The 56878-nt window shown below is 56.0% G+C and carries 56 protein-coding genes, 1 pseudogene and 1 riboswitch (2 of these 58 cut by a window edge); of the genes and pseudogenes, 30 read left to right on the forward strand and 27 right to left on the reverse strand.

What is annotated here, in order from left to right:
• On the reverse strand, window positions 1-135 hold the 5' end (the start) of the coding sequence (locus tag FHC48_RS13200) for a VirK/YbjX family protein (protein ID WP_045335029.1). 807 nt of this gene lie to the left of the window's left edge; the window shows 135 of its 942 coding nt (coding positions 1-135); it begins with the start codon at window positions 133-135; its stop codon lies off the left edge, out of view.
• Between the two features lie 176 nt (window positions 136-311).
• Between FHC48_RS13200 and pphA the strand changes: the two genes are divergently transcribed.
• On the forward strand, window positions 312-956 hold the full coding sequence (gene pphA, locus FHC48_RS13205; protein WP_059364059.1) for a protein-serine/threonine phosphatase: 645 nt from the start codon (window positions 312-314) through the stop codon (window positions 954-956).
• Between the two features lie 34 nt (window positions 957-990).
• Here the strand turns inward: pphA and FHC48_RS13210 are convergent, their stop codons facing one another.
• From FHC48_RS13210 to yebS, 4 genes are all read right to left on the reverse strand, one after another.
• Entirely contained in the window at window positions 991-1230 is a 240-nt protein-coding gene (locus FHC48_RS13210; protein WP_008500472.1) for a YebV family protein, read from the reverse strand.
• 106 nt (window positions 1231-1336) lie between these two features.
• Window positions 1337-2779: a 16S rRNA (cytosine(1407)-C(5))-methyltransferase RsmF gene (gene rsmF, locus FHC48_RS13215; protein WP_055321132.1), complete on the reverse strand. Its 1443-nt coding sequence runs from the start codon at window positions 2777-2779 to the stop codon at window positions 1337-1339.
• A 77-nt stretch (window positions 2780-2856) separates the two neighbouring features.
• Window positions 2857-5490 carry a PqiB family protein gene (locus FHC48_RS13220; RefSeq protein WP_023325508.1) on the reverse strand — a complete coding sequence of 878 codons (2634 nt, stop codon included), beginning with the start codon at window positions 5488-5490 and terminating at the stop codon, window positions 2857-2859.
• The gene (gene yebS, locus FHC48_RS13225; protein WP_021240425.1) at window positions 5459-6742 is read right to left on the reverse strand and encodes a membrane integrity lipid transport subunit YebS; all 1284 of its coding nucleotides are present in this window, start codon (window positions 6740-6742) and stop codon (window positions 5459-5461) included. The genes FHC48_RS13220 and yebS overlap by 32 nt, the downstream gene beginning before the upstream one ends.
• Before the next feature lie 132 nt (window positions 6743-6874).
• Between yebS and FHC48_RS13230 the strand changes: the two genes are divergently transcribed.
• The 4 genes from FHC48_RS13230 (at window position 6875) to htpX (ending at window position 11298) form a co-directional block, all read left to right on the forward strand.
• Window positions 6875-7372: a GAF domain-containing protein gene (locus FHC48_RS13230; protein ID WP_059364058.1), complete on the forward strand. Its 498-nt coding sequence runs from the start codon at window positions 6875-6877 to the stop codon at window positions 7370-7372.
• Between the two features lie 96 nt (window positions 7373-7468).
• Complete coding sequence (proQ, locus tag FHC48_RS13235; protein ID WP_014884292.1) at window positions 7469-8155, forward strand: RNA chaperone ProQ; 687 nt, start codon at window positions 7469-7471, stop codon at window positions 8153-8155.
• Window positions 8156-8174: 19 nt separating this feature from the next.
• On the forward strand, window positions 8175-10223 hold the full coding sequence (gene prc, locus FHC48_RS13240; RefSeq protein ID WP_008500478.1) for a carboxy terminal-processing peptidase: 2049 nt from the start codon (window positions 8175-8177) through the stop codon (window positions 10221-10223).
• A gap of 193 nt (window positions 10224-10416) precedes the next feature.
• Complete coding sequence (gene htpX / locus FHC48_RS13245) at window positions 10417-11298, forward strand: protease HtpX (protein WP_014884290.1); 882 nt, start codon at window positions 10417-10419, stop codon at window positions 11296-11298.
• Window positions 11299-11348: 50 nt separating this feature from the next.
• Here htpX and FHC48_RS13250 read toward each other — a convergent pair whose 3' ends face one another.
• Window positions 11349-12722 carry an MFS transporter gene (locus FHC48_RS13250; protein ID WP_055321134.1) on the reverse strand — a complete coding sequence of 458 codons (1374 nt, stop codon included), beginning with the start codon at window positions 12720-12722 and terminating at the stop codon, window positions 11349-11351.
• A 178-nt stretch (window positions 12723-12900) separates the two neighbouring features.
• Here FHC48_RS13250 and kdgR point away from each other — a divergent pair, with 178 nt between their 5' ends.
• Window positions 12901-13692: a DNA-binding transcriptional regulator KdgR gene (gene kdgR / locus FHC48_RS13255; protein WP_008500482.1), complete on the forward strand. Its 792-nt coding sequence runs from the start codon at window positions 12901-12903 to the stop codon at window positions 13690-13692.
• 66 nt (window positions 13693-13758) lie between these two features.
• Here the strand turns inward: kdgR and FHC48_RS13260 are convergent, their stop codons facing one another.
• Window positions 13759-13998: a YobH family protein gene (locus FHC48_RS13260; protein WP_008500483.1), complete on the reverse strand. Its 240-nt coding sequence runs from the start codon at window positions 13996-13998 to the stop codon at window positions 13759-13761.
• A gap of 159 nt (window positions 13999-14157) precedes the next feature.
• Between FHC48_RS13260 and mgrB the strand changes: the two genes are divergently transcribed.
• The 7 genes and pseudogenes from mgrB (at window position 14158) to rlmA (ending at window position 19392) form a co-directional block, all read left to right on the forward strand.
• Window positions 14158-14301, forward strand: coding sequence for a PhoP/PhoQ regulator MgrB (mgrB, locus tag FHC48_RS13265; protein ID WP_006175995.1), 144 nt, complete (start codon window positions 14158-14160; stop codon window positions 14299-14301).
• A gap of 74 nt (window positions 14302-14375) precedes the next feature.
• Window positions 14376-14666: a YebO family protein gene (locus FHC48_RS13270; RefSeq protein WP_220420536.1), complete on the forward strand. Its 291-nt coding sequence runs from the start codon at window positions 14376-14378 to the stop codon at window positions 14664-14666.
• A 24-nt stretch (window positions 14667-14690) separates the two neighbouring features.
• Entirely contained in the window at window positions 14691-15680 is a 990-nt protein-coding gene (locus FHC48_RS13275) for an MBL fold metallo-hydrolase (protein WP_072253791.1), read from the forward strand.
• Between the two features lie 525 nt (window positions 15681-16205).
• Window positions 16206-16350, forward strand: a pseudogene (locus FHC48_RS13280) (DUF2627 domain-containing protein).
• A 13-nt stretch (window positions 16351-16363) separates the two neighbouring features.
• Window positions 16364-16573, forward strand: a complete 210-nt coding sequence (cspE, locus tag FHC48_RS13285) for a transcription antiterminator/RNA stability regulator CspE (protein ID WP_001062678.1) — start codon at window positions 16364-16366, stop codon at window positions 16571-16573.
• A gap of 219 nt (window positions 16574-16792) precedes the next feature.
• Window positions 16793-18511: a peptidoglycan glycosyltransferase FtsI gene (ftsI, locus tag FHC48_RS13290; RefSeq protein WP_023293943.1), complete on the forward strand. Its 1719-nt coding sequence runs from the start codon at window positions 16793-16795 to the stop codon at window positions 18509-18511.
• A gap of 65 nt (window positions 18512-18576) precedes the next feature.
• Entirely contained in the window at window positions 18577-19392 is an 816-nt protein-coding gene (rlmA, locus tag FHC48_RS13295; RefSeq protein WP_023344410.1) for a 23S rRNA (guanine(745)-N(1))-methyltransferase, read from the forward strand.
• Here the strand turns inward: rlmA and mntP are convergent.
• The 5 genes from mntP to manX all read right to left on the reverse strand — a co-directional run bounded on the left by mntP (window position 19389) and on the right by manX (window position 23544).
• Entirely contained in the window at window positions 19389-19955 is a 567-nt protein-coding gene (mntP, locus tag FHC48_RS13300) for a manganese efflux pump MntP (protein ID WP_023293941.1), read from the reverse strand. The two genes, rlmA and mntP, sit on opposite strands and share 4 nt — an antisense overlap.
• A gap of 10 nt (window positions 19956-19965) precedes the next feature.
• Window positions 19966-20155: riboswitch (yybP-ykoY riboswitch) on the reverse strand.
• A 198-nt stretch (window positions 20156-20353) separates the two neighbouring features.
• Window positions 20354-20812: a DUF986 family protein gene (locus tag FHC48_RS13305; protein WP_059362540.1), complete on the reverse strand. Its 459-nt coding sequence runs from the start codon at window positions 20810-20812 to the stop codon at window positions 20354-20356.
• Window positions 20813-20867: 55 nt separating this feature from the next.
• Window positions 20868-21719, reverse strand: coding sequence for a PTS mannose transporter subunit IID (locus tag FHC48_RS13310; protein ID WP_006810994.1), 852 nt, complete (start codon window positions 21717-21719; stop codon window positions 20868-20870).
• A 12-nt stretch (window positions 21720-21731) separates the two neighbouring features.
• Window positions 21732-22532 carry a PTS mannose transporter subunit IIC gene (gene manY, locus FHC48_RS13315; RefSeq protein ID WP_008500490.1) on the reverse strand — a complete coding sequence of 267 codons (801 nt, stop codon included), beginning with the start codon at window positions 22530-22532 and terminating at the stop codon, window positions 21732-21734.
• Between the two features lie 46 nt (window positions 22533-22578).
• Window positions 22579-23544 (reverse strand): PTS mannose transporter subunit IIAB, encoded by a 966-nt coding sequence (gene manX / locus FHC48_RS13320; protein ID WP_008500491.1) that lies wholly within the window; start codon window positions 23542-23544, stop codon window positions 22579-22581.
• Between the two features lie 316 nt (window positions 23545-23860).
• Between manX and FHC48_RS23815 the strand changes: the two genes are divergently transcribed.
• Window positions 23861-24019, forward strand: coding sequence for a protein YoaL (locus FHC48_RS23815; protein WP_371258203.1), 159 nt, complete (start codon window positions 23861-23863; stop codon window positions 24017-24019).
• Window positions 24007-25566 (forward strand): CNNM family cation transport protein YoaE, encoded by a 1560-nt coding sequence (gene yoaE, locus FHC48_RS13325; protein ID WP_008500492.1) that lies wholly within the window; start codon window positions 24007-24009, stop codon window positions 25564-25566. Before FHC48_RS23815 ends, yoaE begins: the two co-directional genes overlap by 13 nt.
• 6 nt (window positions 25567-25572) lie before the next feature.
• Here yoaE and FHC48_RS13330 read toward each other — a convergent pair whose 3' ends face one another.
• The 4 genes from FHC48_RS13330 to pabB form a co-directional block, all read right to left on the reverse strand.
• Window positions 25573-27171 carry a cyclic diguanylate phosphodiesterase gene (locus FHC48_RS13330; protein ID WP_059362537.1) on the reverse strand — a complete coding sequence of 533 codons (1599 nt, stop codon included), beginning with the start codon at window positions 27169-27171 and terminating at the stop codon, window positions 25573-25575.
• A 130-nt stretch (window positions 27172-27301) separates the two neighbouring features.
• Window positions 27302-28666 carry an L-serine ammonia-lyase gene (gene sdaA / locus FHC48_RS13335; protein ID WP_008500494.1) on the reverse strand — a complete coding sequence of 455 codons (1365 nt, stop codon included), beginning with the start codon at window positions 28664-28666 and terminating at the stop codon, window positions 27302-27304.
• 185 nt (window positions 28667-28851) lie between these two features.
• Entirely contained in the window at window positions 28852-29430 is a 579-nt protein-coding gene (locus tag FHC48_RS13340; RefSeq protein ID WP_059362534.1) for a CoA pyrophosphatase, read from the reverse strand.
• A gap of 6 nt (window positions 29431-29436) precedes the next feature.
• Entirely contained in the window at window positions 29437-30762 is a 1326-nt protein-coding gene (gene pabB / locus FHC48_RS13345; protein WP_059362531.1) for an aminodeoxychorismate synthase component 1, read from the reverse strand.
• 61 nt (window positions 30763-30823) lie between these two features.
• Here pabB and FHC48_RS13350 point away from each other — a divergent pair, with 61 nt between their 5' ends.
• On the forward strand, window positions 30824-31006 hold the full coding sequence (locus tag FHC48_RS13350) for a YoaH family protein (protein ID WP_008500497.1): 183 nt from the start codon (window positions 30824-30826) through the stop codon (window positions 31004-31006).
• A 6-nt stretch (window positions 31007-31012) separates the two neighbouring features.
• Here the strand turns inward: FHC48_RS13350 and FHC48_RS13355 are convergent, their stop codons facing one another.
• On the reverse strand, window positions 31013-31357 hold the full coding sequence (locus tag FHC48_RS13355; RefSeq protein ID WP_008500498.1) for a RidA family protein: 345 nt from the start codon (window positions 31355-31357) through the stop codon (window positions 31013-31015).
• Window positions 31358-31490: 133 nt separating this feature from the next.
• Here FHC48_RS13355 and FHC48_RS13360 point away from each other — a divergent pair, with 133 nt between their 5' ends.
• The 5 genes from FHC48_RS13360 (at window position 31491) to rnd (ending at window position 37870) form a co-directional block, all read left to right on the forward strand.
• Window positions 31491-33401 (forward strand): ATP-dependent DNA helicase, encoded by a 1911-nt coding sequence (locus FHC48_RS13360; RefSeq protein WP_059362528.1) that lies wholly within the window; start codon window positions 31491-31493, stop codon window positions 33399-33401.
• Between the two features lie 66 nt (window positions 33402-33467).
• Entirely contained in the window at window positions 33468-34163 is a 696-nt protein-coding gene (gene tsaB, locus FHC48_RS13365; protein WP_023344404.1) for a tRNA (adenosine(37)-N6)-threonylcarbamoyltransferase complex dimerization subunit type 1 TsaB, read from the forward strand.
• A gap of 37 nt (window positions 34164-34200) precedes the next feature.
• Window positions 34201-34782 (forward strand): Slp family lipoprotein, encoded by a 582-nt coding sequence (locus FHC48_RS13370; protein WP_023293933.1) that lies wholly within the window; start codon window positions 34201-34203, stop codon window positions 34780-34782.
• Window positions 34783-34985: 203 nt separating this feature from the next.
• A complete protein-coding gene (fadD, locus tag FHC48_RS13375; RefSeq protein WP_072253790.1) occupies window positions 34986-36671 on the forward strand; it encodes a long-chain-fatty-acid--CoA ligase FadD in 1686 nt (561 codons plus the stop codon).
• Between the two features lie 83 nt (window positions 36672-36754).
• Window positions 36755-37870 carry a ribonuclease D gene (gene rnd, locus FHC48_RS13380; protein ID WP_123277559.1) on the forward strand — a complete coding sequence of 372 codons (1116 nt, stop codon included), beginning with the start codon at window positions 36755-36757 and terminating at the stop codon, window positions 37868-37870.
• A gap of 74 nt (window positions 37871-37944) precedes the next feature.
• Here rnd and minE read toward each other — a convergent pair whose 3' ends face one another.
• The 3 genes from minE to minC are packed head-to-tail and all read right to left on the reverse strand — an operon-like array spanning window position 37945 to window position 39761.
• The gene (gene minE / locus FHC48_RS13385; RefSeq protein WP_008500504.1) at window positions 37945-38214 is read right to left on the reverse strand and encodes a cell division topological specificity factor MinE; all 270 of its coding nucleotides are present in this window, start codon (window positions 38212-38214) and stop codon (window positions 37945-37947) included.
• A gap of 3 nt (window positions 38215-38217) precedes the next feature.
• On the reverse strand, window positions 38218-39030 hold the full coding sequence (gene minD, locus FHC48_RS13390) for a septum site-determining protein MinD (protein ID WP_008500505.1): 813 nt from the start codon (window positions 39028-39030) through the stop codon (window positions 38218-38220).
• A gap of 23 nt (window positions 39031-39053) precedes the next feature.
• Window positions 39054-39761, reverse strand: coding sequence for a septum site-determining protein MinC (minC, locus tag FHC48_RS13395; protein WP_008500506.1), 708 nt, complete (start codon window positions 39759-39761; stop codon window positions 39054-39056).
• A gap of 123 nt (window positions 39762-39884) precedes the next feature.
• Between minC and FHC48_RS13400 the strand changes: the two genes are divergently transcribed.
• The 3 genes from FHC48_RS13400 (at window position 39885) to FHC48_RS13410 (ending at window position 41401) form a co-directional block, all read left to right on the forward strand.
• A complete protein-coding gene (locus FHC48_RS13400; RefSeq protein WP_008500507.1) occupies window positions 39885-40160 on the forward strand; it encodes a YcgL domain-containing protein in 276 nt (91 codons plus the stop codon).
• Between the two features lie 47 nt (window positions 40161-40207).
• Window positions 40208-40867, forward strand: a complete 660-nt coding sequence (locus FHC48_RS13405; RefSeq protein WP_021240407.1) for a fumarylacetoacetate hydrolase family protein — start codon at window positions 40208-40210, stop codon at window positions 40865-40867.
• Between the two features lie 93 nt (window positions 40868-40960).
• Window positions 40961-41401 (forward strand): YcgN family cysteine cluster protein, encoded by a 441-nt coding sequence (locus tag FHC48_RS13410; RefSeq protein ID WP_032663288.1) that lies wholly within the window; start codon window positions 40961-40963, stop codon window positions 41399-41401.
• Between the two features lie 104 nt (window positions 41402-41505).
• On the opposite strand, the gene dsbB is transcribed toward FHC48_RS13410, so the two are convergent.
• A complete protein-coding gene (gene dsbB / locus FHC48_RS13415) occupies window positions 41506-42036 on the reverse strand; it encodes a disulfide bond formation protein DsbB (protein ID WP_028015880.1) in 531 nt (176 codons plus the stop codon).
• A gap of 143 nt (window positions 42037-42179) precedes the next feature.
• Window positions 42180-43718 carry a Na(+)/H(+) antiporter NhaB gene (gene nhaB / locus FHC48_RS13420; protein WP_032663290.1) on the reverse strand — a complete coding sequence of 513 codons (1539 nt, stop codon included), beginning with the start codon at window positions 43716-43718 and terminating at the stop codon, window positions 42180-42182.
• Window positions 43719-43919: 201 nt separating this feature from the next.
• On the opposite strand from nhaB, the gene fadR reads away from it, so the two are divergent.
• A complete protein-coding gene (gene fadR, locus FHC48_RS13425; RefSeq protein ID WP_220420537.1) occupies window positions 43920-44639 on the forward strand; it encodes a fatty acid metabolism transcriptional regulator FadR in 720 nt (239 codons plus the stop codon).
• Window positions 44640-44755: 116 nt separating this feature from the next.
• Here the strand turns inward: fadR and FHC48_RS13430 are convergent, their stop codons facing one another.
• Window positions 44756-46288, reverse strand: a complete 1533-nt coding sequence (locus FHC48_RS13430) for a SpoVR family protein (RefSeq protein WP_023293929.1) — start codon at window positions 46286-46288, stop codon at window positions 44756-44758.
• A gap of 321 nt (window positions 46289-46609) precedes the next feature.
• On the opposite strand from FHC48_RS13430, the gene FHC48_RS13435 reads away from it, so the two are divergent.
• Both FHC48_RS13435 and dadX read left to right on the forward strand, forming a co-directional pair.
• Entirely contained in the window at window positions 46610-47908 is a 1299-nt protein-coding gene (locus FHC48_RS13435) for a D-amino acid dehydrogenase (protein ID WP_008500514.1), read from the forward strand.
• 9 nt (window positions 47909-47917) lie between these two features.
• Window positions 47918-48988: a catabolic alanine racemase DadX gene (gene dadX / locus FHC48_RS13440; protein WP_008500515.1), complete on the forward strand. Its 1071-nt coding sequence runs from the start codon at window positions 47918-47920 to the stop codon at window positions 48986-48988.
• Window positions 48989-49082: 94 nt separating this feature from the next.
• Here the strand turns inward: dadX and FHC48_RS13445 are convergent, their stop codons facing one another.
• A complete protein-coding gene (locus FHC48_RS13445; protein WP_023325491.1) occupies window positions 49083-50816 on the reverse strand; it encodes a potassium/proton antiporter in 1734 nt (577 codons plus the stop codon).
• A gap of 97 nt (window positions 50817-50913) precedes the next feature.
• A complete protein-coding gene (ldcA, locus tag FHC48_RS13450) occupies window positions 50914-51828 on the reverse strand; it encodes a muramoyltetrapeptide carboxypeptidase (RefSeq protein ID WP_059362522.1) in 915 nt (304 codons plus the stop codon).
• A gap of 107 nt (window positions 51829-51935) precedes the next feature.
• Between ldcA and emtA the strand changes: the two genes are divergently transcribed.
• On the forward strand, window positions 51936-52547 hold the full coding sequence (gene emtA, locus FHC48_RS13455) for a membrane-bound lytic murein transglycosylase EmtA (RefSeq protein WP_008502664.1): 612 nt from the start codon (window positions 51936-51938) through the stop codon (window positions 52545-52547).
• A gap of 39 nt (window positions 52548-52586) precedes the next feature.
• On the opposite strand, the gene FHC48_RS13460 is transcribed toward emtA, so the two are convergent.
• The gene (locus FHC48_RS13460; protein WP_008502663.1) at window positions 52587-53318 is read right to left on the reverse strand and encodes a flagellar brake protein; all 732 of its coding nucleotides are present in this window, start codon (window positions 53316-53318) and stop codon (window positions 52587-52589) included.
• 208 nt (window positions 53319-53526) lie between these two features.
• On the opposite strand from FHC48_RS13460, the gene FHC48_RS13465 reads away from it, so the two are divergent.
• On the forward strand, window positions 53527-53781 hold the full coding sequence (locus FHC48_RS13465; RefSeq protein ID WP_008502662.1) for a GlsB/YeaQ/YmgE family stress response membrane protein: 255 nt from the start codon (window positions 53527-53529) through the stop codon (window positions 53779-53781).
• 112 nt (window positions 53782-53893) lie between these two features.
• Entirely contained in the window at window positions 53894-55996 is a 2103-nt protein-coding gene (locus FHC48_RS13470) for a TonB-dependent siderophore receptor (RefSeq protein WP_220418807.1), read from the forward strand.
• A gap of 64 nt (window positions 55997-56060) precedes the next feature.
• Here the strand turns inward: FHC48_RS13470 and FHC48_RS13475 are convergent, their stop codons facing one another.
• Window positions 56061-56878: the end of an alpha,alpha-trehalase gene (locus tag FHC48_RS13475; protein WP_021240398.1), read on the reverse strand. 868 nt of this gene lie beyond the right edge of the window; 818 of the gene's 1686 nt are visible here — the last part of the coding sequence; its start codon lies off the right edge, out of view; the stop codon is at window positions 56061-56063.

Below are 56878 nucleotides of genomic sequence, written 5' to 3' on the forward strand. Positions count from 1 at the left end.
ACGTAACAGAAATTTGAGACGGTACTCGCGTTTTTGCCAGATAGGACCTGGAACGAGTTTACCTTTCACCAGTGCGGAAATGATATGGGTACGATGCGAATGTGGCGCATCTTCTTGCAGGCGCTTATTTGACACGGAAAGACCTCAAAGTTTATGCAATGCATATTTTAGGGGCATGCAAAAGTGTATTAATACTGGTGAAATATTTATTTATCCTTAGTTTACTGTTTGTTTAACTTTATGAAAAGCGCTCCAGCGGAGCTTCCCTGCGCATATGCTAGCTGCAGCTACACTCTCTTGTGGGAGGTTCTATGTATGGGCGAATAGATGGTCGAAAGTGGCGTCACGTCTGGGTGGTCAGCGATATACATGGCTGTTATCAGCGGCTTATGGATGAGCTTAAACGCCGTCATTTTAATCCGTATGAGGATTTGCTTATTTCCGTTGGGGATATGATCGATCGCGGTCCGGACAGCGTTAAATCATTACAGCTTATCAATGAAAAATGGTTTCGTGCCGTCCGGGGCAACCATGAGCAAATGGCGCTCGACAGTCTGGATAATAACGATTTTTCACTCTGGACAATGAATGGCGGAATATGGTTCAGGCAACTTGAACGGGACCAGCAACAGCTTGCGCTATCGTTGCTCGAGGCCTGTCACGATTTACCGCATATCATCGAGATAACCTGTGCGAACGGTCTGAACGTGATTGCCCATGCGGATTATCCGGCAGCGGAATACCGCTGGCAAAAACCGGTGAGCGCCCAGCGCGTTTTATGGGATCGCGATCGGTTGACGGGGTTTATGGTGGGTAAAGGGCAGGGCATCAGCGGTGCGGATCATTTCTGGTTCGGACATACGCCCGTCGACAGAAGGTATGATTTTGACAATCTCCACTACATTGATACGGGCGCCGTATTTGACGGTTACTTTACGCTGGCGCAGCTGCAGTAATAAATAACCCGCCTTCGGGCGGGTTCTCTTTAGGTCAGGCAAGACGCATGACCCAGGCATCGGTTTTACTATCGTAATGCTCACGGTAAAGAACAGAATGTTCGCCATCAAGTATTGCCGGGACGCTGGTGTCTGCATCCCATGCATCGAGCTGCATGCACAAATCCGGGTCGGATTTGCAGGGAATACTTAACGTTCGATCGCCTTGCGCTTCGCCGCGCAGTTCTGCGTCGTCGATCTCAAAAGCGCCAATACGCACGCTGGTTTTCGTCATAGTGCTCTCCGGGTCGGTTGTCAAAATCTGGTATGACCAGTACGGCCACCCATTTTTGATCGTAGACAAGGAGAGCAAAATCGCCAGTAAAAAAATGCGCTTTTTTTCAGGCCGTGCGATCGTTACCGGTAAACAGTCGTCCATCCCGGACCAGCTCGCGCGGATAGCTGTTTTTCAGTCGTGAACCGACTTTTTTTGCCAGCCCGAGCGGGTATCCCTGATACGTCACGATCACTTCATCGCCTGATGGCGTGCTGTCAGGATAGACATCGCGACCACGGTACCACTCTTCGGCTTCCTGATGCGTAAGGGCAAAGGCATTCTCGTGCCCGGCAAGGGCGATGACGGCCTCATGCTGCCAGCGATAGCCTTTATTATGCACTTCCGCGAGGCGGATCCCGATTCGGGAAAAACGGATCTTTCCGATGAGCGGTTCGATCTCAGCCGGGAACAGCCATACCTCTTTATCACGGATCCAGAGGTGCAGGCTCTCATCCCAGACCAGGCCAATTTTTTCGGCGGCGGCGACAAGCTGTGCTGCATCGCGACCTTTGAGGGGGGCAAACGGGAAGTTGCCGACCTTGAATTTGGGGGCGGGCAGGGGAGCAACCGCCTGCGTTTTACGCAGACGTGCCACAAAGAAGCCTTCGCAGTCGTAAATCTGCGGGAATACGTGGAGGAAACCCTCCGGCGTAATCGCCTCCTGTGCTGAGACAAACAGATCGTTAAGCGGCAGGAATTCGACCGCATCCGGGTATTGCGCTTTCAGCCACAGGCAAACGTCTTCGTTTTCATCGCGGTTTAAGGTGCACGTTGAATAGACCAGCGTGCCGCCTGGGCGAAGGGCATGGAATGCGCTCTCGATCAGCTCCCGCTGCGTGGCGGCGATCTCAAGGTTGCTTTCCACGGACCAGTTCTTTAACGCATCGGGATCTTTACGCACCACCCCTTCGCCGGAGCAGGGAGCGTCCAGCAGAATGGCGTCGAAGGCTTCCGGCAGGGCGGCGCCAAACACGCGGCCGTCGAAGTGCGTCAGGGCAACGTTATGAATACCGCAGCGGCTGATGTTGGCATGCAATACCTTCACGCGGCTGGCGGAAAACTCGTTGGCGAGGATCGCGCCGCGGTTACCCATACGGGCGGCAATCTGCGTTGTTTTTGAGCCGGGCGCCGCGGCCACATCCATCACGCGCTCGGGGGCATTGCCCTCTGCAAACAGGGCCGCCACCGGCAGCATCGAGCTGGCTTCCTGGATATAGAACAGGCCGCTCAGATGTTCCGCGGTGCTTCCCAGCGGCACGGCGTCTTCGTCATCGCGCTCGATCCAGAACCCCTCAGCGCACCACGGTACCGGCGTAAGCTGCCAGCTGTAGGGCGCGACCAGCGCCAGAAAATCCGCGACGCTGATTTTCAGCGTGTTGACGCGAATACTGCGGCGTAACGGACGCTGGCAGGCGGCGATAAAATCGTCTAACGACAGGTGAGAAGGAAGCGCCTCGCGCATCTGCGCCAGGAATTGTTCAGGAAGAAATACGGAGTTTTGAGCCACGGGCACACCACAGGGAAAAGTTCAGGTGCGCAGTGTAACATAAAGGCTCCGGTGCGTTGACACCGGAGCCTTGCAGATTAACGCGGCAGGGCGGTTCCCCATTCGCGCCACTCTTTCGGTTCGCTTTCGAGCAGCAGGAAATGTTTACCCGGTTGCGCTTTCGGCGCCAGCGGCGTCCCCGGCGGTGTGGCAAACGCAATACCACCGCGAATGAACTGGTTGAAGGTCCCGGTTTTCACCACGCCTCCCGTCAGGCCGAAGTCCAGCGAGTAGCCGGATGCCAGCCAGAACACCGAGTTATTACGCACCAGGTGCTGGTAGCGTTCGCTGATGCGTAGCGCCACCATCACGCGGTCGGAGAGCGTCCCGAGCGTCAGGCCCGTGACCGTACCGACCTCAATGCCGCGGAACAGCACAGGGGTGCCGATGCTCAGCGAGCCGGCTTCCGGCACTTCCACCACGATGCTCAGGCCACCAAGGTAGCGCGAGTCGGTGATCGTGGCTTCCTGCAGCTCGAAATCACGACGGGCATTGCCCTGGCCGGGCTCAACGTTGATGTACGGCTGCAAAATGGTGTCGAGATGCTCAACGCCTGCGGCCGAGATCTGCGGTGTCACCACCGAGAAGCGCGAACCCGCGCGCGCAAAGGTCTGCACATATTCCGGGTAGAGCACGGCGGTAGCCTGCACCTCGTTACGCGAGGTGATCAGCGTCAGCTTCTGGATCTGCCCGATATCAATGCCCAGGTAGCGGATGGGCATGCCTTCCGCCAGCTTACCGGCATCAAACGCGTGCAGGGTAATCTGCCCGCCCACGGCGCGTGCGGCGGTCTCGGACGGGAAGAGAATTCGCTTATCGCCTTTACGCAGGTTCGCGCCCGCTCCGCTGAGGTTATCGAAGCTAATCGCCCCGCGCAGCGCGCGTGACAGCGGAGAGGCCTGTACGGTCAGTCCATTACCGTTCAGCTGCACTTTCGCGCCGCCTTCAGCCCAGAAGACGCTGTTCGGCGTCAGCAGCTTGCGGTACTCCGGCTTAATGTGCAGTTCGATATCAAAGGCGTCGGCACGCGGGCGAACGGTGATCACTTCCCCGACTTCAAACTTGCGATACAGCACCACGGAGCCCGCCTGAACGTCCGGCAGGGTCTCGGCGCTTAACGTCAGCGTGGTGGTAGGAAGATCGCTCAGGCTGTTTTCAATCGCTTTCTCAAGGTTGGCATACAGCGGGTAGCTGTCGCGCACGGGGCCTTTATCCCCCGGCAAAATACGGATGCCGCCGTTCACCCATTCGCTGGCGCTGGCGCCGAGAAACTCCACGCCGTCCAGTCCTACCTTCACGTCGACGCGACTGTTCACCACGAATTTACTGTCGCCATGTACCAGGTCTCTGTATTGCGGGTCGATGGCAACGGAGAATTGCACCCCATCCGCGGAGAGCTTGCGCTCCAGCACCTGTCCCACCTGCACGCCGTGTAAAATCAACGGCTGACCGGCTTCAATCCCATAGCTTTCTGGCGCATTGAGCGTAACCGTCACGACGCCCGGCTTTTGCAGCAGGGCTTTATCCGCCGGGGCAATCACGAAGCTATTGCTGGGCTGACCTTCCCCGGGGATCAGCTCAAAGGTATTGCCGGTCAGCAGCGTGCTGAGGCTGGTATCGTTCAGGGAGATCTTTGGACTGCGCATTTCGATGCGTGTTTTCTCGCGCAGGAGATCGACCACGCTCGGATCGACCGTCATTTCGCCAGTGACCGATCCGCCCGGGTTGAGCGTCATTTTGGTGAGCTGGCCGACCTGCAGACCCTGATACATCAGCGGCGTTGAACCCGCTTTTAGTCCTTTAGCATCGGGAAGGGCGAGTTTGACAATCACGCCGCGCTGGCTGTGCGCCAGATCGGCGTACAATCCGAACGTGTCATCAGCCGTGGCAGGGCTTGAGTTTTCCGGGGAGTCAAAGGCGATGGCGCCGTTCACCAGTGCGGCCAGACTCTCCAGCTTCACTTTTGCACCGCTCAGGCTGAGGTCGGCATCCACGCCGGACACGTTCCAGAAGCGGCTGCCCTTTTTCACCAGATTGGTGAAGCGGCGCTCGATTAGCACATCAATGGTGACGCCCTGTTTATTCGGGTTAATCGCGTAGTCATACACGCGGCCAACCGGGATCTTACGGAAATAGACCAGGGAGCCGCTGTTCAGGGAACCGAGGTCCGGCGCCTGGAGATGAATCATCAAATCGCCGTTATTGAGGCGGTATTTGGGCTGCGTATCCAGAGCCACAAAGTGATCCTGCGGTTCGCCTTTGCCGGGCATCATGCCGATATAGTTACCGCCGACGAGCGCATCCAGACCGGAAACACCGGCCAGCGAGGCTTTTGGCGTCACCAGCCAGAACTGCGTTTCGCTGCGCAGGGCATCCTGCATGTCAGATTTAATGCTGACCCGCACCTGAATCTTATTCAGCCCTTTTCCAAGGGAGATATCCTGAACCGTACCCACTTCAACCCCCTGGAAGCGTACGGGGGTTCGCCCGGCGACGATGCCGTCGGCGGTCTGGAAGTCAATGGTGACGGTACTGCCGCGATCCTCATAGCTTGTCCAGATAAGCCAGCCTGCAATCATCAGGGCGATGACGGGCAGCAACCAGAATGGCGAAATGCGGCGTTTTGTTTTAATTCTCGCTTCAGTCGGCGAAGCGGGGGTTTCCTGACTCATGTGCATCCCAAAGTAAGCGGCTATCCAGCCATTCCACAGCAAGAATAGTCAATATCACCGCAGAGCCGAAATAAAAAGCCGCGGGTCCCATTGTAAAAGCAAGTAACTGATCGCGATTGATGAGCGACATCATCAGCGAAATCACGAACAGATCTAACATTGACCAGCGGCCAATCCAGGTGACGAATCGCAGAAGCAAAATGCGGGTCCGTAAACCTTGTTCACACTTTAAGTGAATGCTGATGAGCAGGGTAATCATCACCACCACTTTGGTAAAGGGAACCAGGATACTGGCAATAAAGACGATTGCCGCCACCCCGACATTGCTGTGCGCAAGGGAGATAATCCCGGAAAGGATAGTATCCTCCTGACGTCCACCATTCACGTAAATGATGGAAATCGGCAGCATATTGGCGGGGATCAGAAACACCAGGGAGGCGATCAGCGCCGCCCAGCATTTTTGCAGGCTGTTATTGCGCCGCAGTCTCAACGGAATGTGGCACCGCGGGCAGCGTCCGCGCGTGTCGGGTAACCCGGTATAGTGGCAACCCAGACAGACGCGCAGATTTTCATCGGGACGCGTGGCGGGGCGCTGAGGGTAGAATCGCTCCCAGAGCTGCTCAACGTTCAGGTGGATCAGCGTCAGGATGCTCAGCAATACCAGACAGATGAAGGCAAAGAGTCCGACGCCGGGCTGCAAAAAGGCGTAGTCCTGCACCTTTATTGACGCAACCCCCACGCCGACCAGATAAATATCCAGCATGACCCACTCTTTGAGCTTGTCCAGCATCAGCAGCACCGGGCGAAGGTTCATGCCAAGAATATTGCCAAACCAGAGATAGGCAATGGCGGCAACCAGCACCAGGGGTGCGCCGACGGTGCAGAACAGCACCATCGCGGCGGTGATGGGATCGCCCTGACGGGTCATCTGCCAGATGCCCTGCAGCACGTTGGCGTCAATGCGCACGCCGAGCAGGTAGAGTTTTAGCAGCGGCTCACTCCAGGCGAAGGGCATCAGCAGCAGCATGGTAACGGCCATGGCGGCGAGGCGGGTCAACGACCAGTCGCGGCCATCGCGAATTTTGGCGTCACAGCGGGGACAGAAGGCACTTTGGTGCGATTTCATCTTCGGCAACATAAAAAGCGTATCGCACTGGGGGCAACGCTGATAATGTGCACGAGGCAAAGCTTCGCTTACCGTATGGACAGTTATCTTTCTTGTCGGCGTAATTTTGGTTGTTTTTAAGGCCATCAGCTGCGCACAAATAAGTATTGTTGAAAGTTATAATAACTCATGAACGGATTCATCTTGAGCATGAGCGCATTTAATGCTTATTTTAATAGGCTATGCGGTAATTTTGTAAGACAACTAAGTGATTGAATAATGAACAAAGCAGAATTCTACGCGGATCTGAACCGCGATTTTAAGGCATTGATGGCGGGTGAGACCAGCTTCTTAGCCACTCTGGCAAATACTAGCGCATTGCTGTTTGAACGTCTCTCTGACGTGAACTGGGCTGGCTTTTACCTTCTGGAAGGTGAAACGCTGGTGCTCGGTCCGTTCCAGGGCAAACTGGCCTGCGTGCGTATTCCGGTAGGGCGTGGCGTATGCGGCACGGCGGTGGCCGAGAATCAGGTCCAGCGTGTGGAAGACGTTCATGCGTTTGACGGACACATCGCCTGTGATGCTGCCAGTAATTCTGAAATCGTTCTGCCGCTGGTGGTCAAAAATCAGATTATTGGCGTTCTGGACATCGACAGTACGGTCTTCAGTCGCTTTACAACCGAGGACGAACAGGGGCTGCGCGAGCTGGTGGCGAATCTGGAAAACGTACTCGCAGCAACCGATTATCAAAAATTCTTTGCGAGCGTCGCAGGATAATCAACGGATAACGTAGCATTTACTGATAGCGTCATTATAATGACGCCTGTTCATGCCTGCGCTTGTTGGCAACGTCCGTTGTAATCAGGAAATTTCATGGAAAATCAACCTAAGTTGAATAGCAGTAAAGAAGTTATCGCATTTCTGGCCGAGCGTTTCCCGCAGTGCTTCAGCGCGGAAGGCGAAGCTCGTCCCCTGAAAGTCGGTATTTTTCAGGATCTGGTGGCGCGTGTTGAAGGGGAAATGAACCTCAGCAAAACTCAGCTGCGTTCCGCCTTACGTCTTTATACTTCGAGCTGGCGTTACCTGTACGGTATCAAACCTGGCGCGACCCGCGTGGATCTCGACGGCAACCCTTGCGGTGAGCTGGACGAGCAGCACGTTGAGCACGCGCGCAAGCAGCTGGAAGAAGCCAAAGCACGCGTTCAGGCACAACGTGCGGAACAGCAAGCGAAAAAACGCGAAGCCGCCGCTGCAAACGGCCAGGAAGAAGCGCCTCGTCGTGAGCGTAAACCACGCCCTGCGCCGCGTCGTCACGATAATAACGATCGCAAACCGCGTGCAGACAAACCAGCAGCAAAAGCCCCGCGTGCGCCTCGTGAAGAGCCGCGCCATACGCCGGTTTCTGACATTAACGCCCTGAGCGTGGGTCAGGCACTGAAGGTAAAAGCGGGTAACAATGCTATGGACGCCACCGTACTGGAAATCACCAAAGATGGCGTTCGTGTACAGCTGACTTCTGGTATGTCAATGATTGTACGCGCAGAACACTTGTTGTTCTGAAACGGAGGCCAAGCCTGGCATGAACACTTTTTTTAAGCTCACCGCGCTGGCGGGCCTGTTTGCTATAACAGGTCACGCCTTTGCAGTGGACGATATCACGCGTGTTGATCAAATTCCGGTACTCAAGGAAGAGACGCAGCACGCGACGGTGAGCGAGCGCGTGACCTCACGTTTCACCCGTTCGCACTATCGTCAGTTCGATCTCGATCAGGCCTTTTCGGCCAAAATCTTTGACCGCTATCTGAACTTGCTGGATTACAGCCATAACGTTTTGCTCGCCAGCGATGTCGAGCAGTTCGCTAAGCGGAAATCCGAGGTGGGTGACGAGTTGCGTTCAGGCAAGCTGGATCTCTTCTACGATCTCTACAACCTGTCGCAAAAGCGCCGCTTCGAACGCTATCAGTACGCGCTGAAAGTGCTGGAACGTCCGATGGACTTCACCGGCAACGACACCTTCAATCTGGACCGCAGCAAAGCGCCCTGGCCAAAAGATGAAGCCGAGCTGAATGCGCTGTGGGACGGCAAAGTGAAATACGACGAGCTGAGCCTTAAGCTCACCGGCAAAGACGAAAAAGAGATCCGTGACACGCTGACGCGTCGTTACAAATTTGCCATTCGTCGCCTGGCACAGACCAACAGTGAGGATGTTTTCTCACTGGCCATGACGGCCTTTGCGCACGAAATCGATCCGCACACCAACTATCTCTCACCTCGCAACACCGAGCAGTTTAATACCGAAATGAGCCTGTCTCTGGAAGGTATCGGCGCGGTGCTGCAGATGGACGATGATTATACGGTGATCAATTCGATGGTCGCGGGTGGCCCGGCATCCAAAAGCAAAGCCATTAGCGTAGGCGATCGCATTGTGGGTGTGGGACAAACCGGCCAGAACATGGTCGATGTGATCGGCTGGCGTCTTGATGACGTGGTTGCGCTGATCAAAGGTCCGAAGGGCAGCAAGGTTCGTCTGGAAATTCTGCCAGCCGGAAAAGGCACCAAAACCCGTATCGTTACCCTGACCCGTGAGCGTATCCGTCTGGAAGATCGCGCGGTGAAAATGTCGGTGAAAACCGTGGGTAAAGAGAAGGTGGGTGTCCTGGATATTCCTGGCTTCTACGTCGGGTTGACTGACGATGTGAAAGTTCAGCTGCAGAAACTTGAAAAGCAGAACGTCAGCAGCATCATCATCGACCTGCGCAGTAACGGCGGCGGGGCGCTGACGGAAGCGGTTTCACTCTCTGGCCTGTTCATCCCATCTGGCCCGGTGGTTCAGGTGCGCGATAACAACGGTAAAGTGCGCGAAGATGCGGACAATGACGGTGTGGTCTACTACAAAGGCCCGCTGGTTGTTCTCGTTGACCGCTTCAGCGCTTCCGCGTCTGAGATCTTTGCCGCAGCCATGCAGGACTATGGCCGCGCGCTGATCGTCGGTGAGCCAACCTTCGGTAAAGGCACCGTTCAGCAGTACCGCTCTCTGAATCGGATTTACGATCAAATGCTGCGTCCGGAATGGCCTGCACTGGGCTCGGTTCAGTACACCATTCAGAAATTCTACCGCGTAAACGGCGGCAGTACGCAGCGTAAGGGTGTCACGCCGGATATCATCATGCCGACAGGCACCCAGGAGACGGAAACCGGCGAGAAGTTTGAAGATAACGCGTTGCCGTGGGACAGCATCAATGCCGCGACCTACGTGAAAGCGGGTGATATGACGCAATTTGGCCCTGAGCTGCTGAAGGCGCATAACGACCGCATCGCGAAAGATCCGGAGTTCCAGTACATCCTGAAGGATATTGCCCGATTCAATGCCCTGAAAGATAAGCGGAATATCGTTTCTCTGAACTACGCTCAGCGTGAAAAAGAGAACAACGAAGACGATGCAACCCGCCTGGCGCGTATCAACGATCGCTTCAAGCGTGAAGGTAAACCTCTGCTCAAGAAACTGGACGATCTGCCAAAAGATTATCAGGAGCCGGATCCGTATCTCGACGAGACGGTGCATATCGCTCTCGACCTGGCGAATCAGGAAAAAGAGAAACCTGCCGTACAGCCCGCTCCGGCAAAATAACCTCCCAACAGGCACAAGAGATTGTGCCTGTTTCTTTTTGTTCTTCATCCTTCCGTCAGCCAGATTTTCAATTGTGTAAAGTTGTGTCTTTCTGGTGACTTACGCCCGCCGGATGCTTGAAAATAGCCGCAATACCCATACGATGTGGGTAATCGCATAGTGCGTTTTGTTAAACTGAGGTAAAAAGAAAATTATGATGCGAATCGCGCTCTTCCTGCTCACCAACCTGGCGGTGATGGTGGTTTTCGGGCTCGTGCTAAGCCTGACAGGAATTCAGTCGAGCAGCGTTCAGGGTCTGTTGATTATGGCGCTGCTGTTTGGTTTTGGTGGCTCGTTCATCTCCCTGCTGATGTCGAAGTGGATGGCATTGAAATCGGTAGGGGGTGAGGTCATTGAGCAACCCCGTAACGATATGGAACAGTGGCTGATGAATACGGTGGCTCAGCAGTCCCGTCAGGCCGGGATCGCCATGCCGCAGGTGGCCATTTACCATGCTCCGGATATCAACGCGTTCGCCACGGGGGCCCGTCGCGATGCGTCACTGGTTGCTGTCAGCACCGGACTGCTGCAGAACATGAGCCGTGACGAAGCCGAAGCGGTTATCGCCCACGAAATCAGCCATATCGCTAACGGTGACATGGTGACCATGACCCTGATTCAGGGCGTGGTAAACACCTTCGTGATCTTTATCTCCCGTATTCTGGCGCAGATTGCCGCGGGCTTCATGGGCGGCAACCGTGACGAAGGCGAAGAGAGCAACGGCAACCCGCTGATCTATTTTGCTGTGTCGATGGTTCTGGAACTGGTATTCGGTATTCTGGCGAGCATCATCACCATGTGGTTCTCCCGTCACCGTGAATTCCACGCGGATGCCGGCTCTGCGAAGCTGGTTGGTCGCGAGAAGATGATTGCCGCGCTGCAGCGTCTGAAAACCTCCTACGAGCCGCAGGAAGCGAACAGCATGATGGCCTTCTGCATTAACGGTAAATCCAAATCGCTGAGCGAGCTGTTTATGTCTCACCCGCCGCTGGATAAACGTATTGAAGCGCTGCGCAGTGGGGAATACCTGAAGTAACGCAACAAAACACAATAAGCCGGGCAGGAGAACACTCCGCCCGGTTTTTTTTATGCCTGAACCCTGGGCTGGGTCACCCGCAGGCCGCTGACGATAGCCGCGAGGGTGGCAAGTACACCGGCGGTGAGGAGGGCAACATGGTTGCCGTTCTGGCCTGCGAGGTTAAACATCAGGGCGACCAGCGCTGCACCGGTGCTTTGCCCAAGCAGACGCGCGGTTCCCAACATGCCGCTGGCCCCTCCGCTACGATGGCGCGGCGCTGAGGTGATAATGGTGTGGTTATTGGGGGACTGGAACAGCCCAAACCCCGCGCCGCAGAGGATCATGCGCCAGATAATGTCCAGATCGGAAGGCGACGAGGGCAGCAATGCCAGTGCGAAAAGGCCTGTCGCCATCACCGCCAGCCCCAGCGCCCCGAGTAAACCTGCATGAACGCGTTCAATTAAGTAACCTGCCAGCGGGGCCATCACCATGGTCGCCAGCGGCCAGGGGGTGAGCAGCAGTCCGGTCTCCACTTCTGACCGGCCTACCACGCTCTGCAGAAAGAAGGGCAGAGAGACCAGAGCCAGCATCTGGGCGCAGAACGAGCAGACGGACGTGCAAATGGAGAGCGAAAAGAGGGGAATTCGCAGCAGATCAACGGGCAGCAAAGGCGCGGGGAGGGTGAGCTGGCGGCGAACAAAGAAGAAGCCGATCGCCAGCAGGGCGATGAGCTCCGCGCCGGTAAGCATCAGCGATTGTCCCTGCGCAAAGCCGCTCAGCGCCGTAATCAGCAGGCCGAAGGTCAGGGCATTCATCACCGCACTCGTCACGTCGAAGCGCGGCATGCTGATTTTGGGACCGTTAGCGGGAAGAAAGCGCAGGGCAAAGATGATGGCGAGGATACCCAGCGGCACGTTAATGGCGAACAGCCATTGCCATGACGCGACGGAAAGGATCGCCGCCGCAATGGTTGGCCCGGCGGCTGAAGAGACGGCCACAATAAACGAGTTTATCCCCATCCCGCGCCCCAGATGGCGCTGGGGATAAATCAAGCGGATCAGCGCCGTGTTTACGCTCATCAACGCCGCGCCGCCAAAACCCTGCGCGATACGCGCAAGCGTCAGGGTATGCAGTGAATCTGAAAGGGCGCAGAACAGGGAGGTAAACGTGAAAACCACCAGGCCACACTGATACACCCGGCGATAGCCGAACATATCGCCCAGGAAAGAGAACGAGAGCAGTGAAACCACAATCGCAATCTGGTAGGCGTTAACAATCCAAATCGAACTGGCGGGTGAGGCATGCAGGTCGCTGGCGATGGTTGGCAGGGCAACGTTCGCAATCGCGCCGTCAAGGACGGCCATAGAGATACCGATAATGATGGTCGCTATTGCGCCATACCGCTGGGGTAATGGCAGGCCATCGGAAAGATTCTTTTCCATCAGGAGTAAAAAGCTCAGCGTGAAATTATTCTCAGGGTAACTATTTTAGCATTGTTACAGCCGCGATATGTCGCAGATTTGTAACGAAGTAAACGCGGATTGATTGCAGCTGACATGACGGGAACTTATAATAAAAACCAGTTCTGATTTTTATAAAACACTCGCTATGAGGTGGTAAATGGCTATTGCGGATTTGGATAAACAACCAGATTCTGTTTCTTCCGTGCTGAAGGTGTTTGGCATCTTACAGGCGCTTGGAGAAGAGCGTGAAATAGGTATTACAGAGCTGTCACAGCGCGTGATGATGTCAAAAAGCACCGTTTATCGCTTTTTGCAAACCATGAAGTCATTGGGTTACGTTGCGCAGGAAGGCGAATCTGAAAAATATTCTCTGACGCTGAAGCTGTTTGAATTAGGTGCGCGTGCGCTACAAAATGTTGACCTGATCCGCAGCGCGGACATTCAGATGCGTGAAATCTCTCGCCTGACCAAAGAGACCATTCATCTCGGTGCGCTGGATGAAGACAGCATCGTTTACATCCATAAAATCGACTCCATGTACAATCTGCGCATGTATTCGCGCATTGGGCGCCGCAACCCGCTCTACAGTACCGCGATTGGTAAGGTTCTGCTGGCGTGGCGCGATCGCGAGGAAGTGGAGCAGATCCTTGAAGGCGTGGAATACAAGCGCAGCACGGAACGAACCATTACCAGTACGGAAGCGCTGCTGACGGTGCTCGACCGCGTGCGCGAGCAAGGGTATGGCGAAGATAACGAAGAGCAGGAAGAGGGGCTGCGCTGTATCGGCGTCCCGGTATTTGACCGCTTTGGCGTGGTGATTGCGGGCTTAAGTATCTCTTTCCCAACCTTACGCTTCTCCGAAGAGCGTCTGCATGAGTATGTGACTATTCTGCACACTGCCGCACGTAAAATTTCTGAACAGATGGGCTATCACGACTACCCGTTTTAATCCCTGCTGAAATGAAAAAACGCCGCATCTGATGCGGCGTTTTTTATGCCTCATGAACCTGGCTGATTAGCCGTTATCAATCACGACGGAGGTTTTACGCAGTACAGGACATTGGGTTAAGCCAATGATCCCGCTGTCAGTATGCAGATACTGGGCGGTGCTCATTCCTTGTGCGGTTAGGTATTTACACTGAATGCCTAACCCGGCTGCGTTTTCTGTGCTCCCCACAAGCACACCATAGCCCGTTAACAGAAGGCCAATCCAGACAAGGGCCAGTGCAATAATTGTTCGAATGATGAATCGCATTATTACCTCTTTTATCGTTGTTATCGTAATGCTAGCGTAACGTGTTTACGCAATGAAACAAGTGCAGCATTCTTAAAAACCGCGATGGAGGCGCAGTTAGCCCTTGTTTAAGATAAGCGTGATAATCTCGTTACATCAGGTCCTTAGACGGAGTGTGGAGTGAAAAAAATACGCTGGGTAATTCTGATTATCGTACTGATAGCGTGCGTGGTGTTATGGACGCAGACGATCAATGTGATGTGCGATCAGGATGTACAGTTTTTTAGCGGCGTTTGCGCAATCAACAAATTTATTCCGTGGTAATACACATTTTTTCTCAACGTGATTTCCTTCCTTCACGCCAGTGGTAAAATAGACGTTTTTATTGAGGTGGTGAAATGGGTGAGTTACTGAATTCAGGGTTGCTGAATATGGCATCCCTGATGATTTCTTTGGTGGTTCTGCTTGTGGGGCTGGTCATCTGGTTTTTCGTGAATCGGGCCAGTTCGCGTACAAATGAGCAGATCGAACTGCTGGAAGCGCTGCTCGATCAGCAAAAACGCCAGAATGCATTGCTACGCCGTCTTTGCGAGGCTAACGAACCGGAAGAGAAAGACGCGCCGAAAGACGCGGTCGCTGAAGATAACAAAGACGAAGACGGCTTTATCCGCCTGGTGGCTGAGCGTTAATCTTTTTAGTCCTGGGAGGTGGCTGTGGTCTGGAAAAATCCCTGGTATGACCCCTCCCTGAAACATCATACCCCGAACGGTTTTCGTAATACCCTTCCTGTCGGACATCAACCCGGTGACCTTGACCGTTGGCGTAAAGCGCGCAAAGAGGCCGGTTTACCGAAGCCGCCCGCGCTGGGTTATGACGATTTCATCCGCCAGTGGTGGCAACCGGTTGAGCTTGCGACATCTCATGAAGATGGGGTGTGGTGGCTCGGACACGCGAGTGTGTTGCTGCAGCTGGACGGCAATATCATCCTTACCGATCCGGTGTTTTCACGACGTGCTTCTCCGCTGCCTTTCCTGGGACCCCAGCGCAAAACGCCTCCCGTACTGTCTGTCGAGCAACTTCATCAGCTTGATGCGGTTGTCATCTCCCATAATCATTACGATCATCTTGATGACGCAACCATTCGCAGAATCCTCAAGCGCTTTCCCGACGTCTGTTGTTTCGTTCCGTTGGGCCTGGCCGACTGGTTTCGTCGCCGGGGAGCAAAACGCGTGGTCGAACTCGACTGGTGGCAGAGTTTCACCTGGCAGGGGATGACGCTGACCGCCGTGCCGGCACAGCACTGGAGCATGCGCACGCCATGGAACCGCAATCGTTCCTTATGGTGCGGCTGGGTGATGGAAGGACGGCATCACCGTTTCTGGTTCAGCGGTGATACCGGCTATTCGCCTGAGCTGTTGTTGATTCCTGAACGCCTGGGCCAGATAGATGCCGCCGCGTTGCCGATTGGTGCCTATGCCCCACGATGGTTCATGGCTGTTCATCATATGGATCCGCAATCAGCGGTGGCATTGTGGCAGCAGTTGGGTTGCCCTCTGGCGTTTCCCATTCACTGGGGCGTGTTTGAACTGGCAGATGAAGCTTTAGATGAACCTGTGCAGGAGTTAACTGACGCGCTCGATAATTTAGCACCAGTTAATCATTCTTTCAGGATACTGAAAATTGGTGAATATTTATCCTTCTAAACGAAGCGATAAATTGTTGCATATATTCTTGATGTAAACGCGCCTGGGAATGTTTTATTTTTATCGAAACGTTTTGCTTGCCTTCTTTTGATGCAGAGTCATAAAAATTTCATTATTTTGGTGCATAACGCTGTTTATTCGCTGGTGCATTTTAATACAGATGGAAGCGGGTTATTAACAGTGTTTTTTCTCTGAAACAATTTGGTCGCGTTACAATGATTTAAGCATAACTTTTCACAAATTGTTCTAACTCAATCAGGACGAAAGATTTCTTTTCCTGGTTGCTGGACGGTTCGTAATGAATGAGCTATGTTAAAAAAGTCTTAGATTACAGCGGTTGTGCAAGCAATGCTGGGTCTTTGTTACGCAGCAGGGCTGTCTGTACGCGATGCGCATAATTGTGCAAAACCTGACAGGCACTGTTCGAATTTGTGCGGCGGATCGAGACATGTTTAAAAATGGCTTGCCATATTAAACATAGTGTGTGATAACACGTTTTGGGTCAAACGAGGTACAGTTCTGTTTATGTGTGGCATTTTCAGTAAAGAAGTCCTGAGTAAACACGTTGTCGTTGAATACCGCTTCTCTGCCGAACCTTATATTAGTGCCTCATGCAGTAATGTCTCAGTTTTATCTCAGTTAATGCCTGCGGGCTAAGAAAACACTCTAAGGAATTTTGCAAAATGGCAAAGATTAAAGGTCAAGTTAAGTGGTTCAACGAGTCTAAAGGTTTTGGTTTCATTACTCCTGCTGACGGCAGCAAAGACGTGTTCGTACACTTCTCTGCAATCCAGGGTAACGGCTTCAAAACTCTGGCTGAAGGCCAGAACGTTGAGTTCGAAATTCAGGACGGCCAGAAAGGCCCAGCTGCAGTTAACGTAACTGCTATCTGATCGAACCGCTGCTGACTGAAGTGCCCTGCACTTCACTCTCAGACATAAAGCCTCGCCTGTCGCGGGGCTTTTTTATGTCCCTTATCTTTCAAAATATTACCATCCACGGTCTTGTTAGTAACTTGTTGCAAAGCTGCGAGGTTAGTAGCACTGTTTTGCCACCCTAAACCCATCTTTTCCCGTTAAATCAGTGCGTTGTTTTACAGTCCTGGGGTTCAGGTGAAGAAGAAATCGATAGCGACCGTCGGAAATTTCACGCCGGCGCGTTTTGTGCTGCTCTGTTTAGCTATTTTTTGTAGTCTGGCTTTTCTGCTGGGTCGCGTTGCCTGGCTGCAAATCATTAAGCCTGACAATCTGGTGAAGCAGGAAGATATGCGATCCCTCCGCCAGCTGGCGATTGATGCGCCGCGCGGCATGATAATGGATCGCGAGGGCCGCCCTCTGGCGGTGAGCGTGCCTGTCCAGGCCGTCTGGGCCGATCCTAAGACGGTGCTGGCAAAAGGGGGCGTCAGCCTTGATGAGCGCTGGCAGGCGCTGGCCAGCGCGCTGCATCTCTCCCTCGGCACGCTCTCGGCACGCATCAACGCCAACCCGCAGGGTCGTTTTATTTACCTTGCCCGCCAGGTTGATCCGGCACAGGCAAAGTGGATCGATAAACTGAATCTGCCCGGCATCAATTTACGCGACGAGTCCCGCCGTTTTTATCCTGCCGGTCATGTGGCAGCGAACCTGATTGGTTTCACCAATATTGACGGGCAGGGCATTGAAGGTGTGGAAAAGAGCTTCAACGCCCAACTCACCGGCAAGCCGGGCGTGCGTCAGGTGAGGGAAGATCGCTACGGGCGCGTGGTTGAAAACCTGACTGAAATCGCGCCCTCACCGGCGCATAACATTCAGTTAAGTATTGACGAGCGGCTGCAAACCATCACCGAAGATGCGCTCGACAATGCTGTGGCCTGGAACAAGGCCGAGTCGGGGGCATCGGTATTAATTAATATCCCAACCGGGGAAATACTCGCGATGGCGAGCTATCCGGATTTCAATCCCAATAATCGGGAAGGCGCGACGATAAATGATTTCCGCAACCGCGCGATCAGCGATACGTTCGAACCCGGTTCGACCGTCAAGCCGCTGGTGCTGATGACGGCCCTGCAGCAGGGCCTGGTCCAGCCGGACAGCGTGATTGACACCCATCCGTATACCCTTGACGGGCATCGCATTCGCGACGTGGGCTATTACCCTGAGCTGACGATGACCGGGATCCTGCAAAAATCGAGCGATACCGGCGTGTCCCGGCTTTCTCTGGCGATGCCCGTTCAGCACCTTATTGATACCTATCGAAACTTTGGTTTTGGCACCAATACGGGGCTTGGCTTAACGGGGGAAAGTTCAGGGCTGTTGCCACAGCGTAAATACTGGAGCCAGCTCGATCGCGCGACCTTTGCCTTCGGCTACGGGCTGATGGTCACGCCGCTCCAGCTGGCCCACGTCTACGCCACGATTGGCGGGTTCGGGCTTGAGCGTCCTCTCTCCATCACCCGCATCGATCCCCCCGTTATCGGGCACCGCGTCATGCCGGAAGAGATTGCGCACGAAGTGGAGCACATGATGGAGAGCGTTGCGCTGCCGGGCGGCGGGGGCGTTAAGGCTGCCGTGCGTGATTACCGGGTGGCGGTGAAAACCGGCACGGCGAAGAAAATTGACGATAGCGGGAAATATGTCGATAAATACGTCGCCTACACCGCAGGCGTTGCGCCTGCCAGCAATCCGCGTTTTGCGCTGGTGGTGGTGATTAACGATCCGCAAAACGGGGCCTACTACGGCGGTGCCGTCTCCGCGCCTGTCTTCAGCGAGATTATGGGTAACGTGCTGCGTCTGGAGAATATCAAACCTGACGGATTACCGGCGGGGTCCGATCACCTTATCGTCATGCGCTAACCGGGCGTTTATAACAGGGGCGAATAGCGGTACACTTCGCCCTTTGATTATGCTCCGGAGTAGCCATGTCCTTCAGCTGTCCCCTTTGCCACGCCCCCCTGACGTACTCAGATAAACGTTATACCTGTCCGCAGGGGCATCAGTTTGACCAGGCAAAAGAAGGCTACGTGAATCTTCTGCCGGTGCAGCATAAGCGCTCGCGCGATCCTGGCGACAGTGCAGAGATGATGCGGGCGCGCCGCGCGTTTCTCGATGCCGGGCACTATCTGCCGCTGCGGGAGACCGTCGCGCAGAGGCTGAATGACATTCTGCCTGCTTCCGCCACCGCCATGCTCGATATCGGCTGTGGGGAAGGATACTACACCGCACGGTTTGCGGAGGTTGCTCGTGAGAAGGGCGCACAGACATTCGGTCTGGACGTGTCGAAAGTGGCCATTCGCGCGGCGGCAAAACGTTATACCAACGTGACGTTCTGCGTGGCGTCCAGCCACCGGCTGCCGTTTGACGATGCCAGCATGGACGCGGTTATCCGCATCTACGCGCCGTGTAAGGCGGAGGAGCTGGCGCGCGTCGTGAAACCGGGCGGATGGGTGGTCACCGTGACGCCAGGTCCGCGTCATCTGATGGAGCTGAAAGGGCTGATCTACGACGAAGTGCGTCTCCATGCCCCTCATTCTGAACAGCTGGCCGGTTTTACCCTGAAGCAGGCGGAATCGGTGGCGTACGAAATGATGCTGAAAGGGGAAGAGGCCGTCGCGTTATTGCAGATGACGCCGTTCGCGTGGCGGGCAAAACCTGAGGTATGGGAAACGTTAGCGGCACACTCAACATTTCGCTGCCAGACGGACTTCAGCATCCACGTCTGGCAGCGCGAAGATTAACCGGCGAAGTGTGCCCAGAGGATCTGGGCGCCAATGCCAATCAGCACAATCCCCCCGAGGATCTCGGCGCGTTTACCCAGCAGCGGGCCGATAAACCGTCCGACCATCATGCCCAGCGTGGACATAATCAGGGTTGCACAGCCAATAGCCAGCGCGGTGGCGATAATATTGACCTGCAAAAATGCCAGACCGACGCCGACGGCCATCGCATCAAGGCTGGTGGCAATGGCCGTGGTGACCAGCAGCCAGAAGCCGTGGCGGTGCTGCGGCTCCTCGTCTTCATCATCGCCGCCGCGAAAACCTTCAATGACCATTCGGCCACCGAGAAACACCAGCAGGACGAAGGCAATCCAGTGGTTCCACTCCAGCACGAACTGGCTGGCGAGCATGCCAAGTCCCCAGCCGAGAAGCGGGGTCAGCGTTTCGATAGCGCCAAAAATCAGGCCGGTACGCAGAGCTTCTGAGAATTTAGGTTTGTGGAGCGTGGCGCCTTTTCCGATGGAAGCAGCGAATGCGTCCATGGACATGCCAAAAGCGAGAAGGATCGTAGCGGAGATATTCATAACAGCGTCCAGACCGGGGATATCCATATGACACATCACTGCCCCCAGTAAACAGCAGTTGATGTATCTATGGTCTCGCCTGATCGCAACGCACATAAGACATGCGGTAAGCGATCCGTACGTGCCACGTTTTTCAACGAGTATGTTGACACGTACATTTCCTGCGAACAGGAAATCGGCTACTCCCCAACGACGGGCGCAACCTTAACATATTTTGAGAATATAAAACAACAATGAAGAGGCATTATTTAAATCGTTTGTTGATAACGATTTTCATTTGTCTTTAAGCGTGAAAATATCGTTAACAAATAGAGATAAAATTAACGGTGGGGATATAGCTTTGGCTATATTGCTTGCGCAAAATAAACACAAGTTATAGCCATTGCTATATAGCTAACTCATTGAGTTTTAATAAGTAACTTGTATATCTTTTCCAGGTCATCAATATTCTTCACCCGAATAAGCAGGCGGCGTTGTTCTAATTGCATCACCAGCACGCCGTCCTCGGATAAATTCATCTCTTTAATACGGTTATATTCTATCCATACATTGGCGAAGAAGAATCCGTGGGATTTAAAAATGATTTTCGGCGTGCGGATCCAGAACAGATAAATCGCCATTAATGCCAGCGCACATAATAACCATGTGGTTAATAATGCACCATGGCTGGTGACGTTATTGTAAATAAGAATGGCGATGAGGCCCACGAAGATAAAGGCATCCACGCGCCCGCGTCGTAGCAGGGGAAGGGAGAGCAGCGTCTCGCCGTGACGGCGCGGCATGATGAACTCGTCATAGATCGCATAAGCCAGAAGGGCAATAATAAATAAAACCAGTACGATGTCCGTGGCAGTCATTCATCCTCCAGATAAAAAAAACCGGGGGCAAGCCCCCGGCCTATAGCATTGATACTTACAGACCCAGCAGGCCGACGGCGTAACCCGCGATACCGATGACGAAGAAGCCAACGATAATCCACAGCGGGTTCACTTTCTTACGCAGCAGCCACATACAGGCGAAGGTCAACAGCAGCGGGACCAGGCCCGGCATCAGCTGGTCCAGAATCGTCTGCACGGTGGTGACGCGAGTCTGACCATCCTGTCCGGTGATGGTCGATACCACCAGCGGGATGTTCACGTGCGTCCACTTGTTAACCAGTGCCCCCATGACAAACAGGCCGAGGATTGACGCCCCCTCGGTCAGTTTCTGCAGGAAGCCGCCGCCCATGTCCTTAACGATGTCCACCCCTTTACGGTAGCCGTAGGCCACGCCGTAGTAACGGGTCAGCAGACGCACGGCGTTGAACAGGATGAAGAACAGCAACGGGCCAAGCAGGCTGCCGCTCATCGCGATACCGGCACCCAGTGCCGCGAAGACCGGACGCACGGTACCCCAGAAGATAGGGTCACCGACGCCAGCCAGCGGGCCCATCAGACCGACTTTGATACCGTTGATGGCACCGTCGTCAATCTCTGCGCCGTTCGCACGCTGCTCTTCCATCGCCAGCGTTACGCCCAGAACGGGCGCCGCAACGTAAGGATGGGTGTTAAAGAATTCCAGGTGACGCTTGATGGCCTGACGGCGCGCTTCGTTGTTTTCCGGATACAGGCGTTTGATCGCCGGAACCATGGAGAAGCAGAAACCCAGCGCCTGCATACGTTCGAAGTTCCATGAACCCTGAAACAGGTTAGAACGGATGAACACGCCACGAATATCACCCGGAGTGAGTTTTTTCTCGGTGGTAGTTTTTGTCATATCAACCATGTCGCTCACCTGTTAGTCCAGTTCGTTATCGAGATCGTTGTTACCAGCAGCCTGCGCTGGGGCACCCGCGACGCGGTTATATTTCGGGCTGAGCTGGATGTAGAGAATCGCCATTACCGCACCAATCACACCCAGTGCAACCAGGTTGAAGTTGGTGAATGCCGCGGTCACGAAGCCGAGGTAGAAGAACGGCATCAGGTAGCCTGCGCGCATCATGTTGATGACCATCGCATAACCAACGACCACGATCATGCCGCCCGCGATGTTCAGACCGCCGGTGACCACTTCAGGAATGGCGTTCAGCATGCTCTGGACTTCACTGGTACCGACGGAGATCGCAACGATAACAGCCGGGATCGCGATACGCATCGCCTGCAGGAACAGGGAAGAAACGTGGATCCACGACAGTGCCGTGAGGTTGCCGTTTTCGGCGGCCTTATCCGCTGCATGCTGGAAGGCTACGGTGATAGTACGAACAATGATGGTCAGAACCTGGCCTGCGGCTGCCAGTGGGATCGCCAGGGCGATACCTGCACCAATACTCTGGTGACCGGCAATAACCAGAACGGTCGAAATGATAGAGGCCAGCGCGGCATCAGGCGCAACTGCCGCACCGATGTTCATCCAGCCCAGGGCGATCATTTCCAGGGTACCACCGATGATGATACCGGTTTTCATGTCACCCAGAACGGCCCCAATCAGCGTACAGGCCACCAGAGGGCGGTGGAACTGAAATTCATCAAGTACGGATTCCATACCCGCAATACATGCGACGACGAACACCAGTACAATCTGAAGAGTGGTAATCTCCATTGCACTTCTCCTATTACATAAACTTTATGTGAGAACCGGCGCGGGCTTATTTCCCAACTTTGCCGATCAAATCCATCATTTTCAGTTTTTGATCCGTGGAAACCTTACGGGCTTCCAGCTCAATACCGCGCGCATTCAGCTTGTTGAATGCCTCGATATCTTTCGCATCAACTGAAATGGCGTTGTTGACCTGCGTTTTGCCCTGACGGAAGGCCATACCACCAATGTTAACGGAGGTGATTTTCACGCCGCCTTCAACAATGCGCTCAACGTCTGTCGGGTTAGTGAACAGGAGCATTACGCGTTCGCCCGCATATTTCGGGTTGTTGTAAACGCGGATCATCTTGGCGACATCCACGACGTGCGCGGTAACGCCAGGCGGAGCAACCTGTGTCAGAAGGGTTTTACGAACGGTGTCGGCGGCCACTTCGTCGCTGACCACGATAATGCGTTGAACGTTGGTCTCTTTGGTCCAGCGCGTGGCAACCTGACCGTGGATGAGGCGGTCATCAATACGCGCAAGGCCAATCACCATGTAATCATTCGGACCCATCGGTTTTGCAGGCGCTGCCGCTTTCGGTGCCGCTGCGGGCGCAGGGGCAGGTTTTTCCACCGGCTGTGCTTTCAGGGCTTTCACCCCTTCACGGCCCGTTTCAACGGCCAGGGCCACCAGCTCGTCGAAAGACGGATTGTCGTCGCGCGCCATGAAGGTTTCCACCAGCATGGGGATATTGACCCCGGCGACAACTTCATAGTGCTCTTTATCGACGACAATGCGGCTGGCAGCATTGAACGGGCTGCCGCCCCATGTATCAACGAGAAACAGCACGCCCTTGCTGGTATCCAGCTTCGCGAGTTGAGCGTTGTACTTCTCAATCAGCGTCTCGGCGTTTTCTCCGGGAACGAAATCGATCCAGCCGACGTTTTCCTGCTCGCCCAACAGCATCTCTGCCGTTTTGAGTAGCTGCTCAGCAGCCCAACCATGTGTGCCTATGACAATAGCAATGGTCACTTGCTACCTCCTTTTATTATCATTAATACGCCTGCCGGGCAGTCGTACTGAGAATCGTATTGGCGAACCGAATCGATTCAGATAAGGGTTAGAGTTCAAAAAACTAAGACTTCCGCGAATTATTTTAGATAGTGAAAAAATAATTTATGTGATGAAGATCCGTAATTTAGCCACGCGCGACAGAATTATCTTAAGGGTACAGCCACTGTGTTACAGATCTTTGCAAAGGAACGTAAATCTTTGCTAAAAATGCATTGTGTCTGATATGTTTAGCCTCCGTTTAATTGTTCAGGAGTATAGGGCTACAGCCCACTATATGGACCGTCACCGACGTCAGTCATCTTTCAGGCCATTTCGCGCCTTTTTCACCGGCGATCCTCGCCACGTATCGACTCTGTCTGCCTCTGTTTTGCCCACGTTGAGTGGGGCACCGTTTCGTCATTCCTTTAGCAGGAGCTTGTCATGGAATTCTTAATGGACCCGTCAATCTGGGTAGGATTGCTCACGCTGGTGGTGCTGGAGATTGTTCTCGGCATCGATAACCTGGTGTTTATCGCCATCCTTGCGGACAAGCTGCCGCCAAAACAGCGTGATAAAGCGCGTCTGATTGGTCTCTCGCTGGCGCTGGTCATGCGACTGGGTCTGCTCTCCGTTATCTCGTGGATGGTCACGCTGACCAAACCGTTGTTCTCCGTCATGGATTACACCTTCTCCGGCCGTGATTTGATCATGCTGATCGGGGGGATATTCCTGCTCTTTAAAGCGACGACAGAGCTCCATGAGCGGCTGGAAAACCGGCAGCACGATGATGGTCACGGTAAAGGGTATGCCAGCTTCTGGGTGGTGGTGCTGCAGATCGTGGTGCTGGATGCGGTCTTCTCGCTGGATGCGGTGATCACGGCGGTCGGCATGGTGAACCACCTGCCGGTCATGATGGCGGCTGTGGTTATTGCGATGGCGGTCATGCTGCTGGCGTCGAAACCGCTGACGCGTTTCGTGAACCAGCATCCGACGGTGGTGGTGCTGTGTCTGAGCTTCCTGCTGATGATTGGTCTGAGCCTGGTGGCGGAAGGCTTTGGCTTCCATATTCCGAAAGGCTACCTGTACGCTGCGATTGGCTTCTCGATCCTGATCGAGCTGTTCAACCAGATTGCGCGTCGTAACTTTATTAAGCAGCAGTCAAATCAGCCGCTGCGCGCCCGTACCGCGGATGCCATTCTGCGTTTGATGGGCGGTCGTCGTCAGGTGAACGTTCAGTCTGATTCCGAAAACCACAACCCGGTTCCGGTGCCGGAAGGGGCGTTTGTGGAACAGGAACGCTACATGATTAACGGCGTGCTCTCTCTGGCCTCCCGTTCGCTGCGCGGCATCATGACGCCACGCGGGGAGATCAGCTGGGTCGATGCTAACCTGAGCGTGGATGAAATTCGCCAGCAGCTGCTCTCTTCACCGCACAGCCTGTTCCCGGTGTGTCGCGGCGAGCTGGATGAGATCATCGGCGTGGTCAGGGCAAAAGAGATGCTGGTCGCTCTGGAAGAAGGCGTTAACGTCGAAGCCGTTGCTGCCGCATCGCCTGCGATTGTGGTGCCGGAAACGCTGGATCCGATCAACCTGCTCGGTGTGCTGCGCCGCGCGCGCGGTAGCTTTGTTATCGTCACCAACGAGTTTGGCGTGGTGCAGGGGCTGGTGACGCCGCTGGACGTGCTGGAAGCGATTGCCGGTGAATTCCCGGATGAAGACGAAACGCCGGAAATTGTTGCCGACGGCGAAGGCTGGCTGGTTAAAGGTACGACCGACCTGCACGCGCTCTCGCACACGCTGGGGCTGGAAAACGTGGTCAACGATGAAGAAGACATCGCGACCGTTGCCGGTCTGGTTATCGCCGTGAACGGGCAGATCCCGCGCGTCGGCGATGTGATTGAGCTGCCGCCGCTGCACATTACCATTGTCGAAGCCAACGACTATCGCGTTGATATGGTCCGCATTGTTAAAGAACAATCTGCCCACGATGAAGATGAGTAAGTCTGCTTAACGCAGCGGCATTAAGGGCACGATGTGCCCATTATGACGCGCTGGCGGGGGAGCACTTCCCGCCAGCCAGTCTGGAAAGTCCCGCAGCGGCATCGGCCGCGCATAGAAAAATCCCTGCAGCACAGGTACGCCGTGACGGCGTAAATAGCGCGCCTGCTCCTCAGTCTCAACCCCTTCCGCCACCAGCTCGATATTCAGCCGCTGGCCCAGCGCAATGATCATATCCGTCACCGTTGAATTTACGGCGTCGGTGCCGATGGCGGTCGTAAAAGACTGGTCAATCTTCAGGACGTCCGGGTGCAGCTTTTCAAGCCAGGAGAGGGAGCTGTTCCCGGTGCCGAAATCGTCGATAGCAAGCTTCACGCCTTTGCGATGCAGTTCGCGCACGATGCGATAATCCGCGTCCAGCAGTGCATCCCGTTCCGTGAGTTCAATTACCAACTGCTGTCGCGGATTGGCGCTGAACCAGAGACGGTTCAGATCCTGTATCAATACTGCGTGGCGGAAATGGCTGGCGGCGACGTTAATGCCGATGTGAAAACCGGGGCTGGACGGGAAGTAGCCTATCTGGCGCACCGTTTCGGCGATGACGTAGCGGGTCAGGGGGACAATCTGGTTATGTTCTTCTGCCAGAGGGATAAACACCTCCGGGGTGATCCAACCCTGACGGGGGTTATTCCAGCGCAGCAGGATCTCCACGCCAGTGCATGCCTGGGTGCGGGCATTCACCAGCGGCTGGCAGAAAAGCTCAAATTCCCGCGCCGCAATGCCCATATCGATCTCCCACGTAAAGCTCATCCGGTTTGCCGTCGCCAGCCAGGCGAGATAGCCCAGCAGCAGGCTGAGCATCAGTCCCAGCGGCAGCTGGGCGGGCAGGCTTTTTAAGGCTAACTCACCGGGGCCAGGTCCGCTGACCGTAATGGTGAAAGGATTTTGGGTTGAAGACTGCTGGAAAAGGGCGCTCTCCTCATCAAACGTCAGGCTGTCGGTGACGCGTTGACCGTAGCGTAAAAACCGATCGCCGACTGTCAGCACCACGTCATTGATGAGCGGACGCTGGGGCTCAAGGATCATTCTGGCGATCAGGTCGATATTGATAATCTCGACGACGCCATCTTCACCGTCCTGAGAGACGGGATACCACTGGATCAAAACAGGGCTACCCTTAAGCAGCCACGGGTCGGTCGATAAAATCAGCTTCGCCGTGCTGGCAGGGAGCTCCTGAAGGACGTCACGCACAGGCTCGCTGCGGCTGCCGAAAATACTCGAACAGTACAGGATACCGTCTTTGATCAGGGCAATGGAGCGTACCGTCTGCAAAATGGCTGCCTGCTGCCGCAGCGCCAGCTGCACCTGCAGGCAGGGCTGCCCCACCAGCGGCTGCAGCACGTTGCGGTGGTTTTCCAGGGAAAGCAGAACGTTATCAAGGGCGCGAACGGTATGGCTGGTAAAATCGAGGATCCGCTGTTGGTTAACGTTGCGCTGGGAGATAAAGCGAATGCCTAGCGTCAGGATGAGCGTGAGGAGCGCAACCGTCACGCAGACGATAACGCGTTTTCGGCGATAATTTTTAATGATCGTTTGTGCAGTTTGCATGAACGGTCGCCTGATAAGCCACCAGCCACAAAAGCCGGACGCAACAGTAAAAGTGTAGTGGGGAAAGCAGAAGGAGACGAGGAAGAAGAGGGAAATTCGCCCATCCGTTGCAGATGGGCGAAAGGCAGTATTAGTCGCACTGCACCTTAATGGCCAGGCCACCGCGGGACGTCTCGCGGTATTTCGCGTTCATGTCTTTGCCCGTTTCGTACATGGTTTCAATCACCTTATCCAGCGATACGCGAGGTTCGCTGGTACGGCGCATCGCCATACGAGAGGCGTTGATGGCTTTCACCGAGGCAATCGCGTTACGCTCAATGCACGGCACCTGCACCTGGCCCGCGACCGGGTCGCAGGTCAGACCGAGGTTATGTTCCATACCGATTTCAGCCGCCACGCAGACCTGTTCAGGGCTTGCACCCAACAGCTCTGCCAGACCCGCCGCCGCCATGGAGCAGGCCACGCCGACTTCACCCTGACAGCCCACTTCCGCACCGGAGATAGAGGCATTCATCTTGTACAGCGCGCCGATGGCACCTGCCGCCAGGAAGTAACGGATATAGATGTCCGGCGTCACGGGCTCAATAAAGTGGTCGTAATACGCCAGCACCGCAGGAACAATGCCGCACGCGCCGTTGGTTGGCGCCGTCACGACGCGGCCCCCGGCGGCGTTCTCTTCGTTAACCGCAAGCGCAAACATATTCACCCAGTCGACCACGTTCATCGGGTCGTTGGAGAATTTGTCCGTGGTTACCAGCATACGGCGCAGAGCAGAGGCACGACGCGGCACGCGCAGTGGACCCGGCAGAACGCCTTCGGTGTTCATCCCGCGATCGATACAGGCGCGCATGGTTTGCCAGACGTTGGCAAAATAGTCTTCAATCTCTTGTTTGCTGTGCAGGGCCAGTTCGTTCTGCATCACCATGCCGGAGAGGGAAAGACCGGTCTGTTTGCAGTAGCCCAGCATCTCGGTCGCCGATTTGAACGGGTACGGCACGCTGACGTCGCCGACGCTGTCTTTGCCAAAATGCTCTTCATCCACGATGAAACCACCGCCGATGGAGTAGTACGTTTTGCTGTAGATCTCTTTTTCACCGCTATAAGCGTGAATGGTCATGCCGTTTTCATGCAGCGGCAGGTTGTCGCTGCGAAAACGCATGCCGTCATCCTGCGGGAAATCGACTTCCTGCTGGCCGTTTGCCAGCAGCAGGCGGCCGCGTGTTTCCACGTCGCGGATGAATGCCGGAATGGCATCAATATCAACGGTATCCGGCATATTGCCTGCCAGACCCATAATAATGGCGATATCGGTGTGGTGGCCTTTACCCGTTAATGACAGCGAGCCGTAAACATCCACGGCGACACGGGTAACGCTTTCCAGTAATCCTTTTTCGACCAGATCATCGACGAACTGTTTACCGGCCTTCATCGGGCCAACAGTATGGGAAGACGAAGGGCCAATTCCCACTTTGAACATGTCGAATATACTAATCACTTTCACACTCCTGACAGGGTTACCGGGGTTCCAGTAACGATGTTATAACTGCGCATAGTGTAAGAGGGAACACCGACCTCGGCTTAACTATTCACATGAATTAAACTAATGGTTAACGATGGGTTTTGCTAATAGCGCGACGCAGATCGCAAACCTGGCGGAAGAGGGCGGAATGTAAAGTATAGTCAAGGCTTCAGGCCGATCTGCAGCGCCAGCTCACGAATAATCCCCGCCGTCATGCCCCAGACAAAATAATGCTGATACCAGGACAACCAGACCCGATGGTCATGCCCGCGACGCTGAATATCCAGCGGGTGATAACGACTCAGCCGAAGGGCCTCTTCCAGCGGCATTTCAAACACCGCAGAGACTTCATCGACGCTGGCGTGATACTGCAGACCCGGCGGGATAATGCCCACCACCGGCGTGACCTGGAAACCGGTAACGCTGTCGACGGGCGGCAGCACGCCGATGATCTCAACGGCCTCCGGCGGAATGTCCACCTCTTCCTGCGCTTCGCGCAGCGCGGCGGCAATCAGCGAGGCGTCGGAGCTGTCTACCGCGCCCCCAGGAAAAGCGACCTGACCGGCATGCTTGCGTAAATGGGCGGAACGCTGGGTGAGCAGCAGGCCCGGCTTCGCGCGACGCACGACCGGGATCAGCACGGCCGCCTGACGCTGATTCAGCGCTTCGCGATTGACCTGCGGTCTTAGTAGCTGAAAACGCGATAAAAAGTCATCCAGCGTCAGGTTCTCTTTTTCCACCCGTGATTACTCCAGTAGTTTCAGGATACGGTTAACTTTATCAAAGGTTTCCTGATATTCCGCCTCGAGCTGACTATCGGCAACAATCCCGCCACCGGCCGAACAGTAAAGATTTCCGTTGCAGGCGGTCAGAGTGCGGATGGTAATGCTGGTATCCAGCGTGCCGCACAGGCTGATATAGCCGATGCTGCCGCACCAGGCGTTGCGCCGGTGGGGCTCCAGTTCATCAATGATCTCCATTGCCCGCACCTTCGGCGCACCGGTGATGGAGCCGCCCGGGAACGCGGCGCGCAGCAGGTCGCAGGCCGTGCGCGAGTCTGGCAACTGCGCGGTAATGGTGCTGACCAGATGATGCACCGCAGGGAAAGGCTCGACGACAAACAGTTCCGGCACGCGGACGCTGCCCGGCACGGCCACCCGGCCAATGTCGTTACGCATCAGATCGACAATCATCAGGTTTTCGGCGCGGTCTTTCGGCGAGGCGGCGAGTTTTTCCGCCTGCTTGCGGTCGGCGTCGGGATCGGCAAGGCGTGGCAGCGTGCCTTTAATCGGACGGGTTTGAATGGTCCCCTCTGCCAGATGGATAAAGCGCTCGGGCGACAGGCTGAGGATCGCCCCCTGCTCCAGACGAACAAACGCGCTAAACGGTGCCTTGTTGCTGGCATTTAGGCGGGTAAACGCCTGCCACTCATCTCCCCGATAGGTCGCCTGGAAGCGCTGGGCGAGGTTAACCTGGTAGCAGTCGCCGCTTTGCAGATACGCCTGAACGCGCGCGAATTTTTCGGCATATTCCGCAGCGCTCATGTTCGAGCGCCAGCCGGAGGTGAGCGTGAACGTCTGTGCCGGTGCAGGCTGCTGCGCCTCAAGCCAGTCCAGACGCGCCTGGACGTCACGATGGCTCAGCAGGGAAACCGTTTTTTTCTGGTGATCGACGATTAACGCCCAGTCATACAGCCCCACGGCCATATCTGGCAGGGAAATATCAGCCTGCGCATGCTCGGGCAGCGTTTCGAAACGGCGGCCCAAATCATAGCCAAACAGGCCCAGCGCGCCTCCCTGAAAGGGAAGGTCCGGGTTTGGCGTAGCGGATAAGCCCAGCGCGTTAATGTCGTGCTGAAGCTGCGCCAGCGGATCGTCCGTCAGCGACAGGTCATCGGTTGTCAACGTCTTCAGCGGATCGGCGACCAGAATATCAAAGCGGCTGTAGGGATGGTCCGCATGGCCGGAGTGCAGCAGCATCGCAAACGGAAGATGGCTCAGGCGGGTAAACCAGTATTCAGCGGCGTCTGTCCGCCAGGGCAGGGTAATAACAGTGGGGAAGCGCATGTTCATGTGTGGCATACTACCGGGCAGCGTGAAATAATTAGCGCGAATAATTTAGCAGGAGTTGACGATGTTTGCAGGTTTACCTTCTCTGAGCCATGAACAGCAGCAGAAAGCGGTTGAGCGAATTCAGGAGCTGATGTCCCAGGGGATGAGCAGCGGACAGGCGATTTCCCAGGTGGCGGAAGAACTGCGCGCCACGCATACCGGCGAGCGGATCGTGGCGCGTTTCGAGGATGAAGATGAAGAGTGATAGAGCTTAAACCGCCGCGATAATCTTAATCTCAACCTTGTATTCCGGCTTCATCAGCGTGGCCTGTACGGTGCAGCGTACAGGCGCGTGACCCGCCACCACCCACGCATCCCAAGCTTTGTTCATTGCCGCGAAGTCATCTTTGTTCGCCAGGAAAATCGTCGCATCCAGAATGCGGGATTTGTCGCTGCCCTGTTTTTCCAGCACCGCGTCGATCTGCGCGAGGGTATTGGCCGTCTGCTCGAACGCATCCGCGTCAAGGTTCGCCGGGACGCCGGTGTAGTAGAGCGTCTGGTTGTGGATCACCACATCAGACCAGCGGGCTTCGGCATCAATGCGCACAATTGTCATAAACGTTTCCTCGTTATTTTTCGTCGTCAGGCGGCAAGACTGCCATATTGTTCTCGTGTCGTCACTATTTGGGGTGGCACAGGAGAGGATGGGCTGACATAATTCCTGTGCAAAAATACAGTGAGAGAGCACCGTGGCAGACGATTTTTCCCCTGAAGGTCAATTAGCGCAGGCTATCCCCGGCTTCAAACCCCGTGAGCCTCAGCGACAGATGGCGCATGCCGTTGCACGCGCCATCGATAAGGCTCAGCCGCTGGTGGTCGAAGCGGGTACCGGCACAGGTAAAACCTATGCTTACCTTGCGCCAGCGCTGCGGGCGAAAAAAAAGGTGATTATCTCGACCGGTTCGAAAGCGCTGCAGGACCAGCTCTACAGCCGCGATTTGCCCACGGTGGCAAAGGCGCTGAAATACAAAGGCCGTCTGGCCCTGCTGAAGGGGCGATCCAACTATCTCTGCCTGGAACGCCTTGAGCAGCAGGCGCTGGCGGGCGGCGACCTGCCGGTGCAAACCCTCAGCGACGTCATTATCCTTCGCGCCTGGGCGAACCAGACCGAAGAGGGCGACATCAGCACCTGCGCGAGCGTGCCGGAAGACTCTCCCGCCTGGCCGCTGGTGACCAGCACCAACGACAACTGCCTCGGCAGCGACTGTCCGCTGTATAAAGACTGCTTTGTAGTGAAAGCGCGCAAAACGGCGATGGATGCGGATGTCGTGGTGGTGAACCACCATCTGTTCCTCGCGGATATGGTGGTTAAGGACAGCGGCTTTGGTGAGCTGATCCCGGAGGCGGACGTGATGATCTTCGACGAAGCCCACCAGCTGCCGGACATCGCCAGCCAGTATTTTGGGCAGTCGCTCTCCAGCCGCCAGCTGCAGGATCTGGCGAAAGATTTCACCATTGCTTACCGGACCGAACTCAAAGATACCCAGCAGCTGCAGAAGTGCGCCGACCGTCTGGCGCAGAGCGCGCAGGATTTCCGTTTACAGCTCGGCGAGCCGGGCTATCGCGGAAACCTGCGCGAGCTGCTGGCGGACAAAAACATCCAGCGCGCGCTGCTGCTGCTCGATGATGCGCTTGAGCTCTGCTACGACGTGGCAAAACTGTCACTCGGCCGCTCCGCGCTGCTGGATGCGGCCTTCGAGCGCGCCACGCTCTATCGCGGGCGGCTCAAACGGCTGAAAGAGATTAACCAGCCGGGTTACAGCTACTGGTACGAGTGCACTTCGCGCCACTTTACCCTGGCGCTGACGCCGCTGACGGTGGCGGATAAATTTAAAGAGGTGATGGCGCAGAAGCCGGGCAGCTGGATCTTTACGTCGGCAACCCTGTCGGTGAATGACGATCTTCACCACTTCACCGAGCGCCTCGGCATTGAGCAGGCGGAGTCGCTGCTCCTGCCCAGCCCGTTCGATTACGAAAAGCAGGCGCTGCTCTGCGTGCCCCGCAACCTGCCGCTGCCGAACCAGCCGGGTGCGGCGCGACATCTGGCCGCGATGTTAAAACCGATGATCGAGGCCAACAATGGCCGCTGCTTTATGCTCTGCACCTCCCACGCCATGATGCGCGACCTCGCCGAGCAGTTCCGCGCTACGATGACGTTGCCGGTGCTGCTGCAGGGCGAAACCAGCAAAGCCCAGTTGCTGCAGCAGTTCGTCAGCGCCGGTAATGCCCTGCTGGTCGCAACCAGCAGCTTCTGGGAAGGGGTGGACGTGCGCGGCGACACGCTTTCGCTGGTGATCATTGATAAGCTACCGTTTACCTCCCCGGACGATCCGCTGCTGAAGGCGCGGATGGAAGACTGCCGCCTGCGCGGCGGCGATCCGTTTGACGAGGTTCAACTGCCGGATGCGGTCATTACGCTTAAGCAAGGGGTAGGGCGCTTAATCCGTGACGTCACCGATCGCGGCGTGCTGGTCATCTGCGATAACCGGCTGGTGATGCGTCCTTACGGGGCAACCTTCCTTGCAAGCCTGCCGCCCGCACCGCGGACGCGGGACATAAAACGCGCGGTGCGTTTCCTGGCAAACCCAACGGCGGAGTAATTTACCCCGGAGTGTGCTAAGATGCGCGCCATTTTGTGACTGACCCTTGCGAGAGCGCGACGACTGATGCGAATTCTGGCTATTGATACCGCGACAGAGGCTTGCTCTGTTGCTCTGTTGAACGACGGTGCTGTTTCTGCCCATTTCGAAGAGTGCCCACGGGAACACACCCAACGCATTCTCCCCCTGGTAAAAGCCATTTTAACCCAGGGCAACACCTCCTTAACCGACCTCGACGCGCTGGCCTTTGGCCGCGGCCCCGGCAGCTTTACGGGCGTACGCATCGGGATTGGCATTGCGCAAGGGCTGGCGCTGGGCGCCGAACTGCCGATGATCGGCGTCTCAACCCTCGCCACCATGGCGCAGGGCGCATGGCGCATGACCGGGGCAACGCGCGTCCTGGCAGCGATTGATGCCCGCATGGGCGAAGTTTACTGGGCCGAATACACCCGCGACGAGCAGGGCGTGTGGCACGGTGAAGAGACGGAAGCCGTGCTTAAGCCGGAAGCGGCGACGGAACGGCTGAAGCAGCTGTCCGGCGAGTGGGCGACCGTCGGTACGGGCTGGCAGGCGTGGCCTGAGATGGCGAACGGCACCGGGCTGACGCTGGTGGACGGCAACATGCTTCTGCCGGCTGCGGAAGATATGCTTCCGATTGCCAGCCAGCTGCTCGCAGCAGGCAAAACCGTGGCCGTTGAACACGCGGAACCGGTTTATTTGCGAAACACCGTCGCGTGGAAGAAACTTCCGGGCCGCGAGTGACTCTCAGTAACAGGAACTGAGAAAAAGGAGTCGCATCATGGCGGTTCAGACTAAAGTAGTACGCCTTATTATGGCAGGCGCGGTTGCCATAGCACTGAGCGGATGCGTTTCCGTTCCTGATGCGATTAAGGGCAGCAGCCCGACGCCACAGCAGGATCTGGTTCGGGTGATGAATGCTCCTGAGCTGTACGTCGGCCAGGAAGCGCGCTTTGGTGGGAAAGTGATCGACGTGCAGAACCAGCAGGGGAAAACCCGTCTGGAGATCGCGACCGTTCCGCTGGACAGCGGCGCGCGGCCTGTGCTGGGCGAGGCCTCCCGCGGGCGCATCTATGCGGACGTCAGCGGGTTCCTCGATCCGGTTGATTTTCGCGGACAGCTGGTGACCGTCGTCGGGCCGATTACCGGCGCCGTACAGGGCAAAATCGGCAGCACGCCGTATAAATTTATGACCATGCAGGTGAACGGCTACAAGCGCTGGCGGCTGGCACAGCAGGTGATCATGCCGCCTCAGCCGATCGATCCGTGGATGTGGGGTCCACATCCTTATCGTTACGGCTACCCGGGCTGGGGCTGGTATAACCCGGGGCCTGCACAGGTACAGACGATCGTTACTGAGTAACTTACTGTTATTGCTAGAAAAGAGACAGCGGCTCAGCCGCTGTCTCTGTTTTTTTACGGATAAAACGAAAAAAAAGAGTGACGCGCTTCGCAACCTTAAATCTGAACAATTAATAAACTGGTACGCTGAGTTAATATAATGTTAACAAACTGTTTATTATCGGGGTTGTGATGACGACGAACACTCATTTCAGAGGTGATGCATTGAAGAAGGTTTGGCTTAACCGTTATCCCGCAGATGTTCCTGCTGAGATCAATCCTGACCGTTATCAATCCCTGGTGGAATTATTTGAACACTCGGTAAGGCGCTACGCGGACCAGCCCGCATTTGTGAATATGGGCGAGGTGATGACGTTCCGTAAGCTGGAGGAGCGCAGCCGGGCGTTTGCGGCGTACCTGCAGGAAGGGCTGGGGCTGCAAAAAGGGGATCGCGTCGCGCTAATGATGCCGAACCTGCTGCAATACCCGGTGGCGCTGTTCGGTATCCTGCGTGCCGGGATGATTGTCGTTAACGTCAACCCGCTGTACACCCCGCGCGAGCTGGAGCATCAGCTGAACGACAGCGGAGCGGTTGCGATCGTCATTGTGTCCAACTTTGCCCATACGCTGGAAAAAGTGGTCGACAAAACCCAGGTGAAACACGTCATCCTGACGCGCATGGGGGACCAGCTCTCCACCGCCAAAGGCACGCTGGTTAACTTTGTCGTCAAATACGTCAAACGTCTGGTGCCAAAATACCATCTGCCGGACGCTATCTCCTTCCGCCGCGCGCTGCATGCGGGCTATCGTATGCAGTACGTTAAGCCGGAAGTGGTCTCAGAAGATCTCGCGTTCCTGCAGTATACCGGCGGTACCACCGGCGTGGCGAAAGGCGCAATGCTGACCCACCGCAACATGCTGGCGAACCTTGAGCAGGTCAATGCAACCTACGGGCCGCTGCTGCATCCCGGCAAAGAGCTGGTCATTACGGCGCTACCGCTGTACCACATTTTCGCACTGACCATGAACTGCCTGCTGTTTATTGAGCTGGGCGGTCAAAACGTGCTGATTACCAACCCGCGTGATATACCGGGGCTGGTGAAAGAGCTGGCAAAATACCCGTTCACCGCCATGACCGGGGTAAATACCCTGTTTAACGCGCTGCTTAATAACAAAGAGTTCCAGCAGCTGGACTTCTCCACGCTCCATCTCTCTGCGGGCGGCGGCATGCCGGTTCAGCAGGCGGTGGCCGAGCGCTGGGTGAAACTTACCGGCCAGTATCTGCTGGAGGGCTATGGCCTGACGGAGTGCGCGCCGCTGGTCAGCGTTAACCCGCATGACATCGACTACCACAGCGGAAGCATTGGACTGCCCGTTCCTTCTACTGAAGCGAAACTGGTCGATGATAACGATAACGAAGTCGCGCCGGGTGAGCCGGGGGAGCTGTGCGTTAAAGGTCCACAGGTCATGCTGGGTTACTGGCAGCGTCCCGACGCGACCGACGAAATCATCAAAGACGGCTGGCTACATACCGGTGACATCGCGGTGATGGATGAGGAAGGCTTCCTGCGCATTGTCGATCGCAAGAAAGATATGATCCTGGTCTCCGGCTTCAACGTCTATCCGAATGAGATCGAAGACGTGGTCATGCAGCACAGCGGCGTACTCGAAGTGGCAGCGGTCGGCGTGCCTTCCGGCAGCAGCGGTGAAGCAGTGAAGATATTTGTGGTCAAGAAAGATCCTTCTCTCACCGAGGAAGCGCTGATAACGTTTTGTCGTCGTCAGCTGACGGGCTATAAAGTGCCGAAGCTGGTGGAATTCCGCGACGAGCTGCCGAAATCCAACGTCGGGAAGATATTACGACGAGAATTACGTGACGAAGCCCGTGCCAAAGTAGACAATAAGGCCTGAGCTTCACGTTAATCGTCCAGACGCCGGTTAAGCCGGCGTTTTTTATGGGCGCAAACAAAAGAGAATCCGATTTGAATTACCAGATGATCACGACCAACGACGAGCTGGCTTCGCTGTGCGAAGTGACGCGCGACTTTCCTGCCATTGCCCTGGATACCGAGTTTGTCCGTACCCGGACGTACTATCCGCAGCTGGGGTTGATTCAGATGTACGACGGTAAACACGTGTCGCTGATCGACCCTCTCGGCATTACCGACTGGACGCCGATGCGCGATCTGCTGCTCGATACCGCCGTCACGAAATACCTGCACGCAGGCAGTGAAGATCTGGAAGTCTTTCTGAACACCTTTGGCATCATGCCTCAGCCGCTGATTGATACGCAGATCCTTGCGGCGTTCAGCGGGCGACCGCTCTCCTGGGGCTTTGCCGCCATGGTGGAGGAGTATACGGGCCTGACGCTGGATAAAAGCGAATCCCGTACCGACTGGCTGGCGCGTCCGCTTACCGCGCGCCAGCTGGAGTATGCGGCGGCTGACGTGTTTTACCTGCTGCCGATCGCCGGACAGCTGATGAAAGAAGCCGAGGCATCCGGCTGGCTGTCCGCCGCGCTGGACGAGTGCCGTATGACCCAGCTGCGTCGTCAGGAAGTGGTGGATCCGAAAGAGGCCTGGCGCGACATCAGCAACGCCTGGCAGCTGCGTACGCGTCAGCTGGCGTGCCTGCAGCTGCTGGCAGACTGGCGCTTGCGTAAAGCGCGCGAGCGCGATCTGGCCGTTAACTTTGTGGTTCGCGAAGAGCATCTTTGGGCGGTTGCGCGCTATATGCCGGGCAGCCTCGGCGAGCTGGACAGCATTGGGCTTTCGGGCAGTGAAATCCGTTTCCACGGCAAAACCCTGCTGGCGCTGGTCGCAAAAGCGCAGGCGTTACCGGAAGAGGCGCTGCCGGAACCGCTGCTGAACCTGATGGATATGCCAGGCTATCGCAAAGCGTTTAAGGACATCAAAGCGCTGGTGCAGGCGGTGGCTACGGAAAGCAAGCTGAGCGCGGAGCTGCTCGCTTCACGCCGTCAGATTAATCAGCTGCTTAACTGGCACTGGAAGCTGAAGCCGCAGAATGGCTTGCCGGAAATGATGGCGGGATGGCGCGGGGAATTGATGGCCGATCGCCTTAATACGCTGCTGGAAGGTTATCCGCGATAAAAAATATGCCGGGTGATAAACCCGGCATATTTCCCCGGTGGCGCTGCGCTTACCGGGGCGACGAAATCACAAACCTACGGACGCGACTCTTCCGCTTCCGGGAGCGTCACGTTCAGCTCCAGAATCGAAATATCCCCGTCTTTTTGTTCCAGTTGCACCGTCACCATCTCCGGGTCAATCTGCACGTACTTACAGATCACTTCCAGGATGTCCTTGCGCAGCTGCGGCAGGTAGTGAGGCTCGGCGTCGCTACGACGACGCTCCGCAACGATAATTTGCAGACGTTCTTTTGCGATGTTGGCGGTGTTCTTTTTCCGCGAGAGAAAAAAGTCCAGTAATGCCATAACTTATCCTCCGAACAGGCGTTTGAGGAAACCTTTCTTCTCTTCTTCAATGAAGCGGAAAGGACGTTCTTCTCCCAGCAGACGGTCAACGGTATCGGCGTAAGCTTTACCTGCATCTGCCATTGTATCAAGGATCACTGGCTCGCCCTGGTTAGAGGCGCGTAACACGGACTGATCTTCCGGGATAACGCCCACCAGCTTAATGCGCAGGATCTCCAGCACGTCTTCCATGCTCAGCATGTCACCTTTGTTCACGCGGCCCGGGTTGTAGCGGGTGAGCAGCAGGTGTTCTTTAATCGGGTCTTCGCCATTTTCCGCACGACGGGATTTAGAGGCGAGGATCCCGAGAATGCGGTCTGAGTCACGCACGGATGAAACTTCAGGGTTGGTGGTGATGATTGCTTCATCAGCGAAGTAGAGCGCCATCAGGGCACCGGTTTCGATACCGGCAGGGGAGTCACAGACGATGAAGTCGAACTCCATTTTTTTCAGCTCGTCGAGCACCTTTTCTACCCCTTCACGGGTCAGGGCGTCTTTGTCACGCGTCTGAGAAGCCGGGAGAATGTAGAGGTTCTCGGTGCGCTTGTCTTTAATCAGCGCCTGGTTCAGCGTGGCATCGCCCTGAATGACGTTCACAAAGTCATACACGACGCGACGCTCACATCCCATGATGAGGTCGAGGTTACGCAGGCCGATATCGAAGTCGATAACGACGGTTTTCTTTCCCTTCTGGGCCAAACCAGTAGCGATGGCCGCGCTGGAGGTGGTCTTGCCAACGCCTCCTTTACCCGAAGTAACAACAATAATGCGTGCCATAGAAATTCCTTGTTAAAAAGGGATCAATTCAACGGTTGAACGGTCAACGCGTCGTCTGCCAGAAGCAGGCGAGCCGCTTTGCCATAAAATTCGGCTGGGATCTTGTCGCTCAGCCAATATTCACCTGCGATGGACACCAGTTCCGCCGTCAGGTGAGTACAAAATATTTGCGCGTCCCGATCGCCACTTGCACCTGCGAGCGCACGTCCACGCATCATACCGTAAACGTGAATATTGCCATCTGCAATCAGCTCAGCGCCAGCACTGACGTGGCTTGTAACAATCAGATCACAGTTTGGTGCATAAATGCGCTGACCGGAACGAACCGGCACATCAATCATTCGCGTTTTTGTGATGTTTGTAACGTTTTGCGCCGCAGGAGGGGGCGTTTCGACGGCAACGGGTGCCGCACGCGGGGCTTTTTCTTTGCCTTCATTCAGAAGCGGCAGCCCCGCACGGTCAATTTCCGCTTTCAGTTCAGTATCTTTGCAGCCGCTGATGCCGACAATACGCAGTCCGGTCGAGGAGACGGCCTGCTGGAGACGTTTCCAGTTAACCGGCGCTTCAAGACCGCTGACGTTGATAACAACAGGGGCGTGCTTCAGGAAGGCGGGAGCCTGGGCGATTTTGTCTTCTAACGCCTGACGAATAACCTCGGGTTTTGCATCATGCAAATGTACCACTGATAAGGTGAAGCTACTGCCTTTAAGCTCGATGGGCGTGTTTGACATCCTGGCCTTACTCAATTTGCTATTAACCGCAACCATTCGCTGCGATATTCCGAAGAGTATCAGGCATGTTATAGTCAGGAGTATATTGAGGCAAGCAACCACCCATTAATTCAGAGTAAAAACATGTTTTGTGTGATCTACAGAAGTACAACCCGTGACCAGACCTATCTTTATGTCGAAAAGAAAGACGATTTTTCACGCGTGCCTGAAGAATTAATGAAGAGCTTTGGCCGACCGCAGATGGCGATGCTGCTGCCGCTTGATGGTCGCAAGAAACTGGTGAATGCCGATCTGGAGAAAGTGAAAACGGCATTAGCCGAGCAGGGCTATTATTTACAGCTTCCGCCGCCACCCGAGAATTTATTAAAACAGCATCTTGAGGCGAACGGTAAAAAATAGTCTCAACTGTTTTTGAGCACAACACATCAACCGTTTAGGGGTCGACCATGTATCAACATCATAACTGGCAAGGTGCATTACTGGATTATCCCGTCAGCAAAGTGGTTTGCGTGGGCAGCAACTATGCAAAACATATTCAGGAGATGGGCAGTGCGACGCCAGAAGAGCCGGTTCTGTTCATTAAGCCTGAAACGGCGCTTTGCGATATTCGCCAGCCGCTGGCCCTGCCGCAGGGGCTCGGCTCGGTGCACCACGAAGTGGAACTCGCCGTGCTGATCGGCGCAACGCTGCGTCAGGCCTCCGAAGAGCATGTGCAAAAAGCGATTGCCGGATACGGCGTGGCGCTGGATCTGACGCTACGCGACGTGCAGGGTAAAATGAAGAAAGCGGGGCAGCCGTGGGAAAAAGCCAAAGGGTTTGATAATTCCTGCCCGATTTCGGCGTTTGTGCCGGTGAGCGAATTCACCGGCGATCCGCAGGATACGCCGCTCAGCCTGAAGGTTAACGGTGAAATCCGCCAGCAGGGCACCACGGCAGACATGATCCATAAGATTGTGCCGCTGATCGCCTATATGAGCCGCTTCTTTACCCTCAAGCCGGGTGATGTGATCCTAACCGGCACGCCGGAAGGCGTTGGTCCGCTCGCGAGCGGTGATGAACTTGAAGTTGGTTTTAACGGCCTGTCGCTGAAAACCCGCGTGCTGTAACCTCCTCTTGCCGCCTGAAAAGGGCGGCAAAACTTGCAACGACGTGCCAGACTCGTTATAAGGTGCGCTTTCTTTTGACGTGTGGACATCCTGATGAACGACATCCCTTTCTGGCAAAGCAAAACTCTCGACGACATGACCGACGCGGAATGGGAATCCTTATGCGACGGCTGTGGTCAGTGCTGCCTGCACAAGCTGATGGATGAAGACACGGACGAAATCTACTTCACCAACGTGGCCTGCAAGCAGCTGAACATCAAAACCTGCCAGTGCCGCAACTACGAGCGCCGCTTCGAGTTCGAGCCAGACTGCATTAAATTAACCCGTGAGAATCTGCCCACCTTTGAATGGCTGCCGCATACCTGCGCGTATCGCCTGCTGGCGGAGGGGAAAGGTCTGCCTGACTGGCACCCCCTGCTGACCGGTTCAAAAACGGCGATGCACGGCGAGCGTATCTCCGTGCGCCACATTGCGGTGAAAGAGTCCGAGGTGCGGGACTGGGAAGATCACATCATGAACCACCCGACCCGTTGAGATTAAAAAACCCGCCGAGGCGGGTTTTTTATTATGTCGGGTGGCGCTGCGCTTACCCGCCCACAAAACCGTAGGCCCGCGCAAGCGAAGCGGCGCCGGGCGAATTAGCGCCCAAATAGATCGCGTTTCTTCGGTTTGAACGGCTGGGCAATCAGCACCAGCAGCGCCACGACGAAGTAGGCGGCAAAAATGCCCACCAGCCACTGCGGCATCTCGAGGGTCAGGAATTCCCACTGGCGAACGGAACAGTCACCGGATGCAACAAACACCTGCGGCAGCCATTTGTCCAGCGGCAGCCAGCTCGGGAAGCGGGCGGCAAAATCGCAGGTCATAAACGGTGACGGATGCAGCTGCATCATCGTGTGCTGCCAGGAGAGTTCAATGCCTTTCCAGGCGCTGTAGAGCCAGATTGCGATCCCGGCATAGCGAAGCGGCGACTTCGGCGCAATCGCGCCGACCAGGCCAGCCCCCATAATGCCGAACAGTGCGCAGCGTTCATAAATACAGAGCACGCAAGGTTTGAGTCCCATTACGTGCTGGAACCACAGCGCGACCATTTCCAGCGCAAAGGCGGTCAGGGCCATTAACAACCACGCTCCGCGACCGCGGGAGCACTGGTTTAAAAATCTCAACATAATCATTTCCCTGGAACATGCTTAGAAAGCGCAGTGTAAACGAATTCGTTTTTCGCGCCACCTGTACCTGGCGAAATAAAACGTAATTGGATGTTTATCGTGCGAAAAGGCAAACGGGCAGCGAACTGCCCGAGTTGCAGTGTTTACTGCGCCGCAAGTATACCCGCTTGTATCAACCATTGCGTACAGGGAATAAGGGTAATTTTGACGCAAAGCAATCCCACGATCGTAAGCACCAGCGTATAGGGCAGGGCCATCCAGACCATTCTTCCATAAGAAAGACGTATGAGTGGCGCAAGGGCGGAGGTCAGCAGGAACAGGAAGGCGGCCTGGCCATTGGGTGTCGCCACCGACGGCAGGTTGGTACCGGTGTTGATCGCCACGGCCAGCAGTTCAAACTGTCCGGCGCTGATCACGCCTTGCTCCATCGCGGTCTTAGCCTCGTTAATGTAAACCGTCCCGACAAAGACGTTATCTGAGATCGATGAGAGCAGGCCGTTAAACAGGTAAAACAGCGACAGCTGAGCATCCGGCGATGCCCGTAAGACAAAGGCAATAATCGGCGCGAACAGGTGCTGGTCGATTATCACCGCCACGACCGCAAAGAACACCGCCAGCAGGGCGGTAAACGGCAGCGCTTCGGTGAAGGCTTTGCCGATGGCATGCTCATCCGTCACCCCGGTAAAGGTCGTGGCGAGAATAATCACGGACAGACCAATCAGCCCCACTTCAGCAAGATGGAACGCCAGCGCGGCGATAAGCCAGACGCCGATGATCCCCTGTGCAATCAGGCGCAGCGTCTCCTGGCGCGTCCGCTGGCGTCGGCTCTGCAGATCGAATTTATGCAGCTCCTGACGTACCGGCTCCGGGAGTTGTGCCCCGTAACCAAAGAGGCGAAACTTCTCCACCAGCAAACAGGTCGCCAGACCGCAGATCAGCACCGGCACGCTCACCGGGGCCATTCTCAGGAAGAAATCACCGAAGTGCCAGCCCGCCGCTTTCGCAATGATCAGGTTTTGCGGCTCGCCCACCATCGTCATCACGCCCCCCAGTGCGGTACCGACGCCGGCATGCATCATCAGGCTGCGCAGGAAGGCGCGAAACTGCTCCAGTACCTCACGGTTATGCGCATCGACATGGTTGTCATCCTGCAGATCCTCACCCGGACGAGAGGAGGCCACGCGGTGATAAATACCGTAAAACCCCACCGCGACGCTTATCACCACCGCGACGACCGTCAGCGCGTCCAGGAAGGCTGACAGGAAGGCGGCCGCAAGGCAAAACGCCAGCGAGAGAACCGTTTTCGACGGAATGCTGAGCAGCAGGCGCGTAAAGATAAACAGCAGCAGCTGTTTCATAAAGTAGATGCCCGCCACCATAAACATCAGCAGCAGAAGCACTTCAAGATTTGAAGCCAGCTCTGCTTTGACATGCTCGGCAGAGGTCATCCCAATCACTACCGCTTCAAACGCCAGCAATCCGCCCGGCAACAGGGGATAGCATTTCAGCGCCATCGCCAGGGTGAAGATAAACTCCGCGACCAGCAGCCACCCGGCAACGAACGGGTTCACGTAAAAGAGGAGAGGGTTAACGACCAGGAACACCAGCAGTATCAGTTTGTACCAGTCAGGAGACTGGCCTAAAAAATTGCGCCACAGAGCGCGCCCAAAAGAAATTTCCACGACAGACGTCCTTCCCCGTCAAGTAAGACAAAACATCAGTATACGCAAAATTCACGGTCCAGACGCGGATAAGTCTGCATTGTAAATTTCATAAAAATGAAACGGCGATCCCTCTTTTCTCTCTTTGCCGCGCTACCTGCCACTGCACGCCTCTGGTATGATGAGTCCAATTTGCAAAAGCTGTGTAATGGAAATCTCACTATGGTCATTAAGGCGCAGAGCCCGGCGGGTTTCGCGGAAGAGTACATCATTGAAAGCATCTGGAATAATCGTTTCCCTGCGGGGTCCATTCTTCCGGCTGAACGCGAACTCTCTGAACTGATTGGCGTCACTCGCACCACGCTGCGTGAAGTGCTTCAGCGACTGGCGCGCGATGGCTGGTTGACGATCCAGCACGGCAAGCCAACAAAAGTGAACAACTTCTGGGAAACCTCCGGGCTGAACATTCTTGAAACGCTGGCGCGTCTCGATCATGAAAGCGTGCCGCAGCTCATTGATAATCTGCTCTCCGTTCGCACCAACATCGCGACGATCTTTATTCGTACGGCTTTCCGTCAGCATCCGGAAGATGCGCTTGCGGTGCTGGCCAGTGCCAACGAGGTGGAAGATCACGCCGACGCGTTCGCCACCCTCGATTACAACGTCTTCCGTGGGCTGGCGTTTGCCTCCGGCAACCCGGTGTATGGTCTGATCCTCAACGGTATGAAGGGACTCTACACCCGCATTGGCCGCCACTACTTTGCCAATCCCGAAGCCCGCAGCCTGGCGCTGGGCTTTTACCATAAGCTGAGCAAGCTGTGCTCCGAAGGTCTGCACGATCAGGTGTATGAGACAGTGCGCCGCTACGGTCACGATTCCGGTGAAATCTGGCACCGTATTCAGAAAACGCTGCCGGGTGATTTGGCGATTCAGAGCCGCTGAAATAAAAAACCTCTCGTGTGAGAGGTTTTTTTTCGTCGGGTGGCGGCTGCGCCTTACCCGACCTACGGGTCTTGTAGGCCCGGTAAGCGTAGCGCCACCGGGCAAAAAAGGCTGTACTACAGCGTATTTAACCGCGCCGGGCAGCGTTCAAGCAGCTCGACGCTCCCGTCTTCATTCTGCTGCTCCAGCTGCACGTCAAAGCCCCACAGGCGATGCACGTGCTTCAGCACCTCTTTACGCCCTTTATCCAGCGGCGCGCGATTGTGCGGAATATAGCGCAGCGTCAGGGAGCGGTCACCGCGCAAATCCACGTTCCACACCTGAATGTTGGGTTCAAGATTGCTCAGGTTGTACTGGGAAGAGAGGCGAGAGCGGATCTCACGGTAACCCTCCTCGTTGTGGATTGCGGAGATCTCCAGATAGTTGTTGCGGTCGTCGTCCAGCACGGTGAAGAAGCGGAAATCACGCATGATCTTCGGCGACATAAACTGGCTGATGAAGCTCTCATCCTTAAAGTCGCGCATCGCAAAGTGCAGCGTTTCCAGCCAGTCAGATCCGGCGATATCCGGGAACCAGTACTTGTCTTCTTCCGTCGGCGACTGACAGATACGCTTAATGTCCTGGAACATGGCGAAGCCAAGAGCATACGGGTTAATCCCACTGTACCACGGGCTGTTATAGGGCGGCTGGAACACCACGTTGGTATGGCTGTGGAGGAACTCCATCATGAACCGCTCGGTGACTTTCCCCTCGTCGTACAGGTGGTTGAGAATGGTGTAGTGCCAGAAGGTCGCCCAGCCTTCGTTCATCACCTGCGTCTGTTTTTGCGGGTAGAAATACTGGCTCACCTTGCGCACGATGCGCAGGATCTCACGCTGCCACGGCTCCAGCAGCGGGGCGTTCTTCTCCATAAAATAGAGCAGGTTTTCCTGTGGCTCGGACGGATAGCGCCGCGCTTCGGCGATCGTTTTTTCTTCCTCACGCTTCGGCAGGGTGCGCCACAGCATGTTCACCTGGCTTTGCAGATACTCTTCGCGGCTTTTCTGCCGGGCCTTCTCCTCCTGCAGGGAGATTTTCTGCGGACGTTTGTAGCGGTCAACGCCGTAGTTCATCAGCGCGTGACAGGAGTCGAGCAGTTTTTCCACTTCGTCCACGCCGTAGCGTTCTTCGCAGTCGGTAATGTATTTACGGGCGAAGATCAGGTAATCGACGATCGAGCTGGCATCCGTCCAGCTGCGGAACAGATAGTTATTCTTGAAAAAGGAGTTATGCCCGTAGCAGGCGTGCGCCATCACCAGCGCCTGCATGGTAATGGTGTTCTCTTCCATTAAATAGGCGATACACGGATTGGAGTTGATGACGATTTCATACGCCAGACCCTGCTGGCCGTGCTTATACAGTCGCTCCGTTTCGATAAATTTCTTACCAAACGACCAGTGCGGATAGTTAATCGGCATCCCGACGCTGGAGTAGGCGTCCATCATCTGTTCGGACGTAATGACTTCAATCTGATGGGGATAGGTATCCAGGCGATACAGTTTTGCAACCCGGTCGATTTCGGCGAGGTAAACATCCAGCAGCTCGAAGGTCCAGTCGGGTCCATCGCTCAGACGTGTGTTGTCCTTGTTCAGGGAATCAATAGTAGCCATTAGCGCGCCCTCGTTGTGGGTGCTCTCTCTGTCTGGAGAGCCTCCTTTCAAGCATAGATCAACGTGTTAAAAAGCGTGCTGGGGCAGAAATTTTTTCTTTGCGATTTCGCGTTTTTGATACGGCAAAAAAAGGGCGTCTCTCAGCATTTTATGCTGGTTAAAAATAACGCGCAGCAGGAGATCCCAAATTAGCACTATCCCCTGATGCTGGGGGATGTGTGAGGTAAGTCACCATAAAAAAGTCGTATGTTGAATAATATTTTCAACTAGGTTATCAATCTGTAATTAGAAGATTGTTCTTTTGCACATAATGGAGTGGCTATGCGTGTTGTCATACTGGGAAGTGGTGTCGTTGGGGTAACCAGCGCCTGGTATTTAAGTCAGGCGGGACATGACGTCACCGTTATCGATCGTGAGTCAGGCCCCGCGCTGGAAACCAGCGCGGCGAACGCCGGGCAAATCTCTCCGGGCTATGCGGCACCGTGGGCAGCACCGGGCGTTCCGCTGAAAGCGATTAAATGGATGTTCCAGCGCCACGCGCCGCTGGCCATCAGCCTTGACGGCACGCAGTTCCAGCTGAAGTGGATGTGGCAGATGCTGCGCAACTGCGACACCCGCCACTACATGGAGAACAAAGGGCGCATGGTGCGCCTGGCGGAATACAGCCGCGACTGCCTGAAAGCGCTGCGCGCCTCAACCGGGATTGAGTACGAAGGCCGTCAGGGCGGAACGCTCCAACTGTTCCGCACCGAACAACAGTATGAAAACGCCACCCGCGATATCGCCGTGCTGGAAGATGCTGGCGTACCGTATCAGCTGCTGGAAGCCAGCCAGCTTGGTCAGGTTGAACCTGCGCTGGCGGAAGTGGCGCATAAGCTGACGGGCGGCCTGCGCCTGCCGAATGACGAAACCGGCGACTGCCAGCTCTTTACGCAGCGTCTGGCGCAGATGTGCGAGCAGGCAGGGGTGAAATTCCGGTACAACACCTCTGTCGACAAGCTGCTGTCGGAAGGGGAAAAAATTTACGGCGTGAAGTGTGGCGAAGAGGTGATCAAAGCGGATGCCTACGTCATGGCGTTTGGTTCGTACTCCACCGCCATGCTGAAGGGCATTCTCGATATTCCGGTCTACCCGCTAAAAGGCTACTCGCTGACCATTCCGGTAAAAGAGGAGAGCGGCGCACCGGTTTCTACCATTCTGGATGAAACCTATAAAATCGCCATTACCCGCTTCGATAACCGCATCCGCGTAGGCGGCATGGCGGAGATCGTCGGCTTCAACACCGAACTGCTGAAACCGCGTCGTGAAACGCTGGAGATGGTGGTAGGGGACCTCTTCCCGCGCGGTGGCTTTGTCGAGCAGGCGACTTTCTGGACCGGCCTGCGTCCGATGACGCCGGACGGCACGCCGATTGTCGGGCGCACGCCGTTCAAAAACCTGTGGACCAATACCGGACACGGTACGCTTGGCTGGACGATGGCCTGCGGCTCCGGGCAGCTGCTGAGCGACCTGATTTCCGGACGCACGCCGGCCATTCCGTTTGACGATCTCAGTGTCGCGCGCTATCAATCGGGGTTTACGCCTTCGCGTCCACAGCACCTGCACGGCGCGCATAACTAAGGAGCTGTCATGTCCCGTCCTGTTCTCGCTCAGCTGAACCTGCAGGCCCTGAAGGATAACCTGCAGATTGTTCGTCGGGCAGCACCTGGCGCACGCGTGTGGTCGGTGGTGAAAGCGAATGCCTACGGCCACGGCATTGACCGTATCTGGAGCGCGCTGAGCGCCACCGATGGCTTTGCGTTACTCAATCTTGAAGAGGCCATTCTGCTGCGCGAGCGCGGCTGGAAAGGGCCCATACTGCTGCTGGAGGGCTTCTTCCACGCCGACGATCTGCCGCTGCTGGATAAGTACCGGCTGACCACCAGCGTTCACAGCAACTGGCAGATCAAAGCGATTCAGGATGCGAAGCTCCACGCGCCGCTGGATATCTATCTCAAGGTCAACAGCGGCATGAACCGCCTGGGCTTCCAGCCTGAGCGGGTGCATACGGTCTGGCAGCAGCTGCGCGCCCTGAAGAACGTGGGTGAAATGACGCTGATGGCGCACTTTGCCGACGCGGAAAAACCGGACGGTATCGCCGATGCCATGGTCCGCATTGAGCAGGCGGCAGAAGGGCTGGACTGCCCGCGATCGCTGTCCAACTCGGCGGCCACGCTGTGGCATCCCGAGGCGCATTACAACTGGGTGCGTCCGGGGATCGTTCTGTACGGTGCGTCGCCCTCGGGGCAGTGGCAGGATATCGCCAACAGCGGCCTGAAGCCGGTAATGACCCTGCGCAGTGAAATCATTGGCGTGCAGACCCTGAAAGCTGGCGACACGGTGGGCTACGGTAGCCGCTATCGGGCAAAGGGCGAGCAGCGGATTGGTATCGTGGCGGGCGGCTATGCCGACGGCTACCCGCGCATTGCGCCAACCGGTACGCCTGTGTGGGTAGATGGAGTCCGCACGGGAACGGTAGGCACCGTATCAATGGATATGCTGGCCGTTGACCTGACGCCCTGCCCGCAGGCGGGTATCGGTTCCCCGGTCGAGCTGTGGGGTAACGAAATCAAAATTGATGACGTGGCGGCCGCGGCGGGCACGGTAGGGTATGAACTGATGTGTGCCCTGGCACCGAGGGTGCCGGTTGTGACGGTGTAACGTATGTTCGCCGGGTGGCGCTAACGCTTACCCGGCCTACGTTCGAGGGTTTTGTAGGCCGGGTAAGGCGAAGCCGCCACCCGGCAAAAAACCGCTACTCCGCTTCCTCTTCCATCGGCCTCAAACCGACTTTCCTTACAGCGTTATCTTCTTTCTCTGCTACCGTCCAGATCATCCCGGCAAACTCTACCTGATCGCCCACGACCGGGGCAGCGCCAAGCCGCTGCTGGATGATTTCGCCCAGCGTTTGCTGGCTATCTTCGTCTTCAGCACCTTCATCCAGGCCGTAAATCAGCGCCACATCGGCAAACCTGGCGCTGGCTTCCAGAATAAAATCGCCGAAGAAACGCTGGTCCAGCGCCACCGGCGGCGACTGGCTGAACAGCTTGCCCAGCGCGGGCAGGTCACGCTCGCGGCCAATCACGCAGAGAATATCCCCTTCGCGCAGGCGGGTGCTGCCGGTAGGGTGCAACAGGACATTGTCGCGGAACAGGGCGGCAATGCGCGTTTCGGCCGGCATGTGCAAATCGCGCAGCGAAGCGCCCACGCACCATTTGTCGGCGCTCAGTTGGTAGACGAACTGCTCCCACGGGTTTTCCGGATGAATGTCGAGCCCCACCCGCGACACCGGCCAGCCCACGGGAGGCACCACCACTTTGGCTTTTTTCGCCGCCCACCCGAGGGACGTTCCCTGGAACAGCAGCGAAATCAGCACCACGAAGAAGGCCACGTTAAAGAACAGCCGGGCGTTATCCAGACCGGCCATCATCGGAAAGACCGCAAGAATAATCGGAACCGCGCCGCGCAGACCCACCCAGCTGATAAAGACGCGCTCGCGCAGGTTGAAGCCGCGAAACGGCAGCAGGCCAGCAAATACCGACAGCGGACGGGCGAAGAAGATCATCCACGCAGACAACAGCAGCGCCGGAACGGCGATGGGCAGCAGGTCCGATGGGGTAACCAGAAGACCGAGCACCAGGAACATGCCGATCTGCGCCAGCCATGCCAGGCCGTCGAAGTTCTGCAAAATGGCATGGCGGTTGCGAATAGGGCGGTTGCCCATCAGGAACCCGCAGAGGTAGACGGCGAGAATGCCGCTGCCGTCCAGCGCCGTGGTAACGGCAAAAATGAGAATGCCGCCGCTTAAGGCCAGCAGCGGGTAAAGCCCCGCGGGCAGCGAGATGCGGTTGATCATCTGCTGTAAGAGGTATCCCCCCGCCAGGCCAATAACAATCCCCAGCCCGAACTGCTGCAGGATATGCCACGCAAACATCCAGCTGAGCCCCGTCTCGTGCTGCTGGATCATCTCAATCAGCGTGATGGTGAGAAACACCGCCATCGGGTCGTTGCTGCCGGATTCAATCTCAAGCGTGGAGCCAACGCGTTCGTTAAGCCCTTTACCGCCGAGCAGGGAAAACACCGCAGCCGCATCGGTTGAGCCCACGATGGCGCCTATCAGCAACCCTTCCATGATATTCAGATGGAAAAGCCACGCGGCCATCATTCCGGTGAGGCCGGAGGTAATCAACACGCCGACCGTGGCGAGCGACAGCGCGGGCCCTAAGGCCACGCGGAAGGAGCTCGCCTGGGTGCGCATGCCGCCGTCCAGCAGGATCACCGCCAGCGCCAGGTTACTCACCATGTAGGCGAAAGGGTAGTTATCGAATGGGATACCGCCAATGCCATCAATGCCGGCCAGCATGCCGATGGCGAGGAAAATAACAAGAATAGGTATGCCGAGACGCGATGAAAATGAACTTAATAAAATACTGCTGGTTACAAGGACCGAACCCAGAATGAAAAGGCTGATTATCGCTGCGGCATCCAATGTTCTCTTACTCCCACCTCAATGTTAACGCTGTTACTAAAACCCTAACATATTAACGACGGCAACAGCGTTTTATTAAGGGGGTATAACGGCTTTTTTATGCCTTTATGACAGGATGGCCGCTGATGGTCAGCCGGGAGCCGGAATCATTATGGAGCAGGGAGGCGTGCGCCCCCAGCGCCAGAGTCACGGTGCGCTGCTCATGACCGAAGTCCAGACCGGCGATCACCGGAATATCCAGCCGCGAGCGAATGAACTCAACCATGGTTTCCAGGGAGTAACCCGCGTCATAGTCATTCGGCTCAGAGCCGCTGAAGCTGCCCAGCACAATCGCGGACTGGCGCTCAAGAATACCGGCATGATAGAGCTGCAACAGCATGCGTTCGACGCGGAACGGATGTTCGTTGATATCTTCCAGCACCAGAATGCCGTCCTCGATTTGCGGCATCCACGGCGTACCGATGAGCGAAACCACCATCGCCAGGTTACCGCCCCAGAGCTGACCTTCGCATTCCCAGTGCGGTCCATTCCCCTGCCACTCCACGCTGTAGGTGGGATTACGCAGCGCGCGCCAGAAATGTTCCACGGTGAACGCTTCCAGCTCCGGCGCGCCGAAGTTACCGGCCAGCATCGGGCCGCTGAAGGTGATGACGTTATGCAGCGCCAGCAGCCCAAGCTGGATGACGGTGAAATCGCTGTGGCCGCATATCAGCAGCGGATCCTGCTGCTGACGCTCCGCCAGGCCCTGCCAGTCAATGCTCTCCAGCAGCCGGCTCGCGCCATATCCGCCGCGCACCGCCAGCACTATCCGGTTTTCACCCTTCAGGTTCACCAGGCTGTTGATATCATTCAGCCGCTGCGCTTCGGTACCGGCAAAACGCTGCTGGCGGCGGGGGATAATCGTCTGATTTTCTACCTGGTGGCCCGATTCCAGCAAACGCTGAACGCCCCGCTGCGCCGCGTCCTGGTTAATGCAGTAGCCCGACGGCGCGATGAGATGAATCTGAGACATGGCAATTCCTTGCTGAATGAGAAACTAATTGTCTATATCATGCCGCGTATACGCCGCCTGCTTCAAGGGGCGGCGCACCGCGATGACCGGCTATAAGGATAGATGACGTGAAATTGAGATGGTTTGCTTTTTTGATTGTGTTGCTCGCTGGCTGTAGTTCAAAACATGATTATCAAAACCCGCCCTGGAACCCGGAAGTGCCGGTGAAGCGGGCGATGCAGTGGATGCCGATCAGTGAACAAGCCGGGAAAGCCTGGGGCGTCAGTCCGCGCCTCATCACGGCGATCATTGCGGTGGAATCCGGCGGTAACCCCACGCTTGTCAGCAAGTCCAACGCGGTGGGGCTGATGCAGCTTAAAGCGTCAACGGCGGGGAGAGAGGTATACCGCTACATGGGCTGGAGCGGCCAGCCGTCGACCAGCGAGCTGAAGAACCCGGAGCGCAACATTTCAATGGGCACGGCCTATCTGAGCATCATGGAGCATGGCGTGCTGAAGGGGATTCAGGATCCGGAGGTCATGCAGTACGCGCTGGTGGTGTCTTACGTTAACGGCGCCGGCGCGTTGCTGAGAACCTTCTCCTCTGACCGCAAAGAGGCGATAGAAGAGATTAACGGCATGGACAAAGACGAATTCTTTGAGCATGTGGTGAAAAATCACCCGGCACCACAGGCGCCTCGTTATATCTGGAAAGTGCAGAAAGCGATGGATGCCATGTAATGCCGCAGACGGGCGGCGGTCACGCTGCCCGATGTTTTTTTACAGAACTTTATTTGCGCGTTCGCGCGCCTCCCGCTCCAGGGAGTAGATAATGCGCTGCAGTTCGCGCTCAGCGCCAGGTCCGACGTTGAGGAAACGGAAGCTCAGACGCGGCGTGGTGATCGTTTCATTTTTGCTGTCCACGACGGTGCGTTCGCTGATGGCAATCAGCTGTGCATCGAAATAAAACCGCCCCCAGCCCCCCATATCCAGCTCGATTTGCGTGAACCGCATGCCCTCTACCAGTCCGTCAGGCTTCGGCGTATCCATCAGCGCGCCCATACCGCCCAGCGACAGATCGAAGAGACGGAAGCGAATCTCTTTTTTGTCCGGCATTTTGGCCTTGCAGAAGTAGGCGGGGTGAAGCGGGGCGCTGATGCGGAAATATTCACGACGCTGGACAAACCAAAGATTAGTGGGAAGCGGGGTCACAAAGGCCGGTAGCCCCTGGTATTCGCTCAGTTCCAGTCGCGACAGGACAAACTCCACTTTGGCGCCCTGCGTTTCGGCCATCACGGCGATATTCTCCGCCTTCAGCGCCGCGCGGTTTTCATACTCCTGACTGCCTAAATCAATCACCAGCCGCTCCTGCGAGGCGTCAAGGATCTTACTGATGAACTGATTATTCGACCAGCTGATGCGCAGCGGCACTTCACCTTTTTGCAGGTCGCGTAATACCCCTAATACAGCCAGCGGATTTTGCTTGAGGAACTGCTCACTGTAATGACTCACGCCGGATGGCTCCTTGATAGATGACAGACTGTCTTAGCGTTATCGGCAATCTGCAATGAAACTTAATACAAACCGGTGAGTTTTTTTTGCCTGTTCAGGCAAAGATAAGTCGGTGACAAGAAAATGATTTTCCGGCGATGACCTATACTTACGTTAGCTGTGCAGAAGGTTTTCTGCACATGCGTTAAACCTGCAAGAGGGCATCGCTATGGGTATCATCGCCTGGATTATCTTTGGTCTTATTGCTGGCGCTATCGCGAAATTGATCATGCCGGGAAACGATGGCGGCGGCTTTATTTTGACCTGCGTACTCGGGGTCGTTGGTGCGGTTGTGGGCGGCTGGCTGGCGACGATGTTTGGCTTCGGAGGCAACATAAGTGGTTTTGACCTGCACAGTTTTCTGGTCGCTGTCGTGGGCGCCATTGTGGTGCTGGGCATATTCAGGTTACTGCGACGAGCATAAGATAACGTAAACGGCTCTCTGCGGAGGGCCGTTTTTTTACCTGAGTATTGATTTGTTAATGTAAATGATAATAATTGTCGTTCCGTATTGCATCTAACAACAAGACGACATTATGACTCCCTCTCGTTTTACGCTTTGCGCCCTGACAGGCGCCATCACGCTCGCACTGCACGCTCCGGCATTCGCCGAAGAATCCACTATCGTCGTCACGGGCGCAGAGCAGGGCAGCGCGCTGCCGGCCTGGACGAACAGCGCCACGAAATCGGCCGTAGCTGAAAGTAAAACGCCGCAGGTCATCACGACCCTCTCTGCGCCGGAAATTGACAAGCGCCATGCGAATTCCGTGAATGAAATCCTCCGCTATGCGCCGGGCGTTTCAACCGAAGTGCGGGGAAATACCTCCTACATGAGCGAATATAAAATTCGTGGCTTTACCGTCGACCAGGAGTTCTACAACGGGCTGCAGTTACCCTATAACGTCACCGGCAATACCAAAGCGCGCATCGATCCGCTGTTGATTGACAGCGTTGATATCCTGAAAGGCCCCTCATCGGTTCTCTACGGCGGCGGCTCGCCGGGCGGGCTGGTGAATATCCAGAGTAAAAAGCCGCAGCGGGAAGCGCGAACCGAATTCGGTTTTAACACCGGCAACCGCAACCTGAAAGAGGGCTATCTCGACTCAACCGGGCAGATTGCCAACAGCGACTGGAACTACCGCCTGCTGGGTAAAGCGACGGAAAATGACGATCAGCCGCACACCACCCGGTATGAAAACTACCTGGTTGCCCCGTCCGTCACCTGGCAACCCGACAGCAAAACCCGCCTCACCCTGGATGCGCTGGCGCAGAACTCCCCGAGCCTGACGCCGTCTAACCCGCTTCCGATCGCCTACCTGCGCTCGACATACGCGGGCAAGCGCGATTACGCCGGTGATGAGTGGAGCGGGTTTAAGCAGCGTCAGTGGATGCTGGGCTACAGCTTTGAGCATGAGTTTGACAGCGGCTGGGGCTTTAACCAGAAGGCGCGCTATTTCGACGTCGACACGCACCAGCGCAGCGTCTATGCAACGGGCACGGGAAGCGAGGTTTATCAGCTCAACCGTTTTGCCTACACCACCGATGAAGATCTGCAGAGCTTCAACATCGATAACCAGGTCACCAAAACCGTGGCGCTGGGTGACTGGCAACACCATCTGCTGGCCGGGTTTGACTATCAGAAGCTGAACTCCCATTTTCACTACCGTTACGCATCGACCACGCCGGGCATGGATATGCGCAATCCTGACTATTCGCAAATCAGCGAAAGCGCATTAGGGCTGTATACCGCTCAGAAAAACCGTCTGAGCTATCAGCAGAACGGCTATTACCTGCAGGATCAGGTGGAGTTTGGCGGGTTAAATCTGCTGGCCAGCCTGCGTTACGATGATTATCGCTCCGTCACTACTAATTATCTGCAAAACGGTGATAAGGCCTGGGTATCGCAGGATCGCGTCACCAAACGTCTGGGCGCGCTTTACGCCTTTGATAACGGGATTTCGCCGTTTATCAGCTATTCCGAAGGTTTTGCGCCGGTGTCGCCGCAGGGCACGCTCGTGGCGAAAGACGTCAAACCGACCACCAGCAAGCAGGTGGAAGGCGGGGTAAAATATCTGCTGGCGGATTACGCCACCACCTTTACCGCCTCGGTGTTTAACATCCGCCAGAAAAATGTCGTTACCTCCGATCCGGGCTTCCTGAACTATCGTCAGACCGGGGAAGTGGAATCCAAAGGGGCGGAACTGTCTGCCATCAGCCGCCCGACGGACAACCTGACGCTGATTGCCAACTACGCCTACACCCACGCGATCAACACGGAAGATGACAAGTACAAAGGTAAACGTCCAACGCAGGTGCCGGAGAATGCCTTCAACCTTTGGGGGGATTACACCTTTGAAAACACACCGCTGAAAGGGCTGATGCTGGGGGCGGGGGCGCGCTATACCGGCCCGATGGAAATCTCACCCGCTAACGATGCGGGTAAGCTGGGCGGTACCACCCAGTACGATTTGTCGGCATCCTACCGGATGGGTGAAATCCTGCCTTCGCTGGCCGGGCTAACGCTTAAGGCCAGCGCGCAGAACATCACCAACAAAGAGACGCTGACCTGCTACGACGCGACCAACTGCTGGATTGGGCGGGACAGAACGTATCAGCTTGGGGCAAGTTACAGTTTCTGAGCAAGGCCCTGTGAGGGCAAAAAGTAGGCCGGGTAAGGCGTAGCCGCCACCCGGCAATACTCCCTTACTGCGCCGAGGCTTTCACCGGCGCCACCTCATCATTCGCCGCAGGCCGATTCTCCGGCACGCTGTCGCACGGTTTCTCTTTCGGGCAGACCCGGTCCAGCATCTTCAGCGTCACGCCGTTGCTCCAGCCGAAGCCGTCCTGCAGCGGATACTCGCCGCCGCCGCCGCCCGTACCGGTGGTCGACACGTCATACTTCTCGACCAGTTTCTTTTCCCGGTCATAGGTATGCTGAACGTTCTTCAGGAAGCGCCAGGTCACATCCATCGAGACCTTCTCTTGCCCGTAATTCTGCAACCCTTCCGCGGCCACCCATTGCAGCGGAGCCCAGCCGTTTGGCGCATCCCACTGCTGGCCGCTGTTGACGGTGGTGGTCGCTATCCCGCCCGGCTTCAACAGACGAGAGGAGGTTGCCGCGGCGACTTTTTCGGCACGATCCTGCGCCGCCGCCTTGACGTAAAGCGGGAACAGGGCCGCCGCCGTGAGCTGATTGCGTACCTTCTTGCTCTTCAGGTCGTAATCGGCGTACCAGCCCTCTTTATCATTCCACAGGTGGCTCTCGATGGCTTTCTGGCGCGCGGTGGCCAGCGTCTCATACTTGCTTGCGCTGGCGGCATCGCCGCTCTCCTGGCTTGCCCGGGCCAGCAGTTTTTCCATCTTGAACATCAGGGCGTTCAGGTCCACGGGCACAATGCTGGTGGTCCGGATGGTGCCGAGTTTTTGCGGATCGTCCATCCAGCGGGAGCTAAAGTCCCAGCCCGAAGCCGCGGCGGACCGTAAATCACGGTAGATCTCGGTTGCCGGTCGGTTAGGGTTAC

Origin of the sequence: Enterobacter sp. EC_50, from assembly GCF_019584525.1 — a bacterium.
GTDB lineage: Bacteria > Pseudomonadota > Gammaproteobacteria > Enterobacterales > Enterobacteriaceae > Enterobacter > Enterobacter roggenkampii.

Excerpts from the sequence above, each read along its gene's own strand:
- FHC48_RS13435 (WP_008500514.1), top strand. The coding sequence starts at position 46,610 with ATGCGTGTTGTCATACTGGGAAGTGGTGTCGTTGGGGTAACCAGCGCC.
- pphA (WP_059364059.1), top strand. The coding sequence starts at position 312 with ATGTATGGGCGAATAGATGGTCGAAAGTGGCGTCACGTCTGGGTGGTC.
- FHC48_RS13210 (WP_008500472.1), bottom strand. The coding sequence starts at position 1,230 with ATGACGAAAACCAGCGTGCGTATTGGCGCTTTTGAGATCGACGACGCA.
- FHC48_RS13410 (WP_032663288.1), top strand. The coding sequence starts at position 40,961 with ATGAACGACATCCCTTTCTGGCAAAGCAAAACTCTCGACGACATGACC.
- rnd (WP_123277559.1), top strand. The coding sequence starts at position 36,755 with ATGATCACGACCAACGACGAGCTGGCTTCGCTGTGCGAAGTGACGCGC.
- rlmA (WP_023344410.1), top strand. The coding sequence starts at position 18,577 with ATGTCCTTCAGCTGTCCCCTTTGCCACGCCCCCCTGACGTACTCAGAT.
- minC (WP_008500506.1), bottom strand. The coding sequence starts at position 39,761 with ATGTCAAACACGCCCATCGAGCTTAAAGGCAGTAGCTTCACCTTATCA.
- yebS (WP_021240425.1), bottom strand. The coding sequence starts at position 6,742 with ATGGCCTTAAAAACAACCAAAATTACGCCGACAAGAAAGATAACTGTC.
- FHC48_RS13230 (WP_059364058.1), top strand. The coding sequence starts at position 6,875 with ATGAACAAAGCAGAATTCTACGCGGATCTGAACCGCGATTTTAAGGCA.
- FHC48_RS13405 (WP_021240407.1), top strand. The coding sequence starts at position 40,208 with ATGTATCAACATCATAACTGGCAAGGTGCATTACTGGATTATCCCGTC.
- FHC48_RS13355 (WP_008500498.1), bottom strand. The coding sequence starts at position 31,357 with ATGACAATTGTGCGCATTGATGCCGAAGCCCGCTGGTCTGATGTGGTG.
- ldcA (WP_059362522.1), bottom strand. The coding sequence starts at position 51,828 with ATGTCTCAGATTCATCTCATCGCGCCGTCGGGCTACTGCATTAACCAG.
- dsbB (WP_028015880.1), bottom strand. The coding sequence starts at position 42,036 with ATGTTGAGATTTTTAAACCAGTGCTCCCGCGGTCGCGGAGCGTGGTTG.
- FHC48_RS13220 (WP_023325508.1), bottom strand. The coding sequence starts at position 5,490 with ATGAGTCAGGAAACCCCCGCTTCGCCGACTGAAGCGAGAATTAAAACA.
- FHC48_RS13260 (WP_008500483.1), bottom strand. The coding sequence starts at position 13,998 with ATGCGATTCATCATTCGAACAATTATTGCACTGGCCCTTGTCTGGATT.
- FHC48_RS13310 (WP_006810994.1), bottom strand. The coding sequence starts at position 21,719 with ATGGTTGATATGACAAAAACTACCACCGAGAAAAAACTCACTCCGGGT.
- FHC48_RS13470 (WP_220418807.1), top strand. The coding sequence starts at position 53,894 with ATGACTCCCTCTCGTTTTACGCTTTGCGCCCTGACAGGCGCCATCACG.
- FHC48_RS13400 (WP_008500507.1), top strand. The coding sequence starts at position 39,885 with ATGTTTTGTGTGATCTACAGAAGTACAACCCGTGACCAGACCTATCTT.
- FHC48_RS13465 (WP_008502662.1), top strand. The coding sequence starts at position 53,527 with ATGGGTATCATCGCCTGGATTATCTTTGGTCTTATTGCTGGCGCTATC.
- mntP (WP_023293941.1), bottom strand. The coding sequence starts at position 19,955 with ATGAATATCTCCGCTACGATCCTTCTCGCTTTTGGCATGTCCATGGAC.
- yoaE (WP_008500492.1), top strand. The coding sequence starts at position 24,007 with ATGGAATTCTTAATGGACCCGTCAATCTGGGTAGGATTGCTCACGCTG.
- minD (WP_008500505.1), bottom strand. The coding sequence starts at position 39,030 with ATGGCACGCATTATTGTTGTTACTTCGGGTAAAGGAGGCGTTGGCAAG.
- FHC48_RS13430 (WP_023293929.1), bottom strand. The coding sequence starts at position 46,288 with ATGGCTACTATTGATTCCCTGAACAAGGACAACACACGTCTGAGCGAT.
- manY (WP_008500490.1), bottom strand. The coding sequence starts at position 22,532 with ATGGAGATTACCACTCTTCAGATTGTACTGGTGTTCGTCGTCGCATGT.
- minE (WP_008500504.1), bottom strand. The coding sequence starts at position 38,214 with ATGGCATTACTGGACTTTTTTCTCTCGCGGAAAAAGAACACCGCCAAC.
- htpX (WP_014884290.1), top strand. The coding sequence starts at position 10,417 with ATGATGCGAATCGCGCTCTTCCTGCTCACCAACCTGGCGGTGATGGTG.
- FHC48_RS13305 (WP_059362540.1), bottom strand. The coding sequence starts at position 20,812 with ATGACTGCCACGGACATCGTACTGGTTTTATTTATTATTGCCCTTCTG.
- cspE (WP_001062678.1), top strand. The coding sequence starts at position 16,364 with ATGGCAAAGATTAAAGGTCAAGTTAAGTGGTTCAACGAGTCTAAAGGT.
- fadR (WP_220420537.1), top strand. The coding sequence starts at position 43,920 with ATGGTCATTAAGGCGCAGAGCCCGGCGGGTTTCGCGGAAGAGTACATC.
- proQ (WP_014884292.1), top strand. The coding sequence starts at position 7,469 with ATGGAAAATCAACCTAAGTTGAATAGCAGTAAAGAAGTTATCGCATTT.
- pabB (WP_059362531.1), bottom strand. The coding sequence starts at position 30,762 with ATGAACATGCGCTTCCCCACTGTTATTACCCTGCCCTGGCGGACAGAC.
- FHC48_RS23815 (WP_371258203.1), top strand. The coding sequence starts at position 23,861 with ATGGACCGTCACCGACGTCAGTCATCTTTCAGGCCATTTCGCGCCTTT.
- kdgR (WP_008500482.1), top strand. The coding sequence starts at position 12,901 with ATGGCTATTGCGGATTTGGATAAACAACCAGATTCTGTTTCTTCCGTG.
- tsaB (WP_023344404.1), top strand. The coding sequence starts at position 33,468 with ATGCGAATTCTGGCTATTGATACCGCGACAGAGGCTTGCTCTGTTGCT.
- FHC48_RS13350 (WP_008500497.1), top strand. The coding sequence starts at position 30,824 with ATGTTTGCAGGTTTACCTTCTCTGAGCCATGAACAGCAGCAGAAAGCG.
- FHC48_RS13370 (WP_023293933.1), top strand. The coding sequence starts at position 34,201 with ATGGCGGTTCAGACTAAAGTAGTACGCCTTATTATGGCAGGCGCGGTT.
- dadX (WP_008500515.1), top strand. The coding sequence starts at position 47,918 with ATGTCCCGTCCTGTTCTCGCTCAGCTGAACCTGCAGGCCCTGAAGGAT.
- FHC48_RS13270 (WP_220420536.1), top strand. The coding sequence starts at position 14,376 with ATGGGTGAGTTACTGAATTCAGGGTTGCTGAATATGGCATCCCTGATG.
- FHC48_RS13250 (WP_055321134.1), bottom strand. The coding sequence starts at position 12,722 with ATGGAAAAGAATCTTTCCGATGGCCTGCCATTACCCCAGCGGTATGGC.
- FHC48_RS13330 (WP_059362537.1), bottom strand. The coding sequence starts at position 27,171 with ATGCAAACTGCACAAACGATCATTAAAAATTATCGCCGAAAACGCGTT.
- prc (WP_008500478.1), top strand. The coding sequence starts at position 8,175 with ATGAACACTTTTTTTAAGCTCACCGCGCTGGCGGGCCTGTTTGCTATA.